At 37.2% G+C, this 57,671-nt stretch carries 56 protein-coding genes, 1 tRNA gene and 1 pseudogene (1 of these 58 running past the window's edge); 38 read left to right on the top strand and 20 right to left on the bottom strand.

Annotated elements, in window-relative coordinates:
• Window positions 1-719 carry the 3' portion of an ISL3 family transposase gene (locus LMF32_RS05640; protein ID WP_230524118.1) on the top strand. Its footprint begins 562 nt before the window's first position, so the window shows 719 of its 1,281 coding nt (coding positions 563-1,281); its start codon lies off the left edge, out of view; the stop codon is at window positions 717-719.
• 143 nt (window positions 720-862) lie between these two features.
• On the opposite strand, the gene rplI is transcribed toward LMF32_RS05640, so the two are convergent.
• The 11 genes from rplI to dnaA all read right to left on the bottom strand — a co-directional run bounded on the left by rplI (window position 863) and on the right by dnaA (window position 13,778).
• A complete protein-coding gene (gene rplI / locus LMF32_RS05635) occupies window positions 863-1,315 on the bottom strand; it encodes a 50S ribosomal protein L9 (RefSeq protein ID WP_092480419.1) in 453 nt (150 codons plus the stop codon).
• Window positions 1,312-3,345 carry a DHH family phosphoesterase gene (locus LMF32_RS05630; RefSeq protein WP_230524117.1) on the bottom strand — a complete coding sequence of 678 codons (2,034 nt, stop codon included), beginning with the start codon at window positions 3,343-3,345 and terminating at the stop codon, window positions 1,312-1,314. Before LMF32_RS05630 ends, rplI begins: the two co-directional genes overlap by 4 nt.
• 270 nt (window positions 3,346-3,615) lie before the next feature.
• Window positions 3,616-3,852, bottom strand: a complete 237-nt coding sequence (gene rpsR, locus LMF32_RS05625) for a 30S ribosomal protein S18 (RefSeq protein WP_092480421.1) — start codon at window positions 3,850-3,852, stop codon at window positions 3,616-3,618.
• A gap of 27 nt (window positions 3,853-3,879) precedes the next feature.
• Entirely contained in the window at window positions 3,880-4,395 is a 516-nt protein-coding gene (ssb, locus tag LMF32_RS05620) for a single-stranded DNA-binding protein (RefSeq protein WP_092480422.1), read from the bottom strand.
• 42 nt (window positions 4,396-4,437) lie between these two features.
• Window positions 4,438-4,737, bottom strand: a complete 300-nt coding sequence (rpsF, locus tag LMF32_RS05615) for a 30S ribosomal protein S6 (RefSeq protein WP_092480423.1) — start codon at window positions 4,735-4,737, stop codon at window positions 4,438-4,440.
• Window positions 4,738-4,959: 222 nt separating this feature from the next.
• Window positions 4,960-7,521 carry a DNA gyrase subunit A gene (gene gyrA, locus LMF32_RS05610; protein WP_278046270.1) on the bottom strand — a complete coding sequence of 854 codons (2,562 nt, stop codon included), beginning with the start codon at window positions 7,519-7,521 and terminating at the stop codon, window positions 4,960-4,962.
• 19 nt (window positions 7,522-7,540) lie between these two features.
• Window positions 7,541-9,478, bottom strand: a complete 1,938-nt coding sequence (gene gyrB / locus LMF32_RS05605; protein ID WP_092480424.1) for a DNA topoisomerase (ATP-hydrolyzing) subunit B — start codon at window positions 9,476-9,478, stop codon at window positions 7,541-7,543.
• Between the two features lie 2 nt (window positions 9,479-9,480).
• On the bottom strand, window positions 9,481-10,602 hold the full coding sequence (gene recF, locus LMF32_RS05600; protein WP_092480425.1) for a DNA replication/repair protein RecF: 1,122 nt from the start codon (window positions 10,600-10,602) through the stop codon (window positions 9,481-9,483).
• Entirely contained in the window at window positions 10,602-10,850 is a 249-nt protein-coding gene (gene yaaA, locus LMF32_RS05595) for a S4 domain-containing protein YaaA (RefSeq protein WP_092480426.1), read from the bottom strand. The genes recF and yaaA overlap by 1 nt, the downstream gene beginning before the upstream one ends.
• A 275-nt stretch (window positions 10,851-11,125) precedes the next feature.
• On the bottom strand, window positions 11,126-12,268 hold the full coding sequence (gene dnaN / locus LMF32_RS05590; protein ID WP_230524116.1) for a DNA polymerase III subunit beta: 1,143 nt from the start codon (window positions 12,266-12,268) through the stop codon (window positions 11,126-11,128).
• A gap of 172 nt (window positions 12,269-12,440) precedes the next feature.
• A complete protein-coding gene (gene dnaA / locus LMF32_RS05585; RefSeq protein ID WP_092480428.1) occupies window positions 12,441-13,778 on the bottom strand; it encodes a chromosomal replication initiator protein DnaA in 1,338 nt (445 codons plus the stop codon).
• A gap of 1,094 nt (window positions 13,779-14,872) precedes the next feature.
• On the opposite strand from dnaA, the gene rpmH reads away from it, so the two are divergent.
• From rpmH to treC, 6 genes are all read left to right on the top strand, one after another.
• Window positions 14,873-15,007, top strand: a complete 135-nt coding sequence (gene rpmH, locus LMF32_RS05580) for a 50S ribosomal protein L34 (RefSeq protein ID WP_007725519.1) — start codon at window positions 14,873-14,875, stop codon at window positions 15,005-15,007.
• Window positions 15,008-15,118: 111 nt separating this feature from the next.
• Complete coding sequence (gene rnpA, locus LMF32_RS05575) at window positions 15,119-15,460, top strand: ribonuclease P protein component (protein ID WP_092480429.1); 342 nt, start codon at window positions 15,119-15,121, stop codon at window positions 15,458-15,460.
• 32 nt (window positions 15,461-15,492) lie between these two features.
• A complete protein-coding gene (gene yidC / locus LMF32_RS05570; protein ID WP_092480430.1) occupies window positions 15,493-16,338 on the top strand; it encodes a membrane protein insertase YidC in 846 nt (281 codons plus the stop codon).
• 58 nt (window positions 16,339-16,396) lie between these two features.
• A complete protein-coding gene (gene jag / locus LMF32_RS05565) occupies window positions 16,397-17,173 on the top strand; it encodes an RNA-binding cell elongation regulator Jag/EloR (protein ID WP_230524115.1) in 777 nt (258 codons plus the stop codon).
• A gap of 328 nt (window positions 17,174-17,501) precedes the next feature.
• On the top strand, window positions 17,502-19,010 hold the full coding sequence (treP, locus tag LMF32_RS05560) for a PTS system trehalose-specific EIIBC component (RefSeq protein WP_092480432.1): 1,509 nt from the start codon (window positions 17,502-17,504) through the stop codon (window positions 19,008-19,010).
• Between the two features lie 45 nt (window positions 19,011-19,055).
• Window positions 19,056-20,702, top strand: coding sequence for an alpha,alpha-phosphotrehalase (gene treC / locus LMF32_RS05555; protein ID WP_230525083.1), 1,647 nt, complete (start codon window positions 19,056-19,058; stop codon window positions 20,700-20,702).
• A 99-nt stretch (window positions 20,703-20,801) separates the two neighbouring features.
• On the opposite strand, the gene treR is transcribed toward treC, so the two are convergent.
• Window positions 20,802-21,515, bottom strand: coding sequence for a trehalose operon repressor (gene treR / locus LMF32_RS05550; protein WP_230524114.1), 714 nt, complete (start codon window positions 21,513-21,515; stop codon window positions 20,802-20,804).
• Window positions 21,516-21,844: 329 nt separating this feature from the next.
• On the opposite strand from treR, the gene mnmE reads away from it, so the two are divergent.
• Together mnmE and mnmG are read left to right on the top strand one after the other, a co-directional pair.
• Complete coding sequence (gene mnmE / locus LMF32_RS05545; protein WP_230524113.1) at window positions 21,845-23,233, top strand: tRNA uridine-5-carboxymethylaminomethyl(34) synthesis GTPase MnmE; 1,389 nt, start codon at window positions 21,845-21,847, stop codon at window positions 23,231-23,233.
• Between the two features lie 38 nt (window positions 23,234-23,271).
• Complete coding sequence (gene mnmG, locus LMF32_RS05540; protein ID WP_188204160.1) at window positions 23,272-25,161, top strand: tRNA uridine-5-carboxymethylaminomethyl(34) synthesis enzyme MnmG; 1,890 nt, start codon at window positions 23,272-23,274, stop codon at window positions 25,159-25,161.
• 75 nt (window positions 25,162-25,236) lie between these two features.
• Here mnmG and LMF32_RS05535 read toward each other — a convergent pair.
• From LMF32_RS05535 to LMF32_RS05525, 3 genes and pseudogenes are all read right to left on the bottom strand, one after another.
• Window positions 25,237-26,059: pseudogene (locus LMF32_RS05535) on the bottom strand (ZIP family metal transporter).
• A 157-nt stretch (window positions 26,060-26,216) separates the two neighbouring features.
• On the bottom strand, window positions 26,217-27,497 hold the full coding sequence (locus tag LMF32_RS05530) for a cytochrome P450 (RefSeq protein ID WP_230524112.1): 1,281 nt from the start codon (window positions 27,495-27,497) through the stop codon (window positions 26,217-26,219).
• A gap of 138 nt (window positions 27,498-27,635) precedes the next feature.
• Entirely contained in the window at window positions 27,636-28,136 is a 501-nt protein-coding gene (locus LMF32_RS05525; RefSeq protein ID WP_230524111.1) for an AI-2E family transporter, read from the bottom strand.
• Window positions 28,137-28,772: 636 nt separating this feature from the next.
• Here LMF32_RS05525 and LMF32_RS05520 point away from each other — a divergent pair.
• On the top strand, window positions 28,773-30,182 hold the full coding sequence (locus LMF32_RS05520) for an ISLre2 family transposase (protein ID WP_230524110.1): 1,410 nt from the start codon (window positions 28,773-28,775) through the stop codon (window positions 30,180-30,182).
• 482 nt (window positions 30,183-30,664) lie between these two features.
• Window positions 30,665-31,147, top strand: coding sequence for a DUF5626 family protein (locus tag LMF32_RS05515; RefSeq protein ID WP_230524109.1), 483 nt, complete (start codon window positions 30,665-30,667; stop codon window positions 31,145-31,147).
• A 3-nt stretch (window positions 31,148-31,150) separates the two neighbouring features.
• On the opposite strand, the gene LMF32_RS05510 is transcribed toward LMF32_RS05515, so the two are convergent.
• Window positions 31,151-31,573, bottom strand: coding sequence for a helix-turn-helix transcriptional regulator (locus tag LMF32_RS05510; protein ID WP_230525082.1), 423 nt, complete (start codon window positions 31,571-31,573; stop codon window positions 31,151-31,153).
• A 306-nt stretch (window positions 31,574-31,879) separates the two neighbouring features.
• On the opposite strand from LMF32_RS05510, the gene LMF32_RS05505 reads away from it, so the two are divergent.
• The gene (locus tag LMF32_RS05505) at window positions 31,880-32,074 is read left to right on the top strand and encodes a hypothetical protein (protein WP_092480443.1); all 195 of its coding nucleotides are present in this window, start codon (window positions 31,880-31,882) and stop codon (window positions 32,072-32,074) included.
• A gap of 231 nt (window positions 32,075-32,305) precedes the next feature.
• Here the strand turns inward: LMF32_RS05505 and LMF32_RS05500 are convergent, their stop codons facing one another.
• Window positions 32,306-33,712 (bottom strand): ISNCY family transposase, encoded by a 1,407-nt coding sequence (locus LMF32_RS05500; protein WP_230523607.1) that lies wholly within the window; start codon window positions 33,710-33,712, stop codon window positions 32,306-32,308.
• A gap of 211 nt (window positions 33,713-33,923) precedes the next feature.
• Between LMF32_RS05500 and LMF32_RS05495 the strand changes: the two genes are divergently transcribed.
• Both LMF32_RS05495 and LMF32_RS05490 read left to right on the top strand, forming a co-directional pair.
• Window positions 33,924-34,874, top strand: coding sequence for a DDE-type integrase/transposase/recombinase (locus tag LMF32_RS05495; RefSeq protein WP_230524108.1), 951 nt, complete (start codon window positions 33,924-33,926; stop codon window positions 34,872-34,874).
• A 286-nt stretch (window positions 34,875-35,160) separates the two neighbouring features.
• Window positions 35,161-35,233: transfer RNA gene (locus LMF32_RS05490), tRNA-Val, on the top strand.
• 118 nt (window positions 35,234-35,351) lie between these two features.
• Here LMF32_RS05490 and LMF32_RS05485 read toward each other — a convergent pair.
• Together LMF32_RS05485 and LMF32_RS05480 are read right to left on the bottom strand one after the other, a co-directional pair.
• Window positions 35,352-36,497, bottom strand: a complete 1,146-nt coding sequence (locus LMF32_RS05485; protein WP_230524107.1) for a site-specific integrase — start codon at window positions 36,495-36,497, stop codon at window positions 35,352-35,354.
• 66 nt (window positions 36,498-36,563) lie between these two features.
• Window positions 36,564-37,094, bottom strand: coding sequence for a helix-turn-helix transcriptional regulator (locus LMF32_RS05480; protein WP_230524106.1), 531 nt, complete (start codon window positions 37,092-37,094; stop codon window positions 36,564-36,566).
• Between the two features lie 184 nt (window positions 37,095-37,278).
• Here LMF32_RS05480 and LMF32_RS05475 point away from each other — a divergent pair, with 184 nt between their 5' ends.
• The 15 genes from LMF32_RS05475 (at window position 37,279) to LMF32_RS05405 (ending at window position 46,123) form a co-directional block, all read left to right on the top strand.
• Window positions 37,279-37,467: a hypothetical protein gene (locus tag LMF32_RS05475; RefSeq protein ID WP_230524105.1), complete on the top strand. Its 189-nt coding sequence runs from the start codon at window positions 37,279-37,281 to the stop codon at window positions 37,465-37,467.
• A gap of 39 nt (window positions 37,468-37,506) precedes the next feature.
• Entirely contained in the window at window positions 37,507-37,785 is a 279-nt protein-coding gene (locus tag LMF32_RS05470) for a helix-turn-helix domain-containing protein (protein ID WP_230524104.1), read from the top strand.
• A 44-nt stretch (window positions 37,786-37,829) separates the two neighbouring features.
• A complete protein-coding gene (locus LMF32_RS05465) occupies window positions 37,830-37,979 on the top strand; it encodes a hypothetical protein (protein ID WP_230524103.1) in 150 nt (49 codons plus the stop codon).
• Between the two features lie 100 nt (window positions 37,980-38,079).
• Window positions 38,080-38,367, top strand: a complete 288-nt coding sequence (locus LMF32_RS05460; RefSeq protein ID WP_230524102.1) for a hypothetical protein — start codon at window positions 38,080-38,082, stop codon at window positions 38,365-38,367.
• A 9-nt stretch (window positions 38,368-38,376) separates the two neighbouring features.
• A complete protein-coding gene (locus LMF32_RS05455; protein WP_230524101.1) occupies window positions 38,377-39,216 on the top strand; it encodes a bifunctional DNA primase/polymerase in 840 nt (279 codons plus the stop codon).
• Window positions 39,217-39,223: 7 nt separating this feature from the next.
• On the top strand, window positions 39,224-40,756 hold the full coding sequence (locus tag LMF32_RS05450) for a DNA primase family protein (protein ID WP_230524100.1): 1,533 nt from the start codon (window positions 39,224-39,226) through the stop codon (window positions 40,754-40,756).
• A 385-nt stretch (window positions 40,757-41,141) separates the two neighbouring features.
• Complete coding sequence (locus LMF32_RS05445) at window positions 41,142-41,324, top strand: hypothetical protein (protein WP_230524099.1); 183 nt, start codon at window positions 41,142-41,144, stop codon at window positions 41,322-41,324.
• A 35-nt stretch (window positions 41,325-41,359) separates the two neighbouring features.
• Window positions 41,360-41,605: a hypothetical protein gene (locus tag LMF32_RS05440; RefSeq protein ID WP_230524098.1), complete on the top strand. Its 246-nt coding sequence runs from the start codon at window positions 41,360-41,362 to the stop codon at window positions 41,603-41,605.
• Window positions 41,606-41,648: 43 nt separating this feature from the next.
• Complete coding sequence (locus LMF32_RS05435) at window positions 41,649-42,026, top strand: phage replication protein (protein ID WP_230524097.1); 378 nt, start codon at window positions 41,649-41,651, stop codon at window positions 42,024-42,026.
• Between the two features lie 16 nt (window positions 42,027-42,042).
• Window positions 42,043-42,348 (top strand): hypothetical protein, encoded by a 306-nt coding sequence (locus LMF32_RS05430; protein ID WP_230524096.1) that lies wholly within the window; start codon window positions 42,043-42,045, stop codon window positions 42,346-42,348.
• A gap of 172 nt (window positions 42,349-42,520) precedes the next feature.
• On the top strand, window positions 42,521-42,991 hold the full coding sequence (locus LMF32_RS05425; RefSeq protein ID WP_230524095.1) for a hypothetical protein: 471 nt from the start codon (window positions 42,521-42,523) through the stop codon (window positions 42,989-42,991).
• Window positions 42,988-44,040 (top strand): hypothetical protein, encoded by a 1,053-nt coding sequence (locus tag LMF32_RS05420; protein WP_230524094.1) that lies wholly within the window; start codon window positions 42,988-42,990, stop codon window positions 44,038-44,040. Before LMF32_RS05425 ends, LMF32_RS05420 begins: the two co-directional genes overlap by 4 nt.
• A 738-nt stretch (window positions 44,041-44,778) precedes the next feature.
• Window positions 44,779-45,162 carry a hypothetical protein gene (locus tag LMF32_RS05415; RefSeq protein ID WP_230524093.1) on the top strand — a complete coding sequence of 128 codons (384 nt, stop codon included), beginning with the start codon at window positions 44,779-44,781 and terminating at the stop codon, window positions 45,160-45,162.
• 211 nt (window positions 45,163-45,373) lie between these two features.
• On the top strand, window positions 45,374-45,655 hold the full coding sequence (locus LMF32_RS05410) for a hypothetical protein (RefSeq protein WP_230524092.1): 282 nt from the start codon (window positions 45,374-45,376) through the stop codon (window positions 45,653-45,655).
• Window positions 45,656-45,910: 255 nt separating this feature from the next.
• Window positions 45,911-46,123 carry a hypothetical protein gene (locus tag LMF32_RS05405; RefSeq protein WP_230524091.1) on the top strand — a complete coding sequence of 71 codons (213 nt, stop codon included), beginning with the start codon at window positions 45,911-45,913 and terminating at the stop codon, window positions 46,121-46,123.
• 220 nt (window positions 46,124-46,343) lie between these two features.
• On the opposite strand, the gene LMF32_RS05400 is transcribed toward LMF32_RS05405, so the two are convergent.
• Window positions 46,344-47,360, bottom strand: a complete 1,017-nt coding sequence (locus LMF32_RS05400; RefSeq protein WP_092480448.1) for a PTS sugar transporter subunit IIC — start codon at window positions 47,358-47,360, stop codon at window positions 46,344-46,346.
• A gap of 502 nt (window positions 47,361-47,862) precedes the next feature.
• Between LMF32_RS05400 and rsmG the strand changes: the two genes are divergently transcribed.
• From rsmG to LMF32_RS05355, 9 genes are all read left to right on the top strand, one after another.
• The gene (gene rsmG / locus LMF32_RS05395) at window positions 47,863-48,579 is read left to right on the top strand and encodes a 16S rRNA (guanine(527)-N(7))-methyltransferase RsmG (RefSeq protein ID WP_188205403.1); all 717 of its coding nucleotides are present in this window, start codon (window positions 47,863-47,865) and stop codon (window positions 48,577-48,579) included.
• 147 nt (window positions 48,580-48,726) lie between these two features.
• Window positions 48,727-49,593, top strand: a complete 867-nt coding sequence (gene noc / locus LMF32_RS05390; protein WP_230524090.1) for a nucleoid occlusion protein — start codon at window positions 48,727-48,729, stop codon at window positions 49,591-49,593.
• Window positions 49,594-49,708: 115 nt separating this feature from the next.
• The gene (locus LMF32_RS05385) at window positions 49,709-50,473 is read left to right on the top strand and encodes an AAA family ATPase (protein ID WP_092480451.1); all 765 of its coding nucleotides are present in this window, start codon (window positions 49,709-49,711) and stop codon (window positions 50,471-50,473) included.
• On the top strand, window positions 50,466-51,350 hold the full coding sequence (locus tag LMF32_RS05380; RefSeq protein ID WP_188205405.1) for a ParB/RepB/Spo0J family partition protein: 885 nt from the start codon (window positions 50,466-50,468) through the stop codon (window positions 51,348-51,350). Before LMF32_RS05385 ends, LMF32_RS05380 begins: the two co-directional genes overlap by 8 nt.
• 46 nt (window positions 51,351-51,396) lie before the next feature.
• Complete coding sequence (locus tag LMF32_RS05375) at window positions 51,397-51,603, top strand: DUF951 domain-containing protein (RefSeq protein WP_092480473.1); 207 nt, start codon at window positions 51,397-51,399, stop codon at window positions 51,601-51,603.
• A 22-nt stretch (window positions 51,604-51,625) separates the two neighbouring features.
• Window positions 51,626-52,726 (top strand): redox-regulated ATPase YchF, encoded by a 1,101-nt coding sequence (gene ychF, locus LMF32_RS05370; protein WP_092480453.1) that lies wholly within the window; start codon window positions 51,626-51,628, stop codon window positions 52,724-52,726.
• Between the two features lie 23 nt (window positions 52,727-52,749).
• Window positions 52,750-53,469 carry a DUF1129 family protein gene (locus LMF32_RS05365; RefSeq protein ID WP_230524089.1) on the top strand — a complete coding sequence of 240 codons (720 nt, stop codon included), beginning with the start codon at window positions 52,750-52,752 and terminating at the stop codon, window positions 53,467-53,469.
• A 723-nt stretch (window positions 53,470-54,192) separates the two neighbouring features.
• Entirely contained in the window at window positions 54,193-55,674 is a 1,482-nt protein-coding gene (gene guaB / locus LMF32_RS05360; protein WP_230524088.1) for an IMP dehydrogenase, read from the top strand.
• A gap of 259 nt (window positions 55,675-55,933) precedes the next feature.
• Entirely contained in the window at window positions 55,934-57,163 is a 1,230-nt protein-coding gene (locus LMF32_RS05355) for an IS110 family transposase (RefSeq protein WP_230524087.1), read from the top strand.
• Window positions 57,164-57,671 lie beyond the last annotated feature (508 nt).

The following is a 57,671-nucleotide window of genomic DNA, read 5'->3' as shown; positions in this document are numbered from 1 at the left end:
ACCAAGTACTCGATGTTCTCCCTGATAGAAAACTGACAACCTTACGGCTGCATTTTGGAAGATATGCTTACAAAACTCGGTTAAAGGTTAAAACTATCGTTATTGATATGAATGCACCTTATTTTACTTTAATCAACGAACTCTTTCCCAAGGCAAAAATCATTATTGACCCGTTTCATTTAGTCCAGCTCATCAGTCGCTCGATGAATCAAACAAGAGTAGCCTTAATGAACTCTTACCGAACCTCTGATGGAGAAGAGATGAAAAAGTATCGTAAGCTAAAAAACTACTGGCCGCTCGTCTTAAAAAAAGAGAAAAATCTTCATTCCTTTGACTACACTTACCAACGCTTATTCAAAGGAATGAAAACACAACGAGGAATTGTCGATTACTTATTGGATTTAGGAGACACCTTTAAGGTGACCTATGACTTTTATCAACGCCTATTATACGCCTTTGATAAGCAAGACTACGCCATGTTTAATGATTGTTTAAAATCAGCTCCTAAAGGGCTCTCCTCTTATATGAAAACTAGTTTACGAACGCTTAAAAAATACCAGATCTACGTAGAAAACACGTTTTCTTATCCCTTCACAAATGGACCGTTAGAAGGGACGAATAACAAAATCAAAGTATTGAAGCGAATTGCTTTTGGTTTTCGTCGTTTTACCAAGTTTAAAACCCGTATTCTTTTATCTTGTAATACGGTTCAAAAATAGCAATAGAGTATTCAAACGACTAGGTTTGAATACTCTATTGGATACTTCATTTTATTGAATTATTTTCTTACCAACACTATTTGACAAAGAGCCATATAATTTAGGCTAGCTTACTTAGTCTTACAATCCATTTATTCTATTTGCTATTCGGATACTACTCGAACCGTAATTTCCGCTACGACTTCAGGATGGATTTTAACATCCATTGTTTGAGTTCCTAACGAACGCATTGGAACATTCAGTTCAATTTTTCTTTTATCTAATTCAACGTTCAATTGGCTTTTAGCTGCCGAAGCAATTTGTTTTGTAGTTACTGATCCAAATAAGCGTCCATCATCAGCAGCTTTAGATTTGATTTCAATTACGTTTTCTTCTTTTTCTAGGAAAGCCTTCAGTTCTTTTGCTTCTTTTAAAATTTCAGCTTCCTGTTTCTCTTCAGCTTTTTTCTTTCCTTTTAACTCACTTACACTAGATGGCGTTGCTTCTTTAGCCAATCCTTTTTTGAAAAGAAAGTTAGAAGCATATCCGTTTGGAACTTCTTTTACTTCTCCTTTTTTTCCTTTACCTTTAACATCTTGTAGAAAAATTACTTTCATATTGTTGCATCCTCCTTGGTAGAATAATGTGCTAATATAGCCTCGTGAAGTTGCGTTCTAGCTTCACTGACTAAAGTATTTTCTAATTGAGTAGCTGCGTTGGATAAATGCCCTCCGCCGCCTAGTTCTTCCATGATTACTTGAACATTTATTTCTCCTAAGCTTCGAGCACTGATACCTATGCGATCATCTTGTCGTTTGAAGATAACAAAAGCCGCATCTACATTCGTCATAGAAAGCATTGTATCCGCAGTTTGCGCTGCTACTACTGTATCATACTTTTTGTTTTCTTCACCAGTAACAACTGCTATATTATCTGTCACAAATTCCATCGATTCTATCAAATGGCTGCGCAATAAGTACGTATCCGCATCTTCTTTTAATAATCGTTGGATTAGAACAGCATCTGCCCCACATGAACGAAGATAACTAGCAGCATCAAACGTTCTAGAACCCGTGCGTAAAGAGAAACTCTTAGTGTCTACTACGATTCCACCCAGCATAGCAGTAGCCTCAAGCTTAGTAATCGACTCTGCTTCTTGAGATTGGTATTCAAACAACTCTGTGACCAATTCAGCTGTCGACGAAGCATAAGGTTCTATATAAACCAACGCTGGATTATTTGGAAATTCTTCTCCTCGACGATGATGGTCAATGACCACTACTCTGTTTTTTTGCTTCAGTAAATTCGGAGCGATTCCCATAGATGGTCGATGGAAGTCGACTAAAATAATAAGTGTATTTTTTGTCATCATCTCTTCAGCTACTTCTGGTGTAATAATGTAACGGCTGATTTGATTGTCTGTTTCTATTTCTTCCAATAACTTTTCAATGTCATGACTGTATTGTTTTGGTTCAACTACTATCCAAGCTTCCTTATTATTCATTTGGGCGATTCTTCTAATCCCTAACGCAGAACCTATAGCATCCATGTCAGGATTCACATGCCCCATAACAACTACTTGATCAGCTTGTTTCATCAATTCTTGTAAAGCTTGACTAATCATCCGAGAGCGAACGCGTGTTCTCTTCTCCATTGGATTTGTCTTACCACCGTAATAACGCATTTCACCTGAAAGAGATTTGATTACCGCTTGGTCTCCACCACGACCTAAAGCTAAGTCCAAGTTGCTTTGAGCCAAACTAGCTAATTCATCTAAATTCTCATCTTCTTTATCTGCTTCAGTGTAGGCAACACCAATACTTAAAGTTAATGGAATATTCTGTTTAGACGTTTTTTCTCGTATTTGATCGAGTATACTAAAGTTCTCTTTTTCCATACGCTCTAAAGATTTACGATGCATAAATACGATAAAACGATCTTCAGATACACGCTTCAAGTAAATTCTGTGTTGTTTTGCCCAATTAGATAATTGAGTCGTAATGAAAGTATTGATACTAGAAATATTTCTATCCGTCATCCCTTGCACGATTTCATCGTAATTATCGACGAATATGTTTCCTAGAACAAACTTTTCATCCTGATACCTTTTTTTAATTTGACTGTACTCTGAAATATCCATCAAATAAATAACTTTGATGTCTTCTTGAATAATGATTCGATAACTCTTGTCTCCCCACACGATCGTGGATGCATTATCCGCATAACTTTTTTGAATCAGTTGATTCAATTCTTCATCGATTTCCTCAATTTTCTTCCCTAATACTTCTTCTTGATATCCTATATGAGATTGAAAATAGGGGTTTGTCCACTGAACTTTATATTCTTCATCAAATAAAATAATACCAATGGGCATTTTAATTAAGGCTTCTTGCTCACCACGTTTAATGCGATAAGAAAGATCTTCGATATATTTATTGATTTTTTCAATCAATCGTTGTGAAAAAACATAAAGTAAAGATAAGAAAACAAGAAAAATTATAAGCATGACAAGTCCTATGCTGATATTAGAAAAAAACCCTAATATAATAATAACCAATTGCATCAAGATTAATACTCCTACAGATATCTTAACGTTCTCGTTTTTTAAAAATTGAGGGAGTTTTTCATCTGTTAGTTTGCTTTTCATTTATAACTCCTTTTCCTTTTCATCTCTGTTTGCCGCTCCATTCTATTCTACCATTTATCGAATTAAGATACTAGAACGTTTATACAGTCTCTAAGGCTTCTCACTCTTAGGAATCAGCCCACTACTCCTCCTTAGAATCTCAGCTTAATCTTTACCAGCAGTTATTGTTTCATATAATTTCTTACTCAAATGTTTCACATGAAACATTTGAGTACAAAAATTAAAAAGACCGTGAAAGTGTAAGCTCACGGTCTTTAATACAGTTTGTTTTTATTCAGCTGTAACGAATGGTAATAATCCCATAACACGTGCACGTTTGATAGCTTTAGTCAACTTACGTTGGTTTTTAGCATATGTTCCAGTTACACGACGAGGTAAAATTTTACCACGCTCTGAGATAAATCTTTTTAGAAGTTCGACATCTTTGTAATCTACTTTTTCAATGTGATTAGCAGCAAAGAAATCAACTTTACGGCGCTTACGTCCGCCTCTGCGTTGTTGAGCCATTTCATTTCCTCCTTTAATTATCGATTATTAGAACGGTAAATCATCATCAGAGATATCAATAGGTTGTCCGCTTGATTCAAAAGGATCAGAGCTTCCAAAGTTTTGATAGTCTTTTGCAGGAGTTTGTTGGGATTGTGATCTATTCTGATTAGTATTAAAAGAATTAAAGTTTTTAGAAGAAGGCGCTGATCCATTGTCCTCTACTCGTCGTTGATCTGTAACAGATTTCGGTTCAAGCATTGAAAAATTATCTACTACTACTTCAGTAACATAAACTCTTTGACCTTGTTGATTATCGTAAGACCGTGTTTGAATACGACCCTCTACACCAACTAATGATCCTTTTTTAGTGAAATTTGCTAACGTTTCAGCAGTTTTTCTCCAAGCAACACAGTTGATGAAGTCTGCTTCACGTTCTCCACTTTGATTAGTGAATTGTCTATTTACAGCTACTGTAAAAGAAGCAACAGCTGTTCCATTAGACGTATATCGTAAATCTGCATCTTTAGTCATTCTTCCAACTAACACAACATTATTAATCACTACATCCGCTCCCTTCAAATTGTTTCACGTGAAACAATTAAATTAGTCGTCTTCTCTAACGATCATATGGCGTAAGATATTTTCATTAATCTTAGCTAAGCGATCAAATTCATTGATAGCCGCTGCATCTGAAGAAGTTAAATGTACGAGACGGTATAAACCTTCTCTGTAACCTTTAATTTCGTATGCTAAACGACGTTTCGCCCAGTCTTTAGATTCTGTTACCTCAGCACCATTATCTTTTAAAATGTTATCGAAGCGTTCTACTAAAGCTGTTTTTTCAGCCTCATCGATATTAGGACGGATAATGTATAAAATTTCGTATTTTGCTGTTTGACTCATCTTGACTGTCACCTCCTTGTGGACTTTGGCCCTTTTTTTGCAAAAAGAGCAAGGAGAGTATTCTAACGAGTAGATTACTCACGTCTAATTAGTATATAGCTTTTTTTGCCAATTGTCAATATTTTTGTCAGATTGTTTCTTTTTTATTTTTTGTCAAAAAAAAGATACTAGAGATTTTCTCTAGTACCTTTTTTGAGACGATTAAATTTTTAAAACTGACTTTTAATCTTCTGTTTCACTATCCAATTCATTGATAATTTCTGCATCTTCTACTTCTATTTCCACTTCATCAGCAACTTCTGGACTAATTTCAGTATCTGTATTCAATTCAGAAAGTACTTCTTCCTCTTCTTCTGGTTCAACTTTCGCCATTGAAGAAACTAGAACACCTTCTGCTAGACGCATCAAACGAACTCCTAAAGTTGAGCGGCCGGTTTGAGAGATCGTTCCCGCACCGATACGAATAATGATTCCAGAATTCGTGATCAGCATGATGTCTTCTTCCCCATTAACAGTCGTCAAACCAACTAATTTACCATTTTTCTCTGTAATGTTAGCCGTTTTAACACCTTTTCCGCCGCGTCCGCGAATAGCATATTCACTTGCAGCTGTACGTTTACCATAACCATTTTCAGTAATGACCAACACTTCTGAATCGTCTTTCAACAGATCCATCCCTACAACGAAATCATTTTCAGCTACACGGATACCGCGGACTCCTCGTGCTGTACGTCCCATATTTCTAACTTTACTTTCATGGAAACTTACCGCTAAACCTTCGTGTGTTCCGATAATGATGTTTTGATTTCCATCTGTTACCGATACTTTCATCAATTCATCATCTTCGTTTAACGAAATTGCTCTTAAACCATTACTGCGGATATTGGCAAATTCAGTAACAGACGTTCTCTTAACAGTTCCTTTTCGAGTAGTAAAGAACAGATATAGACCTTCTTCAGCTTCTCCTCGAACGTTAATAACCGCTTGAATGCTTTCTCCAGAATCTATTCCCAATAAGTTGATAGCTGGGATACCTTTGGCTGTACGACCGTATTCTGGGATTTCATAAGCTTTAGAACGGTATACTTTTCCTTTATTGGTAAAGAACAGCAAAGTATCATGCGTTGAACATGAAACAAGTGTTTCAATAAAGTCATCATCGTTTACGCCCATACCTTGAACGCCTCGACCGCCTCGATTTTGGATTTTGAATTCAGAACTTGCCAAACGTTTTACATATCCTTTATTTGTCAATGTAATTACGACATTTTCTTCTTCGATCAAGTCTTCATCTTCAATACTTAACAATTCTCCGACTAGTAATTCAGTACGGCGTGCATCTCCATGTTTTTCTTGAACGTCAGCTAATTCTTCTTTGATGATTTGGTGAACTCGTTCAGGTCTAGCTAATATATCAGTCAAATCTGCAATCAAAGCAGATAAGTCTAAGTATTCGCCTTCGATTTTTTCACGTTCCAAACCAGTTAAACGAACCATACGCATATCTAATATTGCTTGAGCTTGTTTCTCAGATAAACCAAAACGACTGATCAATGTTTCTTTAGCCAAATCAGCTGTTTGTGAGCCACGAATAATAGAAATGATCTCATCAATATGATCTAACGCGATTCTTAAACCTTCTAAAATATGCGCTCTTGCTTCTGCTTTTCGCTTGTCAAAAGCTGTTCTTCTGCGGATAACGATTTCTTGGTGTTTTAAATACTCTTCTAAAATGCTCTTCAAGCCTAATACTTTAGGCTCTCCATTAACGATAGCCAGCATGTTGAATCCAAAAGAAGTTTGTAAAGAAGTCATTTTGTACAAGTTGTTTAAAACTACGCTGGCACTGACGTCTCTGCGCACATCGATGACAATCCGCATTCCGTCACGGTCTGATTCGTCACCCAAATCTGTAATACCTTCTAAACGTTTGTCACGAGCTAATTCAGCAATTTTTGCCACTAATCTCGCTTTATTGACCATGTAAGGAATTTCAGAAACAATGATTCGTTCTTTTCCGTTTTTCAATGTTTCAATATCTACTTTAGCTCGTAAAGTAATCGAACCTTTACCAGTTTCATAAGCTTTTCTGATACCTGATTTTCCTATAACCAATCCACCTGTTGGAAAATCTGGTCCAGGAACAGCTTCCATCAAATCAGCTGTTGTAGCTTCAGGGTTATCCATTAATATTTGTAATCCTGAAATGATTTCCGCTAAGTTGTGCGGCGGAATATTCGTTGCCATACCAACTGCGATACCTGTGGCACCATTAACCAGCAAGTTTGGAAAACGAGCCGGCAAGATTTCAGGTTCACGTTCTGAACCATCATAGTTGTCGATAAAGTCAACGGTATCTTTATTCAAATCACGCAACATTTCCATAGCAACTTTAGATAAACGGGCTTCCGTATAACGCATAGCTGCCGCTCCGTCTCCATCCACTGAACCAAAGTTTCCGTGTCCATCTACTAAAGGAGTACGGTAACTAAAGTCTTGGGACATCCGAACCATTGATTCATAAATGGCGCTATCTCCATGGGGATGATATTTCCCCATAACGTCCCCAACAATACGAGCCGATTTTTTATAAGCTTTATCCGGTGTTACCCCTAATTCGCTCATACCGTACAAAATACGACGGTGTACAGGTTTTAATCCATCACGAACATCTGGTAATGCTCTGGCTACGATAACACTCATCGCATAATCAAGGAAAGACTTACGCATCTCTTTCGATAGATTAATGTCTTCTACTTTTCCATCATATTGATTTTCTACCAATTCTTTTCATCCTCCTTGATTAAATGTCTAGGTTTTGAACATATTTAGCGTTGTCTTCAATAAATTCTCGTCTTGGTTCTACCCGGTCTCCCATTAACATATCCAATACTTTGTCTGCATCTGCTGCATCTTCAACCGTTACACGAAGCATTCTTCTGTTGTCAGGGTTCATAGTTGTATCCCATAATTGCTCAGCATCCATTTCTCCAAGACCTTTATACCGTTGAATACCAGGTTTAGGACTTGCAGGAATACTTGCCAAGTAGTTTTCCAACTCTTCATCACTATCTAAATAAGCTACTTTTTTACCTTGTTTTACTTGATACAAAGGCGGTTGAGCAATATAGACATATCCAGCTTCAACAACTGGACGCATGAAGCGGTAGAACAATGTTAGCAATAACGTACGGATATGAGCGCCATCGACGTCCGCATCGGTCATGATCACTAACTTGTGGTAACGTGCTTTAGCGACATCAAACTCTTCTCCAAAACCTGTTCCCATAGCTGTAAATAACGAACGAATCTCTTCGTTTGCTAAAATGCGGTCTAGTGAAGCTTTTTCAACGTTCAATATTTTCCCACGAATCGGTAAAATAGCTTGAAAAATACGTGAGCGTCCTTGTTTAGCAGAACCTCCAGCTGAATCTCCCTCAACGATGAATAACTCACTGATTTCTGGATTTTTGCTTGAGCAGTCTGCTAATTTACCAGGCAAGTTGCTGATTTCCAATCCACTCTTCTTACGTGTTACTTCACGCGCACGTTTTGCAGCAAGGCGCGCTTTTGCAGCCAGTAATCCTTTATCCACGATTTTCTTAGCTACTTGCGGGTTTTCCATCAAGAAGCGGTCAAAATGTGTAGAGAATAAACGGTCTGTAATCGTACGTGCTTCAGAGTTCCCTAATTTAGTCTTCGTTTGTCCTTCAAATTGCGGATCCGGATGTTTGATCGAAACGACAACCGTCAAGCCTTCTCTAACGTCATCTCCGCTTAAGTTGTCTTCGTTTTCTTTCATCAATTTATTTTTACGCGCATAGTCATTCACTACACGAGTCAAAGCTGTTTTAAACCCAGATTCGTGAGTTCCGCCTTCGTAAGTATGGATGTTATTTGCAAAACTCATTAAGTTCGCATGGTATCCATCTGTATGTTGCATAGCTACTTCGACGGTGATTCCTTCTTGTTCGCCTTCTAAGAAAATAGGCTCAGAATAGAGTGTTTCCTTATTTTCGTTTAAGAACTCAACGTAACTCTTGATTCCGCCTTCGTAAAAATACTCCAGCTTTTCTTGTTTTGGATTGCGCTTGTCTTCGATCGAAATAGACAAACCACGGTTCAAGAATGCTAATTCTCGAACACGAACAGCCAATTTATTAAAGTCAAAAGTAGTCGTTTCTTTAAAGATCTGCGGGTCAGGCGTAAAGTGAACAGTAGTACCATGACGATCCGTTTCGCCAACTACCTCTAATTCACTCATAACTTTTCCTCTTGCAAATGATAAATGATATTTTTTTCTATCTTTGTGAATGTATACTTCCAGCGCTGAAGACAAAGCATTAACTACAGAAGACCCTACACCATGCAGTCCTCCTGAAACTTTGTACCCTCCGCCGCCGAATTTCCCACCAGCATGCAAGATAGTAAATACTGTTTCAACAGCAGGACGTCCAGTCTTTTCTTGGATATCTACTGGAATCCCACGTCCATTATCTTCAACGGTGATGCTTTCATCGACTTCTATAGTGACGCTGATTTGATCAGCAAATCCAGCTAAAGCTTCATCAATTGAGTTGTCTACGATTTCCCATACTAAGTGGTGCAATCCTTCGCTGCTTGTTGAGCCGATATACATCCCAGGACGTTTACGTACAGCTTCTAGTCCCTCTAAAACTTGAATTTGACTCGCATTATAATCTTTAGCTAACTCATCTCTGCTTCTTATTTCCTCTGCCACTCTTATTCACTCTCCATTTCTACTTGTCCGTGATCAATGTTAAATACTCTTGGAGCTTCGATCAGGTTTTTCTCAATGCCATCCAGACTTGTAGTGGTTAAAAAAGTTTGGACTTTATTTTGAATCGCCTTTAATAAATGTGTTTGTCTACTGTCATCTAACTCTGATAAAACGTCATCCAGCAGCAATACTGGATATTCTCCAGTCATTTCTTGCATCAAATTGATCTCTGCTAATTTCACGCTGAGAGCTGTCGTTCGTTGCTGACCTTGAGATCCGTATGTTTGGACGTTTTTTTCGTTCACATAAAATTTCAAATCATCGCGGTGCGGCCCAGTGAGTGTTGTACGCTGTTCCAATTCTCTCGTTTTATTTGCTTTGTAGGCGTCCATTAAATTCAAGTAATTTGAATCCTTATCAGTGGGATTATCTAACTGAATATTCGAGTGGTACTGAATCTCTAATACCTCTTTTTGCTTAGAGATCTCTTGGTGGATGGGCTGTGCCCAGTTTTGCAATTGCTCCACAAATAAAAAACGCTCCGCTAAAATCGAAGCACCATGGACAGCCACTTGTTCAGTTAACACCTCTAAAAATGTTAAATCAGACGCTTGTTTCATACTGAGTTGTTTCAAATATAAATTTCGAGATTTTAAAACATGCTGATACTCTACTAAATGGTGAAGATACACTGGACTCATTTGGCCTAATTCCATATCTACAAATTTTCTTCGCACAGAAGGCGATCCTTTGACCAAAGATAAATCTTCTGGCGCAAATAAAATCACATTTAAATTCCCAATATATGAACTCAATTTCTTTTGTTCTAAGTGATTTAATCGCGCTTGTTTGCCTTTTTTAGACAGCACGATTTCCAACGGGAAAGAAGAGTTCTTTTTTTGAACTCTGCCGCTGATTTTAGCAAAATCTTTTTCCCATTGGATCAATTCTTTATCACTGGAAGTTCGATGACTTCTGGCCATAGCCAAAACATAGATAGCTTCCATCAAATTCGTTTTCCCTTGGGCATTTTCTCCCAAAAAAACGTTGATACCATCTGAAAATTGCACTTCTGCATCGTGGTAATTGCGATAATTAGTCAGTTTCATGTCTTTTATGAACATTAGCGCGTTTCCTCAGAAGTATCCTCTGAAGTTTCTTTTTGGATAAAGTAAGTTCCTTCTCCTGGAATTTCAACGATTGATCCTGGATAAAGTTTTTTACCTCTGCGATTTTCCAACTCATCGTCCAGATATACAGTATTTTCAGCTAAAAAATGCTTCGCCATCCCTCCACTGGAAATGATGTCAACGCGTTTCAATAACTGGCCAAGTGTAATAAAATCTTCGTCTATTAAAATTGTTTCTTTCATCGTTTCACCTGCTTTTCAATAAAATAAGCGTGGAACGTAAAAAATCCACGCATATCTCTTTATGTCTTACTACTATTATACTCTTTTTTTAGGTATTTTACAAATTTATCTTAAAATAAGCACGTTTCTTTCGATTTTTGTTAAAAACGATGGAAATTGCCAAAAAGACTAAAAATAGCTAGAAACGGAAAATTTGCCTATATAAAACCACTTGCATAAAAAAACACTGTTTGAGATGAATTGTCTCAAACAGTGTTTTAATCTTGATTTAATTTTTAAAATGTTCGAACAGGTGTAATCAATTGAACAAATTCTTTTCCATCTTCAGAAGGTACAATGACAAATGGACGGATTGGCGAAGTGAATTTCACTAAAATATCGGATTGCCCAAATGTACGTAACGCATCTTTCATATAGTCCGGATTAAAGGACAATTCAATTTCTTCTCCTTGGAAAGATTGGAAATGAATTTCTTCTTGTACATTTCCAATTTCAGGAGAATTTCCAGAAATTTCCACTTTATCTTTTGAGACAGACAATTTGACCACGTTGTTTTTACCTTCATGAGATAGTAATGAAGCACGTTCGATTGAACCTAATAATGATGTAGCGTTAAATACTACGCTGGTAGAGCTGGTATCCGGAATCAATCGTTGAGTTTCAGGATAAATTCCTTCCAGTAAACGAGTGTAGAAATACAAGTTTTCTGTTTTAAACAAAACTTGGTTTTCTGTGATCATCATTTCTGCAGTTTCTGCATCCTCTTCTAGAATTTTTGCTAATTCAATCAAACTTTTTCCAGGGATGATAATTTTATATTTTTGTCGAGCTTGTTCTTCACTCATCTCCAAAGGAATGATTCGTTGACTTAAACGGTGGCTATCAGTAGCTACAGCTGACAAAGTATTGTTTTCAATCACAATATTCACACCAGTTAAGATAGGACGGCTTTCATGCGTTGATGTTGCAATAACCGTTTGAGAAATCACTTGTTTGAACAAGTTAACATTCAAAATAAAAGATTCATTGCTGTCAATGACAGGCAAATGTGGATAATTGTTTGGATCTAATCCATTGATCGTAAATGAAGCTGATGCTGATGTGATCAATGTTTGGAAATGATCCAGTACTTCAATCGTCATTTTGTCATCAGGTAGTTTACGGACGATTTCGTTGAAGAAACGAGCTTGTAAAATAATCCCGCCAGTTTCCATAATTTCTAATTGATTTTTTTCGTCTTCAACAGGGATAAAGGCTTCGATTGAAATATCTGAGTCGCTACCTGTTAATGTAAGTCCTTCATTATTCGCAATAATTTTTACACCCGTTAGGATAGGAATTGTCGTTTTAGATGAAATAGCTCTTTGAACATCTGCTAAGCTGTTTAAAAAAGCACTTCGATTGATTGTAAACTTCATAAAATGAACCTCCGACTGTTTATTTTTAATAGAGTAATTACTTTAGTAATAGTAGTAGGGCTTGTTGATACTGTGGAAAACAAAAACCAACTCAAGAAACACAAGGTTTTCCACATGTTGATAACCTGTGGAAAGTTTTGGGAAAACATCTCGAGTTATACACAGTGGATAATCAGCTAAAAGTTTTTTTCAGTTCACTGATTTCTTTTTTCAGTTGATCATTTGTTGTCAAAGCTTGGGCAATTTTCTCATAAGCATGAATAACGGTCGTATGATCTTTCCCGCCAAATTCAGCTCCTATTTTAGGTAGAGATGAAGATGTCAATTCTCTTGATAAGTACATTGCGATTTGACGCGGCACTACGATAGATTTTACCCGCTTCTTACCTTTTAAATCGATCATAGAGATTTGGTAGTATTTGCTGACAGCTGCTTGGATATCTTTGATCGTGATGGTTGTTGGTTTTGAAGAAGGCAGCATACTTTTCAGTGCATCAGCAGCTAAACTTGTAGTAATTTCACGACTTTCAATGGCTGCATAAGCTTGTACGCGTACTAAAGCTCCTTCAAGTTCTCGAATATTTGAATCGATTTGTCCAGCAATGTAGCTCAATGTATCATCAGGAATTTCCAATCTTTCTGCATTAGCTTTTTTACGCAAGATCGCAATTCTTGTTTCTAGATCCGGCGGTGTGATATCGACTGACAAGCCCCAAGCAAAACGGGATACTAACCGTTCCTGCAATTTAGGAATCTCGTTTGGCAAACGATCACTTGTCAAAACGATTTGTTTTCGATCATCGTATAATGCGTTAAAAGTATGGAAAAACTCTTCTTGTGTTCCCTCTTTATCTGCGAAAAATTGAATATCATCGACCAATAACAAATCGACGCTTCGATATTCTTGTCGAAATTTTTCTTGTGTTTTGTTTTGAATGGAATTGATAAAATCATTCGCAAAAGTTTCGCTACTGACATATTTTACTTTTGCATCAGGGTTTAATAACAACATTTGGTGTCCGATGGCATGCATCAAATGGGTTTTTCCTAATCCAACTCCTCCATAGAAGAATAGCGGATTGTATATTGTTCCTGGTTCTTCCGCTACAACAAGAGCTGCCGCGTGGGCCATTTGATTCCCTTTTCCAATAACAAACGTATCAAAAGTATATTTATCATTTAAAAAAGCATTCTTTTTAAATGGATTTTTCTGTTCCATTGCTGAAGATGGTGATTTTTTTTGTGCTGCTATGGCTTCTTCTTCATTTTTGATCACAAAAATAGGCGACAACTCTTGACCAGAAAATTCGTAAATATTTTCTACGATTCTAGTTGTCAAATTATTTTCCCAATATTCTTTGTGCAATGAAGAAGGAACTTCAACAATTAAATGCTGATCTGTTACTCGGATAGGATTTGCAGATTCAATCCAAGTATCATAACTTACTTTAGAAAGTGAATCTTTAAATCGTTCTTTTAAGTAGTTCCATAAAGAATGTAATTCATCCAACCGAAATCCTCCCTTTATCTATAATGTGTTAGACAAAAACTTTATTGATATCATAATTATGCTCTGTAAAATAATATTCCTCTTATTGTCTATGCGTTTGCTTGTTGATAACTATTTGAAAAATTCAGCAAACAGGATAATCATCACTCAGTTCTATTTTTTATGAGTGTCTGTTTTATTTTAGCACGATAAATAAAAGTTTTCCACAAGTACTTTCCACCTGTTGAAAATATATCCAAAGGCAGTGCATAAACTTATCCACATGCTAAAAAAAGAATGTGGGTAACCTGAAAAAGATTTTTTAATCCAAAACAAATTGTGGATAAAAATGCAAAAAAGATACTTTAGTACCAGTGGTTACGAGAGTTATCCACAAGCGAGAAGGGTCGGTGGATAGAAAGAATAAACAGTGTGTTAGTTTGTGGATAAACACGGGAAAAGCCAGTGGAGAAGAAATTAGAAAAAAATTAGGAAAAAACCAAAAGGGGATAAGAATTTGACACTGTGGATAACTTAAGGTGGTGTCTGAGAGTATTTTGCAGGCTAAGTTATTTAGATAAAAGAAAATTTTTTAAGAGATAAAATAGAAAATTCTGTTGAGAAAAGATTGTGCGCCATCAAACAAGTTCATGTTAATTGGAGCACAATCTAAAACTGGATTTTTGAAAGAAGTCTTCATATAGCTATGTGGAATTTAATAATGTCAGCGAAATGAAGACAATAGGATAGTAATGCTAGCGAACTTAGAAGAATTGGTTTGAAATTGTGGATGAGGTCAATTATGGTGATCCGAAATTTAAGGGTGGAAGAGCTACATGTTGTTTTAAGGAGGAATAAACCAGTCAAAAAGCAATAATTTAGACGTTTTTCAATTTTATTCATACTCTATTCCACAAAAAAAGAACAAATAACAAGAAAAAAACAAAAAGTTGTTTTATGTTTTTCCCATTTATGGTATGATATTTTAGTGAATGATTTAGATTGGGTGATTGTGGCTTGACAAGTCTGGTTTTTATCATTAAAATGTTCAAGACTGTCTTTATAAATTCCCAACCCATTTTAAGAAAGATAGTTTTTCAGGAGGTGTAACACGCATGAAAAGAACTTACCAACCTAAAAAGCGTAAACGTCAAAAAGTACATGGTTTCCGTAAACGTATGAGTACAAAAAATGGACGTAATGTATTGCAAAGTAGACGCCGCAAAGGCAGAAAAGTATTGTCTGCATAAGATCACTGACCGTCTCAGTGGTCTTTTTTTTCTATTTAAATTCAAATAAAAAATTTTCTTTATTGAAGAAAATTCGATAAAAAAGTGTTATAAAGATGAGGTATAGATATCATGAGGAAAGCGTATCGTGTAAAAAAAGAAGCTGAATTTCAAAAAGTCTTTCATCACGGGAAATCCACAGCAAATCGTCAATTTGTTGTTTACGTGTTAACTAAAGAAAATCAACCTCATTTTAGAGTAGGCATTTCTGTTGGGAAAAAAGTAGGGAATGCAGTGACGAGAAACTATGTCAAACGAAGAATCCGCCAAAGTCTTACAGAACTAAAAGCAGATTTGAAAACAGACAAAGATTTCATCATTATAGCGCGTAAACCTACAGCAGATATGTCGATGAGTGAAATAAAGAAAAGTTTAATTCACGTTCTAAAATTAGCCAAAATGTTAGACAAGTAACAATTTTTTTATAAGAGCGGAGGAAAAAAAGCGTGAAAAAGCGTAAGCGATTACTTCTTTTATTAGGAATGTTAGCATTAACAGTAGTTTTAGCAGCCTGTGGTACAGGTCCAATAAACAATGAAAGTACAGGTTTTTTTGATCGATATATTATTTATAACTTTTCGCAAGTTATCATTTGGTTGTCTAACTTACTAGGCGGAAATTACGGGATAGGGATCATTGCTTTTACGTTGATCATTAGAATTATTCTGTTACCTCTTACTTATTACCAAACAAAGAGCAGTCGTAAAATGACGGATGTTCAACCACAGCTGAAAGCTTTACAAGAAGAGTATTCTTCTAAAGATGCTGAAACACAAGAAAAACTACGAGCTGCAACTTCTGAATTATATCAAGAAGCAGGAGTCAATCCAGCAGCAGGTTGTTTACCGCTATTGGTTCAAATGCCTGTATTAATCGCATTGTATCAAGCGATCAGTCGTACCGAAGTGTTGAGATCAGGAGATTTCTTATGGGCAAACTTGGGATCACCGGATCCATATTTTGTTTTCCCTGTCTTAGCAGCGATTTTAACTTTAGCAACTTCTAAATTATCAAGCATGAGTCAAGAAGGATCGAATCCTACTATGGCGATCATGACTTACATGATGCCGATCATGATTTTATTCATTAGTATCTCGTTGCCGAGTGCGGTTTCCTTATACTTTGTAGTAAGTAATGGATTCTCTGTTCTGCAAACACTGGTTTTAAATAATCCATTTAAAATTAAAAGAGAACGTCGTGAAAAAGAAGAAGCTGAAAGACAACGTGAAAAAGATCGTCAACGAGCTTTGAAATTGGCTCAAAAAACGAAACGTAACGTAAAGAAAAAATAATCTCTAAACAGTTATGCATTCATTATAAATATCTAACAGTTCTGAACGGAGGATAGAAATGGATAAATACACCGCAAAAGCTCCTACTGTGAAAGAAGCGATCGAAAAAGCTTTACGCACTTTAGGAGTGAAGAGAGAAGAAGCTTCCATTGAAGTTATTGAAGAAGGAAAAAAAGGGTTTCTCGGATTTGGTCAAAAAGATGCAGTTGTGAAGGTCACTAAAAATATTGCGACTGAAGCAAAACAAGTTCCGGCTGCACCAATAGAACTGGAACCAGCAGAAGAAGTCGAACAGGCGAGACCTGATTTTTCTCCTAGAAAAGAAGAGTATCAAGCTGTTCAAGAAGATTCTGAAGAAGCTGGAACTAGAAATGATGAAGAAGCTATAGATTTAGTAGCTGATTATCTGACTAATATAGCTGAAACATTAGGAGCTCCTGCTTCCATTAAGGTAGAACAGCAAGATAAACAAGTGGTCTTTAACTTAGATGCCGAGAAAGCTGGAGTATTGATTGGAAAGCATGGAAAAGTATTGAATGCATTGCAATCTTTAGCCCAAGTTTTGCTCCATAGGCATGCAAAATCAAAAATGGTTGCTATAGTGAATATCGGCGACTATCGAGAACGACGAGAAGCTATTCTAAAACGGTTAGCAGAAAGAACAGCTGCTAAAGTGAAAGAAACCAATCAGCCGGTATTTTTAGAACCTATGCCAGCTTTTGAAAGAAAAGTGATCCATTTTTATCTGAGTCAAGATACTTGGGTGACGACTCATTCAGAAGGAAGAGAACCTCATCGTTATTTAGTAGTCGAACCATCAGAGAAACAAATTTAATCTTTAAAAAGTCTCAATCAAAGTCTTTACTTTGGTTGAGACTTTTTTTTTGCATAAATACCGGCATAAAGCTACATTTAAATCAAAGAAAGGAGTTGGATAGAAACATCGATTTATAAAGGAATCTTACATGGTTTCGTGTAGTTCTTACGAATAATTCCTTATGGTCAATTGTCTGTCCCAAAGTCACTTGATGAGCCTTGAAATTAAGAAATGGACTTCATTATTTAAAACGCTTGCAATAATTGAAAAAAACGCTATAATGAACTTGTATATACAAGTAATCATTATCGGCACTTATACTATTATTTTTTGAGGAGGAAGTAACATGGTAGATTTTAAGCAAGATGCAAAACAGTTGTTAGAAGATATCGGTGGACCGGAAAATATTTCAGCTGTTACTCATTGTGCAACACGCATGCGTTTCGTATTGAATGATCCATCGAAAGCAGACAACAAGAAAATTGAGAAAATTCCAGCTGTTAAAGGAACTTTTACTCAAGCAGGTCAATATCAAGTTATTATTGGGAACGAAGTAGCTACTTTTTACAATGAATTTGAAAAGATCTCTGGTAAGTCTGGAGTATCAAAAGATGAGGTAAAACAAGCGAGTAAGAAAAACCAAAATCCATTGCAACGTGCAATGTCGGTGTTGGCAGAAGTCTTTTCTCCAATTATTCCAGCTATCGTTGTTGGGGGTCTTATTTTAGGGTTCCGTAACATTCTGGAAGCTATTCCTATGGAAACACTGGGACAAGCAATGGCAGATGGTGTGCCGCAAGTCAATGCAGCTGGAGAACCTATTTACAATACAATCGTTCAAGTATCTCAATTTTGGAGTGGAGTCAACTCTTTCTTATGGCTAATAGGGGAAGCAATCTTCCACTTCTTACCAGTAGGAATCACATGGAGTATTGCTAAGAAAATGGGGTCTACTCAAATTCTTGGTATCGTATTAGGGATCACATTAGTATCTCCGCAATTATTGAACGCTTATGCAGTACCGGGAACAGCAGCAGCTGATATTCCATTCTGGGACTTTGGATTCTTCCAAATCGACATGATTGGTTACCAAGCTCAAGTTATACCGGCTATGTTGGCAGGGTTCTTATTAGCTTATCTGGAATTAGGATTGCGTAAAATCATCCCGCAAGCTATCTCAATGATTTTTGTTCCATTGTTTGCTTTAGTACCAACTGTTTTGATTGCCCACACTGTTTTAGGACCAATCGGTTGGCAAATTGGAGACTGGATCTCAAACCTTGTATATTCTGGTTTGACAGGTTCACTGAGCTGGTTGTTCGGTCTACTATTCGGAACATTCTATGCACCGCTTGTTATTACTGGATTGCATCATATGACAAACGCGATCGACTTGCAGTTGGTAGCCGACTTTGGCGGAACAAACTTATGGCCGATGATTGCTTTATCAAATATTGCTCAAGGTTCAGCCGTAGTAGCAATCATCTTCATCAATCGCAAAAACAAGGAAGAACGCGACATTTCGATTCCAGCAGCTATCTCTTGTTATCTAGGAGTTACTGAGCCTGCTATGTTTGGTATCAATATCAAATATGCCTACCCGTTCTTTGCGGCTATGATTGGTTCAGGTATTGCTGGCTTAGTAGCATCTATCTTTAATGTGACTGCAAACTCTATCGGTGTCGGTGGACTACCAGGTATTTTGTCTATTCAAAACCAATACTGGGGAATTTTCTTGATTTGTATGGTTATTGCAATCGTAGTTCCTATCGTATTGACATTTGCATTCAGTAAAAATAAGAGATTCCAAAAAATGGGTATTGATGACTTACCACAACCTAAATTGGGATCATAATAAAAAAATAATCAACTATAAGAAGGCAGGGATTCTGTGAGTAACATGCATGAAAAAGTCGTTTATCAAATTTATCCAAAGTCATTTAATGATTCGGACGGAAATGGAATAGGAGATTTAAGGGGAGTTATTGAAAAAATCCCATATTTAGCAGGACTAGGCGTAGATATGCTATGGCTTAACCCATTCTTTATTTCACCACAAAACGATAATGGCTATGATGTTGCAAATTATACAGAAATAGACCCGTTATTTGGAACAATGGCTGATTTTGATGAGTTGGTATCAAAAGCGAAAGAAAATGACATGGGACTAATGTTGGATATGGTATTAAACCATACTTCTACTGAACATGAATGGTTCCAAAAAGCTTTAGCCGGAGAGAAAAAATATCAAGATTACTATATTTTAAGAGAAGCAAAAGAAGATGGCAGTTTACCTACGAACTGGGTCTCCAAATTTGGAGGTCCAGCGTGGGCAAAATTTGGAGATACAGATCAATATTACCTTCACCTTTTTGATGTGACTCAAGCCGATTTGGATTGGCGCAACCCTGAAGTACGCGAAGAAATGTTTAAGATCGTGAATTTCTGGTTGGAAAAAGGCGTTACTGGCTTTAGATTTGACGTGATCAATCTGATTGGGAAAGATGAAGTCTTATTGGATGCAGAAGACGGTGTTGGGAAGGGACGTTATACTGACCGACCAATTGCACATGAATTTTTGCATGAATTGAACCAACGCACATTTGGTCGATATGAAGATATTATGACAGTTGGAGAAATGTCTTCTACGACAGTGCCAAATGGGGTGCAATATTCTAATCCAGAAAATGAAGAGCTGTCTATGATCTTTAGTTTCCACCATTTGAAAGTGGATTACGAAAATGGTGAAAAATGGACTAAAGTAGACTACGATTTCATGGAATTGAAGAAGATATTGGATGAGTGGCAAGAAGGCATGTCTAAAGGAAACGGATGGAACGCATTGTTCTGGAACAACCATGACCAGCCTAGAGCTATCAGCCGATTCGGCGACCCTGTGAATCATTTTGAAGCTTCAGCTAAGCTGCAAGCTCAAACAATTCATTTGCTGAGAGGAACGCCTTACATCTATCAAGGTGAAGAAATCGGGATGAGCAATCCAAATTATTCAGATATTAGTGATTTTGTTGATGTCGAGACCATCAATGCTTATGAAGAACTGAAAGAAAAAGGCTTGGAACACGAAGAAATCATGGACATTATTCGAGAAAAATCTCGTGACAATAGCCGTACCCCGATGCAGTGGTCAAATGACCTTCATGCAGGATTCACAACGGGCGAACCGTGGCTGAAAGTTGCAGATAATTATCATGAGATCAACGTGGAGAAAGAATTATCTACTGGTTCTATAATAGAGTATTATAAACGTTTGATTGCTTTGCGGAAGGAAATGAAAGTTATTTCTGAAGGAAGTTACCGAGGAATCTTAATGGATCATCCAAGCGTATATGCTTATGTGCGTGAGTATGAAGGTAAAGAATTACTGATTCTGAACCACTTCTATGAAGAGCCGGTAACGATTGAAGTGCCTGAAGAATTCCAAAACCGCAGCAGCAAATATTTGATCGGTAATGGAAAAGAACGAGAATTAGGTTCTTCTATTACGTTAGAAGCTTTCGAAACCGTGGCTTATTTGTTTGAAAAATAAAGTATAGCAACGCCCCTTGATGAGAGAATCAAGGGGCGCTGCTTTGTATAAAACCCGCTCTTCATCCATAAGTTATGGGTGAAGAGCGGGTTATCTTTTTTATGGAGTTCTTCTTCGTGCAAAATCTACAAACCGGAATTTATCCAAACGGTGTCTGGATTCTGTATACTGGAAAAAGCGTGTGTCTTCTAAATAAACAGAGCTTCTGACAACGACAACATGAGAATCGTTGTGCAGATCCATCAGCAGTTTGTCTTCTTTTGTGATCGGTTCGACAGTAAATTCCTTTTGAGCGTACCCAATAACTAAGCCTAGTGTATGCTCAATATAGTTATACAATGAATTCTCTGCTTCTTTATCAGGCATTTCAGGAATGATAGACGTAAGCAAGTAGTCTTTGTCTAAGATCACTGACTCGCCGTTTACTTGGCGTTGGCGCTCAATATAATGCACTTGTGTATCAGCTGGAAGGTTGAATTGCTGGATAATGTGCTGAGGCATCAACTGACGTTCATTTTTTGTAAGAATCGTTTTGCCTTTGATGTGTTGGGTATCTTGGATTTCTTTATAGCTGGTCAAACCTGAGACTGGGAAATTAAATCTTTTCACGTCTAAAACGATGGATCCTTTTCCTTGCTGCTTTTGAATATAGCCGCTTTCGAGCAGCAAAACGAGTGCTTTTCGAATCGTTTCGCGTGAAACACTATAAGTTGCAGCTAATGTGTTTTCACTAGGCAACAAATCGCCCGGTTTATATCGTTGATTTAAAATTGCTGCCTCAAGGTCCAAATAAATTTCATTAAATTTATTCATTTTCGTTAACCTCTCAATCTTTCATTCCCTCTTAGTTTAGCACATTTAGGCTGCTAAATCCCTTTCTTATCACTGGTTTTGAATAAAAAAAGAACCTTGGACCAGAAAAGAGAAAAACTTTTTCAATCTTATTGACAAAAAGTTAGAGACCTTGTATCATGCTTTAAGGATGTAGAATACAAAGTGATTCTACGGGCAAGTCAATTAAATATATTTATCTAAGGATAAAAAGTAGTCAAAGTGCTTTATCCATTTCTAATTTGAACAATTCAAATCAAGGGGTGGAGTGGGCACTTTTTTCGTGCAAAAAATTAAAGGAGTGAACGAGTTTGTCATTTGAATTTGATACTATTGCAGCCATTTCAACGCCTCCTGGTGAAGGAGCTATTGGTATTGTCCGTTTAAGCGGTGAGGAAGCAATAGCTGTTGCAGACCGTGTTTACAAATTAGGATCGAAACAACTAGCAGACCAAACGAGCCATACGATTCATTATGGAAATATCGTGAATCCCAAAACCAACGACACAGTAGACGAAGTAATGGTGACGGTCATGCGTGCGCCAAAAACATTTACCAGAGAAGATGTAGTAGAAATCAACTGCCATGGCGGGATATTGGCGGTAAATCAAGTATTGCAGATTGTTTTGCAAAATGGCGCTCGTTTAGCTGAACCTGGTGAATTTACAAAACGTGCTTTCTTGAACGGTCGAATCGATTTGTCTCAAGCGGAAGCTGTTATGGACTTGATTCGTGCCAAAACAGATAAAGCGATGTATGTGGCTTTACAACAATTAGATGGAAATCTGTCCAACTTGATCCGCAATTTACGCTCAGAGATCTTAGATACTCTGGCTCAAGTAGAAGTAAATATCGATTACCCTGAATACGATGATGTAGAAGAAATGACTTCTATCTTGCTGATTGAAAAAGCTAAGCAAGTTAAAGCCGCTGTTCAACAATTGTTGGAAACAGCCAGCCAAGGTAAAATTCTAAGAGAAGGTTTAGCTACGGCGATCATTGGTCGTCCAAATGTTGGGAAATCCAGCTTGCTGAACTATTTGCTGAGGGAAGAAAAAGCGATCGTAACCGATATTGCCGGAACGACGCGTGATGTTATCGAAGAATACGTCAGTGTCAAAGGTGTTCCGTTGAGACTGATCGATACAGCCGGGATCCGCGAAACAGAAGACATTATTGAAAAAATCGGTGTTGAACGGAGTCGTAAAGCTTTAGTAGATGCAGATTTAATTTTATTGGTGTTCAATCAAAACGAACCTCTGACTGATGAGGATAAAGCGTTGATTGAAGCGACAAACCAAAATCATCGGATCATTATTTTAAACAAAATGGATTTACCGAATAAATTAGATTTGGAAGAATTAGAGTTCTTAGTCGGAGAAGACGCAATCGTTAAGACATCTGTGCTGACTCAATCTGGTGTAGATGTGTTGGAAAGTAAAATTGCAGACTTGTTCTTCTCAGGAAATACTGGCGAAAAAGATGCTACTTATGTATCAAATGTGCGCCATATCGCGTTATTAAACGATGCAGAAACAGCATTGGACGATGTGATAGATGGAGTGGAATCCGGAATGCCAGTCGACCTGGTTCAAATTGATATGACTCGTTGCTGGGATCTGTTAGGAGAAATCACAGGAGATAGTGTGCAAGATGAATTGCTGACACAACTGTTTTCTCAATTCTGTTTAGGAAAATAAAAGAACAAATGAGTGGTTTACAAAGAGAGGATGTTTAGATGAATCAGTATGAAGCTGGATATTATGATGTCATTGTTGTAGGAGCTGGACACGCAGGATCAGAAGCAGCTTTAGCAGCAGCGCGCATGGGTTCAAAGACTATGTTGATCACAATCAACTTAGATATGGTTGCTTATATGCCATGTAATCCGTCTATCGGCGGACCGGCTAAAGGAGTCGTTGTCCGTGAGATTGATGCTTTAGGTGGAGAAATGGGACGCAACATCGACAAGACGTATATTCAAATGCGTATGTTGAATACGTCAAAAGGCCCTGCAGTTAGAGCATTACGCGCTCAAGCAGACAAATTTATGTATGCAAATGAAATGAAAAAAACCATCGAACAACAAGAAAACTTAGATTTGAAACAAGGGATCGCAGAAGAATTAGTGATCGAGGACGGCACTGTTCAAGGAATTATTACTAATACAGGTGCTATTTATCGTGCAGGAGCTGTAATATTGACTGCTGGGACATCTTCTCGTGGAGAGATCATTATTGGGGAATTGAAATATTCTTCAGGTCCGAACAACTCTCAACCGTCCATCAAATTATCTGAAAATCTATTGGAGCATGGATTCGAGTTGAACCGATTCAAAACAGGAACTCCTCCTCGTGTAAATGCGTCAACAATTGATTACAGCGTGACGTCGGAACAACCAGGAGACGAAGAAGCAAATCATTTCAGCTACGAAACACCGAATGAGGCATATTTGAAAGATCAATTGTCTTGTTTCTTGACGTATACGAATGAAAAAACGCATGAGATCATTCAAAATAACTTGCATCGTGCACCGATGTTTACAGGTATCGTTGAAGGAGTAGGAGCTCGTTACTGTCCTTCAATCGAAGATAAAATCGTTCGTTTCAGCGACAAGCCGCGTCATCAATTGTTCTTAGAACCAGAAGGACGCAATACGGAAGAAGTATATGTTCAAGGATTGTCAACTTCTCTTCCAGAAGATATCCAAGAAGAAATCATCCATTCTATCGTTGGTCTAGAAAACGCTCGTATGATGCGAACTGGCTATGCGATTGAATATGATGTGGTTACGCCATATCAATTACGCCCATCTTTGGAAACAAAGAAAATAAACAACTTATTTACAGCTGGGCAAATGAACGGAACTTCTGGATATGAAGAAGCAGCTGGACAAGGAATTATGGCTGGAATCAATGCAGCTTTGAAAGTTCAAGGAAAAGAGCCTCTAGTGTTAAAACGTAGTGAAGGGTATATCGGAGTAATGATCGATGACTTAGTCACTAAAGGAACGAACGAACCTTACCGTTTACTAACATCTCGTGCAGAATACCGCTTATTGCTGCGTCATGACAACGCAGACTTGCGCTTAACTCAAATGGGTTACGATGTTGGCTTAGTGACGAAAGAACGTTACGACAACTTCTTAATCAAAAAAGCTCAAATTGAAGGCGAAATTGAACGATTGAGCCACATCCGTTTGAAACCGACAGAAGAAATCCAACGTTTCTTAACGGAAAAAGGACATGCTCCATTGAGAGACGGGATCTTAGCGATTGATTTCTTACGTCGTCCAGAAATCAGTTATACGGAATTGATGCAATTTGCAGGTAATGATGTTGAATTACCTGAAGATGTTCAAGAACAAGTATCTATTCAAGTGAAATACGAAGGGTACATTGCAAAAGCTGCTAGTAAAGTAGACAAGCAAAAACGAATGGAAAACAAACGCATTCCAGAAAATATCGATTATCGTGCAATCAATGGACTAGCAAATGAAGCAAAAGAAAAGTTGATCAAAATTCAACCAGAAACGATTGCTCAAGCTAGCCGAATCAGTGGTGTGAACCCAGCAGATATCTCTATTTTAATGGTTTACGTGGAACAAGGCAAAATTGCTAAAGTATAAATAATCAAAAAATACCGTATCATTAAGATTCAACTTCTTAATGATACGGTATTTTTTTATCTGTATATTTAAAATTTATCCTAAGGCTACATCCAAAACCATCATGACGCTAAATCCTACTAATAAGGAAAGTGTAGCGATATCTTTGTTGCCGTTGGTTTGAGATTCGGGAATCAATTGCTCAACTACAACAAAGATCATTGCACCTGCTGCGAACGCTAAGGCATATGGTAAGATGGTTGTCATCGTAATAACTGCTACAGCACCAATTACTGCCGCTATCGGTTCTACGATGGCAGATAACTGACCAAGGTTAAATGCTCTCCAGCGACTGCTTCCAGCTGCTCGAATCGGCATAGATAATGCAGAACCTTCAGGGATATTTTGGATCCCAATACCTAAAGCTAATCCTAAAGCACTTAAAAAGGCATTTCCGTTAGCAGCTCCAGAAACAACTGCTCCAAACGCTACCCCGACAGCTAGGCCTTCAGGAATATTGTGGATCGTAACGGCTAAAAACAGCAGCAAGTTTTTGGATGCTTTAGTTTTAGGTCCTTCTCTGTTCTCTATCGGCTCATTAAAATGCAAATGGGGGATGACCACATCAATCAGTCTTAAAAATAGTCCACCTGCTAAAAAAACCTACTACTGCTGGAACCCACGACCAAGTTCCATAGCCATTTTGTTCCGCATACGAAATAGATGGAGCTAGTAAAGACCAAAATGAAGCTGCAATCATTACACCAGCTGCAAAGCCGTTCATGATGTCTAAAAACTTGCGGTTAACTTCTTTGAATAAAAACACAAAAGATGCACCAAAAATAGTACAGCCCCAAGTGAACAAACCGGCTAAAAAAGCTTGTAATACAGGACTGAAAGATTGAAAAGACTCAACCATATTCCTTTACTCCTCCTTGAATATAAACCATATAGTATAAAGTTTTTTATACATTTTTTAAATCGAACCTCAAAAGTAGTTTTAGACTTGTCTAAAACTGATTTTAAACTTAGCAGACTCTTTTTGCAAGCAAAAATGACCAAAAACGGAATTTATCCTATAGGTTGGAATCTAGAACTGGTTTCGTACGTTTAACATTTGAAAAGATAATTTTGCTGTTAGGAAGGGTTGGGAATTTTGTTAAATTGAATTCTAGATTTTGTTTAGGAACGGAGAAACTCAGCTGATTAACTAAAAAATCAAGACAAACGTTCATGACTTTGATCGTGATCCATTCTCCAGCACAGCGGTGTCCTCCTAAATGATCTCCGCCACCCTGAGGGATAAAAGAAAAAGGGCTCTCTTTCCAATTGTTAAATCGATCAGGGAAGAATTGATCGGCATTGTCCCATATTTTAGGATCATGATTGGTACCATAAATGTCTAGAATAGTTAAAGTTTCTTTTTTGAAGTGATAACCATTCCAAGTAAAATCTTTTGTAGTTATAGCTGCTTGGAAAGGAAAGAAAGGATAAAAACGACGGACTTCTTGGACAAAATACTGGTACTGTTTTGAACCTTTGGTAATTAATTTTTTAGATTCTTCTGGATATTGAATCAAGGCTTGAGCGGTAAAGGCAATATAAATAGCAATGGCTACAATAGGGCGGATGATGTTCAATACCTCAACTGCTGCGACATCTTCATCCATTAATTTTCCTATATCATCTCTATGCCAAGAAAAAACATAAAGAGTAGTATTCTCTTCGGGCTTTAGCTCGCCGTTGCGTACTTGCTGAACCAATTTTTTAATCCAGTTCTCTAATTTTTTTCTGGAATGAGTCCCCTGTAAATAGCTTGGACTGATAGAAGCTGTTTTTTCAAATAAGTTGGCTAGATTTCGAGTAGTATCTTTAACTTCTTCTTCCAACAACGGTACACCTGCCCATTCGCAAGCTGTGCGGCATAAAATTTCTTTTACTTCGTCATATAATACAATTTGATCCATAGACTCCCATTTTTTAGCTGATTGATGCCAGTAATTTTCTAAAAGAGTCGTTAAGCGATCTAGCTCTTTGGGTGACATTAAAGACATGAACATTTTTTTGCGGTCTTCGTGTTTTTTCCCATCTAAAGATTGTACCCCATGCTCTCCAGTCAATACTTTTTGTATAGGCTTAGGCATGGCTTTATCTCGTTTGAATTTTGATGTGTCGTAAAATAATTCCGCACCTGACTCTCCACCAAGGCAATAAGCTTTTTGTCCAAGGATAGTCGTTTCAAAAACGTCTGTATCCATTTCTTCCCGGCGTTTCAAAAAATAAGGATAACCTTCTTTTAAAATTTTCAATGAATGATCTAAGCCTGTTTCTTTTGGCATTTGCGCATGATGAGACATATAGATCCCTCCTTTGGTGATGGGTATTCATTCATTATCGTATTTTTTTCGGGAAATAGAGTCAACCAAAGTGACTTCACAAAGAAAAACAGCCGTTTCACCTTTAAATCCAAGGCAAACGACTGTTAAAATTGAGTATTATTTATAATGATTTGATTCATCGATTACTCGACTCATGTCTCGAACGTTAAAAACAGCTTTGATAATGATGGCAACTACTGCGCCTAATAAAGCGCCAATCGGACCAAAAATCAGTACACAAACAATTGTGGAAAGGAAAGTATACAAAGGACGTACGCCGATTTGTTTTCCTGTAAGATAAGGTTCAGCAAATTGTCGAACCAAGAGTATAATAGCGTAAAGCAAACCTAACTTCCATGCTACATCTCCGTCACCCATCAGTGCTCGAATAATTGCCCAAGGCAGCATAATAATGCCGCTTCCCAATACAGGAATCATATCCACAATAGCAATTCCAAATGCTTTCATTCCCCACCATTCGATTCCAATCACTACAAAACCAATACACAACAAAATGAATGTCAGTAAGGAGAGTTTTAATTGAGCAATGATAAAGCCTTTGATGCCTTTACCAGTTGCGTAAATTACTTCTCTTAAATAATAAGCCCATTTTTCCATTTACAAAACCCTTTCTCCTTTAGTTAAGTAAAAATAGTATAACATGCTGAGCTGAAAACAGGGTCGGTCTAAGGACTGGACTATTCAATGTTTATAAATATTTCCTGGGAAATAATAGCTAGAAACAAGTAACTTAGTTGTGTTTATCGATATATTGGCAGGCTAATTGGAAAATAATCAATATTAAGATAATAGCAATCAGAAATGTCACAACATTACTACCGATATAGACTTCAAAAAGAATATAAGACACTCCTAGAATTATAGAAACACATGTAAGAAAAATGACTTCATTCATCTTTAGTTCTCCTTTTTATCTTTCTGGCGCAAATAGGTAAGAAGAGTGGCATTACGATAAACTAAGATATTATCTTCATCTGTGACTCGAAGTTTAATAGTCGAATTGATAGATGATTTACTTATGCCGGTTCTTTTTAAGCATGTTGCTTATGCTGCGCAATTGATTCTATTCCTACTACTTATCATACGGAAAGTATCGATCATTGACTATAAGCCATTAGTGTATGTGTAAAATAGTTCTCGAGAGTTAATAAATTTACTGGAAAAAAGAAAGAAGGCACTTTATCATAAATGTATGCTTTGCACGGCAAATACATAAATGAAAGAGGCCTTCTTATGGATAAAATTATATCAAAGGTTTACCAAATAATAAAGGATTCGAGTAACTTAATAGATACAGAAGAAGCCATTCAAGTCTGTATGTATGATATGTTCGCTCAGTTAATGGGGCAGATTTTCACCAACCTCAACCAAGTGATCAAAGAGGAAAAACAGCGTGAAGGCTGGAAAGTGAAACGAGAGGATTGGAAAACGGTCCAGTTTATTTTCGGTCCCGTTCGGTACCGCCGTACCTTAATGATGGACCAAAATCATCAGAACCATTATCCGCTAGATGAGTGGTTAGGCATTCGAAAATACCAGCGTCATAGTCCATTAGTAGAAGTGAAAGCGGCCGAATTGGCGAGTAAAGCTACTTATCGAGATACCGCAGATATCCTGAATGAATGGACAGCCATGACGATTAGTCATCAAACCGTGGGCACCATACTAAAACGTGTAGGAGAAGCTCAAGCCAACGAGGACGAAGAGACGGTGACCGAACTAGAGGAATCAGCTACCTTACCAACAGGAAAAAAAGTGGACTACTTTTATGCCGAGGCAGATGGTGTTTTTGTGCGGGGAACTAAAAAGAAAAAAGGCATAGAAGTTCATCATGCCCTCCTCTATGAAGGATGGGAGAAAAATGGCAAACGGGTCTCCTTGAAGGAGCCCAAAGTTATTATGACAACCAAAAAATCAGCCGGTTTTTGGTCAGAAGTTCAAGCTTTTACGGCTAATCGTTATGCTTTACAACAGTCTCAAGTCATAACGAATAGTGATGGTGGTCAAGGGTATACTGCCGAAAAGTTTCAAGAAGCTTTTTCTCAGTCCGCTTTTCCAGTTCTCAATCAGTTAGATGCTTATCATGTTTCTCAAAGCTTGAATCGAGCATTTGGAAGGCAAGCGCATGAATTTAAAACACCTATCAAGCAAGCCCTTAAAAACCACGATAAAGACCTGTTTACCATTTGGATGGATACCTATGAAAGTACTTTGGAAGACGCTCAAGAACTCAAAAAATTAAAGGAATTTAGAACCTATATTTCAAACAACTGGGAGCGTATTTTTGATTGGCGTGAAAAATTGGAAAGCGCACCGAAGGACGCCAGACGCTTAGGGGCGATGGAGTCTCATCAACGCCATATTTCATTTCGGATGAAAAAACGAGGCATGCATTGGAGCAAGCGTGGTTGCGAAGCGATGGTAAAAGTCAAACAAGGGATGTTTAACCAAACATTACGCGAAGCCTATCTTCATCAGCAAAATAGAAGTAGCAGACAGCAACGTCAGGCCAAACGGACGGTTCGTTTGGCATCCTTATTCCAGGAAAGAACCCGTCCTTCTTTAGGAGCTAAAATGGGAACCATCTCTTTGTCCGCTTCAAACTCTTCAGCTTTAGGACAACTCATTAAGAGTTTTCGTTGATTCCTGTCTGTTTGGAGAAGGTTCCTGGTTTGCGGAACGTTCTTTAAACAGATAGGCCAGCAAGCGGCGAAGCTGCGCGGTAGCAACAAGTGTACAAAAATAGAGTGCCTAATCAAGCAGTAAAATAGGATGATCGAGAAAAACTTGACACAAACGCCATTAGTTGCCTTTTAGCACTTAATGGTTGCGCAGGTATAAACTAATAGGTGCTAGTTGTTTTGTTAACTAGAAAGTATACTAAAGAGTAGAAAGGAGGAGTTAAAGATTAGTTACGGCTAAGTTTTAACTATTCGAATAATAGTTGGAAAATAACAATAGCTATAGATTGTTTTTTCTGTAGATTTGATTAATAACTTGATGTTATTGCGGCTTTTTTTCATTTTACAAGCAAAATGAAAACCCTGTCACGAAAATGACAGGGTCGAATAAGGTAGTTTTATTAGTAGAAAGTTTGATTAAACTTTAAAAACGGAGGGATTTAGTTGAAAAAAATACTTTTTCTTTTAGGTTGTATATCTTTTTTTAGTTTTATCATTACACCAAAGGTTTATGCTGAAGAGGAATTTTCTTTACCAGATAATAGTGTAGTTTATGATATAGATCAAGGTGGTTCGCAACAATTTGAAGTTGAAGATGATTTGGGACGGCCCTACATTATTACAATTGAAGAAGAGACTCAACTCTTAATGATGGCCAGCAGCGTCAAGAATGGTACATACAAAATCACAAAAGAAAGACCCTTACAGTGGAAAGCTAGCTACAAAATCGATGTGAGCAGTAATAAAATTACCAGAGCGCACTCCGCGTCAGCAACAGCTATAACTGGAAGTTTTAAAAGTACTTCATTAAGAGTAGACAGTCCTACACAAGCCGCTTATTATTTGAAAAGAACATTACTGCTTGTAGAGTCTTCAATAAATTTGAGAGCCAAATTATCTAATGGGAATATTGTCGTCACTTATTAACTGTTACTCCCCAATGTATTCAACGGTTGTTGTTCCCCAACCTAAATAGTCGCCTAAAGCGCTATAGACAACAAATGAATTAACGAGTAAACAACAAACGCATGCTAAGTACACCAACTTATAGAGTGTGTTTGTTTTTTTGTTGCGCTTAATAAGGACCGGAGCCACCAGAAAGCCTATAGGGGCGATCAGGCAACCTATAAAAGCGAGAATAAGCAGCATAAGTCCCTCATCTTTTTCAGAGTTTCCGCGGATGAAATCCAGCTTTTGGAAGTTCTCTTCAATTTTGACTTCATTTTCTGCTATTCGTTTTTTAAATTCTTGATTCTCTTTCAGTAGTTCATCAATAGAAACTTCATAATAGGTACTGAGTTTTACTAAATTATCTAAGTCAGGATAACTATTGCCATTTTCCCATTTAGAAATCTATTGTCTTGAAATATGTAAAAAATCCGCCACGTCACCTTGAGAGTAGCCTTTACTCACTCTGCTCTCTTTTAATCTTTCTCCTAACGCCATGTGTTTTCCTCCTTATTACCTGTTGCTCATATCATACCTAAAGTCTTCAATTTTGACTATCATTTCTCAGTTGCATGTTAGCACGCAATGGTTGCTAAGATGTAAACTATGGTGTGCTTTTATTTACAGCTTAATTGAGGCATAATTAAAAACGAGAGTATTCTAATATAATCAAAGAGCTGCAAAATAGTTGAATAAGTTAGAGGTGAAAATATGTTTGATAAGTATAAAGAATTCACAGAAAAACACCCGTATAAACACGTCATACTTCTAATGACAACTTCGAGTTTTATTGGAATTTTAATCGAATACGTAGTAAATAAAGACTTTATTGGTACAGCGTTATACGGAACTATAGGACTGACTTTGATTGAGCTTTTTAGAACCAAAAGAAACAAAAGACGCTAGAATAATTGATTTCTATCAAATGGATATGTCAATGATAAATGAAAATGTCCCGATTTTATTCAAATTTGAGTTAGGTTCACTGTCATTATTTCGTTGATCCTATTCCTGGCAAAACTACCGCGCTACGCTTGGTAAAGTTGATTCAGGAAATGGCTTCGAAAACCACGAAGCCATTTTCTGAATCAACTGAAATTAGCGTTCTAAATCTATTTTCTAGTTAAAAACTTGTATTCATGTTCTAGAATTGGTTTTAAGAGCTTCCTTTTGGTTTTTCTTCCGAAGATAGCGATCATAAGATGCTTTTTTCCAAGGATGGCTCATTGGAGGGATATGCACCTGCATCTTTTTACGTTCGATTGGCTTATCGAATTCTTTTGAAACTTTTTCGTGAAGCGGAATTTCTTTTAACATGAAAAGTGAATCCTGATGACTAGCATACAGTTGATTTTCTTTAGTATGAATAATCATTAACTTCGTTTTTGGGGCCAATAAGACGTGCTGATTTTGATTATATAAATGATATAACTTGTTCTGATATTTGAGTGCGTGTCCCTTCTGGACAACTCGGTGTGAAAAGCGAGCCAGTATATAATCTAAATGGATATCTTTTGGTAGCTTTTCAAAAACACTTTTGGTATCGTTTAGCTGTAAAGCAAATTTGGCGTTATATGTAGGAATATAATGTTTCAAAAATTGGTTTGCTTCTTCAATGGATTGGATATTTTTTAAGGCCATTTCATTTAGGAGACGATCTTGGAGGGTATTCCATAATCGTTCAATTCTTCCTTTTGCTTGAGGAATACTTGTTGTGGTTAACTCTATTCCCAAGTTATGGCAGGCATATCCATATTGTGTAAAAGTGTCCTTCTCTTCTGAAGGGCTCTTTTCTTGTTTATAGTGAAAGATGGTTCGATTATCCGTCAAAATATTATACGGAATACCGTAGGTAGTCAGACACTGATGTGTTACTTCGTAATAGGCATCTAATGTTTCTTCTTTATCAAAGTAAGCCCCAACCACGATTCCAGTGGCGTCATCTATAGCAGCGTGGAGATGCGCATATTTTCCGTTTTGAAACCAATCGTGTCTTGAAGCGTCCATTTGAAGCTGTTCACCTTTATATTTCTTTCGTGAGCGGCTAGGATGAGCTTTCACAGGATCTACGTATTCTAATTCATTTAAAACTTGGCTCTCTTTCTTTGTTAGTAGTTGGTCAGACCGTTCTTTCTCTTTTAATTCTTTGCGCTTCGTTCGTTGTGTTTTTTTAGAAGCACGAGGAGAAAGAATATGTTTTTGATATAATAAATTGCGAACGGTCGTATAAGAGACGGTTACTTGTTCTTCCTCCTGCAGTTTTTCTGTAAAATGGAACAAATTAAAACCATCATATTTCTTTCTGTAGAGTCGAATAATCTTTTGTTGGGTTTCTTTTGACAACGTTGTAGCGGGAGTTCGTCCCTTGTTCCCATGCTTAAAACCTTTTTTTCCTTGCGTTTTATAGCGATTAACCAATCGGTTAATCTGCCTACGGGATAAATCTAGTTCAATCTCTGCCCGCTCCTTTGAACACTGACCATTACATACTTTTTTTATGACTTCATATTTTTTGTTTTCAAACATAGTTAATTCTGCTCCCATTCTATCTCTCCAATCCAATAAGATTAGAGTAACGTAGTTATGGGACATTTTCATTTGTTATTTATTAAGACATTATCATTTGTTAATGACAGAATAATTGATTTCTATCAAATGTGTAGAGGTACAATAGATATGTTACAAAAATAGACACAAAAAAAAGAGACATCCTGTATAATTAAGTTACCACACAAAATCAGGAGGATGTCCCTATATGTCTATTATAACAGAAGAAATGCGTGTAAGAAAGAAAATGTGCGAGTATGCACTTAAGTATGGCGTTTCGAAAGCTGCTAGAAGATATAACACTTATCGTCAATTTATTTATCGCCAATTAGATAAGTACGATGGAACTGTCGAAAGCTTAGCTCTCAAATCACGAAAACCAAAGACAGCACATCCTAATCAGCACACAGAGGAAGAAATTCAGCTCGTTAAAAAGAAGTACCAACGGTTCAGTCACGAAGGCTTAGCTGAGGTCTATGCCCAATTGAAAAGAGCTGGCTATACGAGAAGTTTTAATGGTATGAAACGAGTCATTAAAAAAGTGATCAAACAAAAAGAGCCTCAAAAAAGAAAGTGGAAAAAGAACAATCAAGGGCCAAAACAAACAAAAACCTATCCAGGGCAATTAGTCCAAATGGATATTAAATATGTGCCAAAAGAATGCATTGGCTTTGATAGTAAAGGAATCAGTTATTATCAAATAACCGCTATAGATACATATAGTTCGAAAAGAGTATTGGGCATGGTCGATGAGAAAAGTGTTACGAATACGGCTCGATTTGCCTTAGAACTTGAAGAAAAAATGGGGTTTAAAATAGATTGTATCCAAACAGACAATGGATCAGAATTTTTATCCACGCATCCTAATGCCAAAGGTAAAACCGTTTTTCAACGTGTACTAGACTCTTTCGGTATTCAACATATTCATACTCGTCCTTATTCTCCATGGCAAAATGGAATCGTCGAGCGTTCTCATAGAATAGATGGTGAGCGTTTCTATAGTCGGCATTTGTTTAAATCAGAAGAAGATTTAAGAAAAAAACATCGCAGATATAACTCAAGATACAACAATATAGCGAAACAAAAGCATAACTTTAAATCGCCTAACCAAGTTGTAGAGGATTATTTTAGAATATTAGATAGCGACTCGGCTGCATAAAGGACTATATAAAAGGAAAAAGATTTGACAACGAGCCTCCGTAAGGAGCGCACCTTGAATCGCCTGCCAGGAGTAATGGCGGTGCTGGACTATCTTAAGCTCCTTACGCTCATTGTCAAATCGTAGCACGTTTTAATCATACGTTAGCTGGAACAAAATTAAACAGGATTCTATTCGTGTAACAAATGTTTGTGGTTTCTAGACAGAATAATTGATTTCTATCAAATGGATATTTACTCTTTATTATTTTTAAGGTATACTATTGATTGTTCAGTAAATAACAAAAGGTTCCTTAGCTCAGTTGGGAGAGCACTACCTCGACAAGGTAGGGGTCGCTGGTTCGAGCCCAGTAGGGACCATACAATAATATGATATGAAGCCTTAGAAACGTTGGTATGACAGTGATTATACAACGTTCTAGGCTTCTTTTTTTGCGTTCCTTGCATATAACCCTTGCATACGAGGTAATTTTTACGATTAAAAGCCCATAAAATTAGCAAACTTAGCAGCCGTTTCTTCTTTACGTTCTTTAGTTACATGAGTGTAAATATTCATTGTTACTTCATAGCTACTATGGCCAAGTCTTTCCTGAACCTCTTTGATACTTGCACCAGCTTCAAACAGCAAAGAGCAATGAGAGTGGCGTAACTGGTGAACAGTGATTCGTTTAAGATTATGCTTCTTCACGATACGATCCATCACAGTGGTTAAGTGTGCATGCTGGATATAGTCATTATTAAGATTGGTAAAGATGGTTTGTGTAGGTTTGTTTGTGTTCATGCCAAGCTTTAAATAGTCCAAACGTTGCGCTGTACGCCATTGTTTGAGTATCTCAAGGGTTTTATCGTCTAATGAGATTGTACGCTCTCCAGACGTTGTTTTAGTGGTCTGAATGATAAGCTTGTTATCCTCGCCCCTAGCAAGTGTCTTATTGATAGAGATTGTCTTATTCTCAAAATTAATATCTTTCCATTGCAGCCCCAAAGCCTCACCTTTACGCATACCACTAAAGGACAGCAGACGTAGAAGCACATACCATTTAGGGTTTTCTTCTTGTTTAGCACACTCCAGGAAGTGCTCCAATTCCTCACGACTATAAAAAGCGTAGTCCTCTTTAGAAGTTTTCTTCAATTTAGGAATGTCCACACCGTCCATAGGGTTCTTCTTGATGATCTCCATTGCATAGATAGCATAATCAAAGATACGTTTGCAATAACCAGCCATAGACTTAGTTTTAGTCGTTTTCTTGCTCCATTTATTTATGGATTCCTGACAGTGAGCGAATGTGATGGCGGTAATGCGCATTTTACCGAAATCTTTAAGAATATGATTTTTAAACAGTTCCTTTGTTTTAACAGCAGTGCTTTCTTTTACCTTATTTACATAGCGAGATTCAAACCATAATTCATAAACCTCTTCAAAAGTTTCGTAAGTCGGCTTTTGGTAACCTTCTTCTTGAAACTCCGCTTTTAACCGCATAGCTTCTTTTCTTGCTGCTGCTCTAGTGGCAAAACCTTGACGTGCAGCACGAACCACTTTGCCAGTTTCATCCGTACCTAGATACGTTTGAAATTTGTAGTAAGTTTTACCATTTTTCTTTGTATAAGATTTGATCTGTAACATTTTCATTTCTCCCTTTTTACTACCGCGGGCATTGGGTATGTAGAAGGGGTATTTTACTAGTTTCTTTTAATCCTTTTTCCTTTTTTCTTGAATGCCTAATAACAAAGTTTCTAATGACTGTATTTCAGAGTCTGACAACTGTTTGTTATCTAGTTTAATCACTATACTATTTGATTCATTTTCTGAAGTTAGTTTTTCACGATAACTAAATACATTATTTAAATTGACATTTTTTTTAGAAGCTTTTAACTGTATTTCTAAATCATTAATAGTTTTTGATAAATTGCTGATTTGAACTATAAATCTATTGTTACCGCTACTCTTTTCTAATTGTTCAAAAATTTTGTTATTTTCTTCCGCTAATATTCTGTCGTTCATTTCTTTCTCTAAAACATGACTTTCCTCATCGTTAGAAGCAAGCCCTTTTGAAAGCTTCTTTATTATTTTATCAGAAGGTAAGCTTTTCCCATTTTCTAATTGAGATAGATAAGACTGGGATATCCCAGTTGCCTTTTGTAAATCAATCATGGTCAACTTTTTATTTTTCCTTACCTCTTTTAAATACTCTGCAAAAGTATAGTTAATCCATTTACTCAAATAAATCACCTTCCTTATATAGCGATAATCTGTTCTAAACGAATAATATCACAATAAAAATGATATTGAAAGAATAACGATAAAAATTATTAAAATCATTTGCAATATCATTAATTAAGTGATAATATGTAATTACAGAAGCAGAATATCACTTTTGTAACGATATTAAGGCGGTGACAAAAATATGAAAAAAAGGGCTAACCAAGAAATTAGAACTCTAATGAAAGAGAAAGGTGTCTATCAATGGGAAGTTGCTTTAAAAATGGGCGTCACAGATGTTAGTTTTTCAAGGTGGTTAAGAGTCCCATTGACAGAAGAAAAACGACAAATGGTAGTAAAAGCAATTGAAAAAGCTGCAATAGAGTTCTCCTGACATCAACTAATTCTTTATATTTTGAAAGGGGTGAAAAATATGGCTCAACTATCATTTGAAGTTTCCTCACAATTGGAGAAACAAATTGAAAGTATGGTGTTCAATACAGCGAAGAATGTACTGGCTGAATTAGAGAAGAGAGAACCGATGGGTAAACCGTTTATGAATTTGAGGGAAACATGTCAGTACGTTGGTTGTTCAAACGTTACGTTGAATGATTGGATTAGGGAAAGAAATCTGAAAGTGATTATCATTGGCGGTAAAAAATATATCGCTAAAACTACAATTGACCAATTCATGATGGATCATCAGAAATAAAAAAAACTACCGCGGGCAAACGGCAGTGTATAGGAGGAAACAGCATGTTGGGTAAAGTGATCGCTATCTCATTAGTAATTGGGTTCATACTTGGATTTATCGCATATCATGCCACAAGAGTTGCTTATAAGTTATTGCTTGAAGTATTAGAGGAAAGCACAAAAAAACCTTTAGCAGCACCGGGAAGTGAGTAGCTAAAGGCAACGAGTGAAACTATTTATAATATGGGTGTTTCTTCACTCCCTATTATATACCAAAGAAAATAAAAACACTATACAAAAGGGAGTTTTTTTTATGACAAACGAACAAATAAATGAACTGCAAGAAAAAATGGAAAGAATCGGTACAAAGAACGGATATTCGAGAGCTCTTTTATTATCAATTTACCAAAATTTTGACGGAATTGTAGAGAGTGCGAATCAAAAGGGAGATAAAGAAATGTGGACGCGTTACGAAGTAGAACGAGTGGCAGAAAGGACAGAATCTCTTTTTAATTTGCTATTTGAGTTAATATCTGACTCTACCAAGTTGAACGATGAAGTAATAACTCAACTACTCGAACTGAAAACTGAAGAAGTGTAGGTATCAACTATGGGTAATGAATCACTTCTTATAACGGCTTTGAGTTACGCAAAAGCAGAGTTTCCTGTATTTCCGTTAAGTCCGTTTTCCAAAATTCCTTTAAAAAACACGTCGGGATTCAAGCAAGCTACCACTGACGAAGAACAGATATTTGAATGGTTCACTGAAATCGAGCCGCTTGCTAACGTAGGAATAGCATTGGTAGATACGCCTTACTTCGTGATTGATATAGATGACCATGACGGTGCTCAAAGCGGTATGAAGTCTCTTATGGAATTATCTAATGGCAGCCCGTTGCCAGATGACGTCACAGCTATACAGACACCGAATAATGGTACTCATTTATACTTTAAAGTTCCAGAAAACATAGAAATAAAACAACAAATTGGCTTTAAACCAGGGTTAGATTGCATTAAAAATTTTGTTGTTGGCCCTGGAAGTAGAGTGAAGCGTAAAGATGGAACTGTCGGAACGTATGAAGTAGTAAACGGGTCTCTGGATAGCATAAAAGAGCCGCCACAATTTCTTTTACAAGCTATTACAAGTAAACAGCAGTCTAAGCAATCAAATGAGAACAATGGGTTAAATTACAGCAGTACAGGAAGTACTAAAAAGTATACTGCCATTCTGCTAGAAGAAATTGTTCAGGGAGTAACCGAATCAGAACGAAATATTTGGTTAACTCGATACACCGGTAAACTCTTGTCTTTAGGAATGAACCCCAAAGATGCTTACCACTTCATTAGGGTAGTGAATGAGAATTTTATCAACCCTAGTTTAGATGATCGAGAAGTAAATACCATTTTTAAAAGTATTCTCAAAGCAGAATCTAGGAAGCGGGGGAGGTAACAATTGAATGAGCCAAATGCCGTCAGACATTGAAAATTTAATAGATGAGTTTGAACAACTAGAGCCTTCGTTGCCGGGTAAACCCTACAAGACAATGAATGAGCTAAGAAGTGCTCTTTCTCGCAGAGGGGAAATGTGGAGAGAAGAACACGAATCTATAAATGAAACAACAGGGAAAATAAAAAAATATCCAGTAAGTCCCAGAGCAGCAGCAGACATACTTCAGCAAGAATGTTCATTTTGTCTTATTGGAGAAGACGACCCAGAGAGTTCTCCGCTAGCTGTATACGATATAGATAACGGTATCTACAACAAAGGAGAAAGATTTATAAATAGCCTTGCTCTAGTAGTAGAAAGAACACTTACTGAACCAGCTTGTAAAACAGTAAGACATTATTTAACTGTTGAAAGCACAGAAAAAGAACCGACCAAGGATAAAAACCTAATCATTGTTAATAATGGTATTTATGACAAAAGAAAGTCTTCTCTTGTACCATTCAGCGATGAATATGTTTTTGTAAATAAAATTGCAACTGATTATGTAGAGAACGCAACAGAACCTCTATTCGAAGATTGGAACTTTTCAGAATGGATAAACGAATTGTCCGATAATGATGTAAAAAAGAAAAATCTTCTTTATCAAATTTTTGCAGTAGCGGTAAATAGCAATTACATTTCTGAAGTAGCTTTTTTCTTTGTTAGTGAAGAAGGTAGAACTGGTAAATCAACCTTTCAAAATTTGTTAAAAAATTTAATTGGCAACAAGAATACAACTAGTTTAAAGATCAAAGAGTTTGAAAGTGATTTTAAGTTAGCTAGTGCTTATAGCAAAAGTTTGATTATTGGAGACGACAATAACCCAAAAGACTTTAATCAGACAAGCGAGAATTTCAAATCTGTTATTACCGGGGAACTTGTGTTAATCAATCCAAAAATGGTTAAACCATTCTCAACCATCTTAACACCTACTGTTATCCAAAGTATGAATGGGACACCTAGATTTAACGATGTATCAGACGGTTTGCTTAGAAGGCTAAGAATCGTTCGTTTCAACCATTCTTACAAAGGAAATCAGGGAAATAGAAGGATTAAAGAAGAGTACATTTGTGATAATCGTCTATTAGAATACATTTTGTTTGTGGCTTTAAACACAGATGTTGTTGAGGTGGAGAACACTAAAGAAAGTGAAGAAGCGGTAAGGGACATAGCAAAAGAAAATGATCCGGTTATCGAGTTTTATGAAGATGTATTTTACCAACTCGAAAGTACTAGACTTCCTACGAAATTCATATTCTCTTTATATCAAGCCTGGTGCGACATCGAGAACAACCCTACTAAAATGAAACAGCGTACATTTACCAAGAATTTGAGAAATATTGTAGCGAAAGATGGTTGGAATTATGACGTGAAGAATCTAGCCCCAATTCATTACTTTTCTAAGAGAGATGCTGAATTATTGAAAAGTTGGGACACGAACTACAAATACAGATTTGAAGTTGATATTAAAAAATACCAACCGTTAATTGAAAAAGCGGAATAACTGACAAACCGACAACAAACCGACATTGAAAAAACAAGAAGTCGGTATCCAAAATCGTTGTGGCTCTAAGGATATAGTGACTTTAACCGACTTACCGACATTAAATTTATATATTATTGAAAAAATAAAAAAATAATAGAGAATGACAAAAATAATATATATAAGCTTTTCAGGACATTTAATGTCGGTAGTCGGTATTTTCTAAAAAAACGCCTAGAAACGTTGATATAAAAGCAAAATGAAATACCGACATTAAACCGACTTATCGACTTTTGTTAATCGGTAATTATTGTTTAGAAAGAGTATACATTATTAATTTGTATAAACTGCCCTCGCCAAGGTTTTATATAAAAGCATATTACCGAATCAAGAAAGGAGCTGGCCAATGGAAATCGAACAACCTGTGTTACTAGCAGAACCAATCAACAAAAACCAAGTTAAAGTATGGTGTCCACACTGTTTAAAGAATCATTACCATGGGAATACTGAAGGGTCAAGAGTGGCTCATTGTGAGAAGAAAACTAATTCTCCTTTTGTTGCCACTGGTTACTATATCAAATTGAAATAAGAAGTCTCGGTAACAACAGAAAGGAGTTGAATAAATTGAGATACAGGTTAAATGAACGTTTAAAGCAGTTAGAACATAAAACTTTTAAGGGCATACTTCCTCCGATATTCATTGAAATTCTTGGTGACGGCATGGTTGAAATTTATTCTGATGTAGATGGAAAAAAAGAACGAATGACTGAAGAGCAATACGAAAGACACAGCGAACGTTTTATGAAATCTGATCAAAGGGCAGTATTTGAAATAAGTTTCGTAGATGATATTTCTTCAGATAGTGAATAATTTAAGACGTAAAACATACAAAAGCATACATGGAGGTGAAAAGTTGCCAGAATTAAAACCAAAACAAGAAAAACTTATCATTGCATTAATGAGTAAATCAACAACAGAAGAAGCGATTAAAGAAGCTGGTATTAACAGAAGTACAGCATTCAAATATTTGAGAGATCCGTTTTTCTCTAGTGAATACCGAAGAATCAGACGGGAAACAATGCAGCAAGTGACTAGCAAGCTTCAACAAGCCTCAATAATAGCCGTAGAAACGTTATTAGATGTAATGGCTGATAAAGAGTTATCAACATCTTCAGCAAGAGTACAAGCCTCCAAAACTGTCTTAGAGAACGCGTATAAAGGAATTGAGATGGATGACTTGCAGCAACGTATCGAACAACTAGAGGAAGCGCTCGATGAACGATTAGGCTAAAGAAAAGAGGCAAACAATGAACAAAGAGTTAAAAACACGACTAAAGAGAATGGAAGAAATACTAAACGTAAGCGGTGAGGGCTTCTATTTAGCCGATTACGACACCACCGCAAAGGTATATACGTTAAGTCATGCAGACGGTATGGAGTTGTGTTTCACTAAGCCAAGACTATTGGAATGGCTGAATAACTTAATAGGGAAACCATGTATCGTATCTTTTGTAACTGTAATTTTTGATTATGATTTATACGACCACCCTGCAATGGTGAAAACTAAAGAGCCGAGTATTGATAATGTACCAGTTGAAAAGATTGAGTTTTAAAGAGATGTTGTAAATAGCAGCTGGCGAAAAATGAGGTGTTGCGAATGTAGGTAACTCCAAACTGTATGAAAAGAAAAGAGTTGCTATATCAATAAAAAAGAGCTTTTGTTAATAGTTGAAATCAGTAATACTTGCATATTTAGTTGCATTTAAAGCAAAAAAAGAATGCAGAATGGTGGTGTACGGATCATTGGAAGTTCTGAAAGACTACAGATTAGAAGAAAAAAATGAAGAAATAACAAGATGGCTGAATCTGCCGGTTGCAATTGCTGAATTGGAATACGAGAGGGCAACCTTTAGCAGTAATTACTACCAGGAACATAGCTTTTACTCTCATGTCGTGTATGACGACGTAAGGGGAATTATTAGTGAAGCGCCCAGAGTTGATTTGGTAGCCATCAATATTGCAGACAGTTGCTTATTATTGGAACAGCGTATAAAGCGAAATAAGCAACAATACAAGCTTTTTAAACAAGTGGTAGCACGTTTGCCAACAATCGAAGTGGACAGTTTAAACGACAGGGAAATTGACGATATCTGCACGTTTATTCAATTGATTCGAAAGATTACTGAAACAACTAATGCTGAATTAACTTTAACTTATCAAAATGAATTTAAAAAAAGATTGGAGAATATAAGATGAAAATGACACCTTTTATGAAAGATGAGCGCTACGTAAAGATTGTTAAAGAATATCTAGAAGCAATGGAGACAATTAAAAAACAGAAAAAACGGGATGTTAAGTCAGAACGTATCAATGAGGACGTGAAGGCCGCAAGCAGCAAACTACTTTCTCAATTAAATAGTTATTACATTGAGAAAAAAAGCGAAGTTCAAACTGAAAAAAAACGTATTGAAACAAGTTATAAGAATAATAAGAAGACGTATGAAGATCCATTGACTGAACAATTAAATCGTCAGGATTTTGAGATGGAAGTTAAAGTGATGAAAGACCCTGAGTTACAAGATTTATTAACGAAATCTGGACGTGACTTAAGCACATATGAGGTTAATCGTGTCCATGCTGAATTAAAAAATAGGGGCTTAAATGAAACCCCAGCCCTAGTCTATAAGAGAAATTCGAAAATAGGAAAAGAATACGAAAACGATGCTAATTATCAGAAACTAGCTCAAGAAGATGAATATTTAATGCTTATTAGTCCAAGAGGGAATGCCACTTCTATTTATTTCCCAACAGAAAGCGGACTTTCGATGGAAACTATAACATCGTTGGAGAGAGCTAAGCATAATAAAATCTATCAAATTGAAGACACTATTAAAAAAGTGAACTTTGGTCTAAAAGCGATGGAAAGTAATATCCAATCTCAAAATGACTGGTTAAGAAGCATTAGCGGGACAATTGAAAAAGAAAAAGAAGAATATGCCGCTGAAATGGAGAAGAAAGGGAAAAAAGTTAACTATGAATACCAAGATGATGATCCAAGAGTGAATCGTGGTAATCCGGAATTCGATATTGTATCTCAATTTAAATATCTCAAAGAACGGTACCATGAACCAGACAATTTTATGTACAACATAGCTAATCCAGATTATGACACACAAAAACATTTGAATTATATGTTAGCTAAGCATGAAAAAGCAGTAGCTTTAAAACAAAAAAATGATGATATCAATAAAAAAACTTCATTTGATAAAAACCAAACACAAGAAGTAACTACGGAGATTAGCTGATATGTTCAATGTAGGTAAAGAAACGTACACCATTAAATTTAATCAGCAAAAGTCTAGATGGGGAAGATAAAAAAAGATAGAGCTATCCAAATGGGTAGCTCTTTTTCTATACGTGGTCAGATATCACTAAGAATTGATTTACAGATACTTATACCAATAAGAGTTTGAAACGTGCTTAGAATACTCCTTAGACAACGCAAGTGAATCATGCCATAATATATATAGTGGCACAAGACTATTGCAAGGTATAAAAGACTACCAGAATTAAAATATGAGTGTTTTAGACTTCTTTTGTATCGAGTTGGCATATTTAAGCTATGAACAATACAGGAACGCTTAAACAGGCTTATTTTGATGATTTAAACAGGTAAGGTTTTGGCAAGGTATCGCAGTATTGAATTGCACAACGTTCTCACGTCTAAACAAATAAAAAAAAGCCACTCTCTATTGAGTAGCTTCATATCCAACGCCCGCATGTAGTAGTAGTTTTGCTTGCATGTTCCCCTTGCATACATTATTGGTTGTAGTTTATATCTATTTTATACTTTTTTAGTTTCTTCCATATAATACCACAAAATATTGAACTCATTAAAAGCAGTCAAAATGCCTACTTCTAAACCAGTAGGGACCATAACGATAAACGGTAACGGTTTTTTCTTTAAAAATCGTTGCCGTTTTTTTTTGCTCTTTTTTATATAAATAGGAAAAATATACTAGAAGTAATAGGAGGGAATTATGGTGAAGAAAATTATTTTGTGGGTATTAGTTCTATTTGGTGGCTTACTATTATTAGCGGCGTGCAGAAAACCTGCAGCTGGTATCAGCGAAGTTGATAAAATACCTGATGAGGTCCAAACAGCTATTAATCCTGATTATAGACTTCAACTAATGACTTTCGATAATGATCCTTACTACGTTATCTTTCAATCTACGGGAAAAGTAACAGCGGAGATTGACAGCAGTGAAGATACATTGAATATCTTGCTCAACGTATCAGATCAAACAGATAAAAATATGAAGCAACATGTATACGAATTATTCCTAGATCCCGAACATGAAGTCATTGATGTTCAGATAAATGGAGAGTCAGTCTATTTTGATGAATCTGTCATTTTAAATTAAACGATACCTTAATCGAATGCGTAAAAATAAACAAATGAAATATTATAATAACCGTCGTTTTTGATGTTTGAACCGATGTATATGTAAGTGCAACTAGTGGTTGCGTTAATGTAAACCAATAGGTGCTTATTATTTTAAGAAATTAAACTACAATATAAAAAAGGGTAACAAATAGAATGCTTTACAATCTATTACTTATGAGGAGACTTTGATGATTAACAGAAAATATCTATTCAAAGGATTGTTTTTAGTCGTATTGGTTCTCGGCACGGTTAATTATGTTTTCAATACATCTAGCTCTGAAGTAACGATCAGCTCATTGTTTATTCTTATTGCAGCAGTGATCTATGTGCGTGATGAAGTATCTTTATCTACTAACGATTCAGACAACAGAAATAAATATCAAAAGTGGATAGACCGACTTTTTGCCGCCATTTTTATTGTTATTTCAATCGACACAGTTATTTCATTTCTGATTTATGGTATTTCTTAATTTGGAACAGTTTAATTCTTCCGGCTGAGTTTCTTGAAAATACTTTCGATTATCCATATCCCTAAAAGTATCAAAGGCAATGTTTTTACTACGTATTCAATACTTCTTTTTGGAATGTTGGTATAGATAGCCCAATAAAAGACGACTAATACCCATGTAAACGTAGCGGTGTACTTAAAAAAGTTAAATTTCATTATTATGCTCCTCTAAATAATTTATCTATTCTTCTATTATGACATATGAAAGGAAACAATGATGAAAAAGTATCAGCTGTTTTTAGCATGGATGTTTATTTTACTAGCTGTCGTCATATTGATTAGTTTGCCTGAATTAGTGTATCCTACTATCAGTGAGGATGGAGTAGATACTCACCAGTATTTACTAGAAGTGATTCTGCACATAGTAAGATACGTTGTTCTCTCTATTTTCTCGTTTATTTTAGGAATAAAACTGTTACATAAAGATTAATTGACAATTTTTGGTGCCCAAAACACGCGACTGGAAATAACTTCCAACTTTTTCATATTTATGAATATTGAATTCTTAAACGTGTTCAAAAAGGCAGCCCCGACATCCATTTCACAAATAAGGCTCGGATGGTCCACGACCACTCGAGCCTTGTTCGTGGATGGATATGGGGCTAAGCGCCTTTTTTCACACTCTCGTGTTTTTCAATTTGAACAGTATGTTATTTGACCACTAAAGCCATATCGCCATTACGCACATACTCGAATTTTTTCATTGCAAATGAAATAAAGAATGTTACAGCAAATGGGATCACAACGCCAGCTATCATATAGTTCAGGAAGCTGGTCAAACCTTGATTACCCAGTACAGTAATCGGTGCGATGAAGGAACAGAACCCTAGTCCGCCTAATGCACTTGCGGTCGTAAAGCCAAGTGCTGAAGTCGCTATCGGTGCGGCAACTGCACAAGCAATAGTGGGAGCTACTAGAATCATAGGGTTTTTGATGATATTCGGCAATTGTACTTTTGGCGTACAAACAAATTGTGCTAAAAATCCTCCTAGGTCATTTTCGCGTAAAGAAACAAAAGAGAAAGCAACATACATACTAGTCGTTCCAATCAGCATTGCTGCACTGGATACTGGGTCTAAGTTCAGTGCAATAGCGATGGCGGCTGAAGAGGCAGGCGACATCAAAACAAGTCCTCCAACGACAGCAATAACAGCTGATCCAATAATAGGGTAGCCAGCAACTGAAGCAGAAATGAAACTGCTAAAAGCATTTAATAAGGGCGAAATCACAAAGTTCAAATAATATCCGCTTAAGCCGCCGACTAAAACGGCTGCCAAAGGAATAGCCATCATGTCTAACGGTGTTTTTCCAGAAATACGTTTCCCAACAAATGTAGCAATGGTTGCGGCGATCAAACAGCCAATTGGTTCTCCTGAAGCAATCGAAACGACGCCTTCTGCAGTTGTCTGCACAGCACCAGCCCCCACAGTTCCTGCCGCCATAGCACTGAAGACTGTCAGTGTATTCCCGCCAAGCATGATAGCAATACCGGCACCAATAGCGGGAGCCATCAACATTTTAGTAGCTGTTCCAATAATCACCAATACAGAGAGACCTGTCATATTGCCGATTGTTTCTAACAGTAAGCCGATTCCGATAGTGACAAAAATAGCATTTGCTATTCCTGAAGATGCTTTGTACATACGATCAACTAAATATTTTTTCATACTTATTGCCCTCCGATTTTCAGTGATTTTACAGTCGTTTTTATTTTTTAGCGGGAAACAAAAAAGAAGCAAGCCCCAAATCATTAGGGCTTGCTTCATTACTAAAGCTGAGCCCGTGTAACGCGAACAAGGACTCAACTAAATGAATAGTTCGAATCCCAGCTAAAGTAATAAAATAATAATGACTAAAAAAGAAAGGCTGAAAAATTCAGCAGAACGCATGTGTAGTGTAAATGTGCCTGTTTTCATTCTCAACCTCTCCTTTTCGTCAGTATTTTTTTGACCGTGAAGATAGTGTAACTGCATATTATGAGAAAGTCAAATCGTTTATTCATTTAATTTTAATCTTTCTCATAATTGAATTAACACACTAAATGTTCTTTATCTTTTAGCAAAAAAATCTTCCAAAAGCATTGAAGTTCAAAGGAATTTGTTATACAGTTAAACAAGTAGCCCGTGAAACAAATTGTGTTTCACGATTGGAAAACAAGGAGTTGGAATGATGAATCCAGAAGAGTTTAGAAAAGCCCTTCAAGAAAAAGGGATTCCACTGACGGATAAAAAAATGGAGCAGTTCGAGCAATATTTAGAGCTGTTGCAAGAGTGGAACGAAAAAATCAACTTAACCGCCATTACGCAACGTGAAGAAGTCTATTTAAAACATTTTTATGATTCGATAACTGCTGGATTGTATGTGGATTTTACTAAAGGGGTCCAAAGCCTGTGTGATGTAGGTGCTGGTGCTGGATTTCCAAGCATCCCCCTAAAAATTGCTTTTCCAGAATTAGAAGTTACGATTGTTGATTCCTTGAATAAACGGATTCAGTTTTTAACTTTACTCGTTGATACATTGGGGTTAGAAAATGTTCATTTATACCATGACCGTGCAGAGACATTTGGTCAAAATAAGAAATTTAGAGAAACATTCGATTACGTGACAGCAAGAGCTGTAGCGAGAATGAGTGTGTTGTCAGAATTGTGTTTACCTTTAGTTAAAAAAGGCGGAACGTTCATTGCTATGAAAGCTGCAAGCAGCGAAGAAGAGATGAAAGACAGCAAAAAAGCGATTGCTACTTTGGGTGGTAAATTCAAAGAAGAGTTTTCTTTCGAATTGCCTAACGAAGCTGGAGAGCGCCATATCTTGTTGATCGACAAGAAAAAAGAGACTCCGAACAAGTACCCGAGAAAACCTGGTACGCCGAATAAAAATCCTTTGTAATTTTCCAATATAAATAAAGTTGGCAGCTTTTGAACAAGGATTGTCATTTTAAGATGGCAACTATGTTTTAAGAAGTGCATTTGTTATAATAAAGCAGTTAGGTATATGGAGTATATAGAGTAGAAATTAAGGGGAGTTCAGCGGATTATGGCTTTGTCTGATTTGTTTGGTTCAGGAAAATCAAAAAAGAAAACAGAGAAAATTGAAGAACTATTTGCTGAAGAGCTGAATGATTCTTCAAAAGTTCAACAAATTCCGATAAATACGATTCACCCAAATCAGTTCCAACCCAGAAAAATATTTAATGATGAAAAATTACAAGAGCTTTCGCAGACAATAGAACAGCATGGATTGATCCAGCCTATTATATTGCGCAAATCAAGCGAAGATCAGTATGAGATTATTGCGGGTGAACGTCGCTTTCGGGCAGTACAGTTATTAGGATGGCAAGAGGTATCTGCTATCGTAACAGAGATGACAGATAAAGAAACAGCTTCTGTAGCATTGATTGAAAATTTGCAAAGAGAAGAATTGACAGCGATTGAAGAAGCTCAAGCGTATCGTGATTTGATGGAAATGAATGAAATCACACAAGAAACCTTGGCAAAACGAATCGGAAAGAGTCAATCTTTCGTAGCCAATAAGCTTCGGTTGTTGAAATTATCCGAGCCGGTGAAAACAGCTTTGTTGAAAAAAAAGATCACCGAACGTCATGGGCGCAGTTTACTGGCGCTTGACGAGGAGAAACAAGCAGCCTATCTAGACCGTGTTATAGAAGAAAAGTTAACGGTCAAAGAGCTGGAGCAGCTGGTCAAAAAAGAAACGGCTGGAAACGAACTGCCTAAGAAACCTAAACGTAAAAGTGTTTCTAAGGATCTTCGTTTAGCAGTGAATACGATCAAAAAAACGATCTCTTTGGTGCAGGAAACAGGCATGGAGATCAAAGCAACGGAAGAGCATCTTGAAGATGTCTATCGGATAACGATTGAGATTCCTAAAGAAAAAAGAGAATAAAGAGCGACAAATGAAGAATCATTTGGAAGAAATGCGTAAAAAGAGAGATGCGCATAGTGTATCTCTCTTTTAGTATAGGAATGCTTTATCGAGTTTATAATATGGGGGAAATGAAATGGCGCGAGTGATATCAGTAGCAAATCAAAAAGGCGGCGTTGGGAAAACAACTACCACTGTTAATTTAGGAGCTGCTTTGGCGCATCAAGGGAAAAAAATATTATTGATTGACATTGATGCTCAAGGGAATGCGACAAGTGGTTTAGGAGTACGCAAGGCAGATGTTGAAAAAGATATATATGACGTTTTAGTCAATGAAACGCCAGTTGAGGAAGTGGTATTACCTTCCTCAAGAGAAAACTTATGGGTTGTTCCTGCAACGATTCAATTAGCTGGAGCAGAGATCGAGTTGACGACTCAAATGGCTCGAGAGTCGCGATTGAAGAGTGCTCTACGCGACTTGCAAGATGATTACGATTATATTTTGATCGATTGCCCTCCTTCGTTAGGACATTTGACGATCAATGCGTTTACAGCTAGCGATTCAATACTTATCCCAGTGCAATGCGAATACTATGCCCTAGAAGGTCTTAGCCAATTGTTGAATACTGTCCGTTTAGTTCAAAAACACTTCAACCCAGATTTGCGTATCGAAGGTGTATTGCTGACGATGTTAGACGCTCGTACGAATCTAGGGTACGAAGTAGTGGACGAAGTGAAAAAATATTTCCGCGAAAAAGTATATAAAACGATCATTCCGCGCAATATCCGATTATCAGAAGCGCCAAGTCATGGGTTATCTATCATCGATTATGATCCACGTTCCAGAGGTGCAGAAGTGTATGTTGAACTAGCAAAGGAAGTGTTATCCGTTGGTGAATAAAAACAGTAAAGGTCTTGGCCGTGGAATTGATGCATTGTTCAGTGAATTTGCAGAATTTGATAAAGTAGATAAAAATGATGAGCGCGTACAAGATATTCCATTAGATGAGATCCGTCCGAACCCTTACCAACCAAGACGCACTTTTGATGAAGAAGCGCTGAATGAATTGGCAGCTTCTATCCGACAATCCGGTGTCTTCCAACCCATTATTTTGAGAGCATCTTCTGTCAAAGGGTATGAGATCATTGCGGGAGAACGCCGATTCAGAGCGTCCAAGATTGCTGGTAAAGAGACCGTTCCTGCTATTGTAAGAGAATTCGATGAAGAAACGATGATGCAAGTTGCCGTTTTAGAGAATTTGCAGAGAGAAGACCTGTCTCCACTAGAGGAAGCTGAAGCATACAATATGTTGATGAAGAATCTAAAATTGACTCAAGAAGAAGTAGCTCAACGCTTAGGCAAAAGTCGTCCCTATATCGCTAACTACTTGAGATTATTGGGCTTGCCTGAAGAAGTGAAGAAAATGCTTCAGACAAACGAAATTTCAATGGGACAAGCACGTACACTGTTAGGCTTGAAAGACAAAAAGCAAATCATAAAAGTGGCTAAAAAAGTGATCAAAGAGAATTTGACGGTTCGTCAAATAGAACAGTTAGTCTCTCAAATGAATGAAGCAAAACCTAAACAACCAAGCAAAGAGCCTGTAAAGAAACCTTATTACATTCGTGAAAGCGAAGAACGATTAATGGATAAATTTGGGACAAATGTTATCATCAATGAGAAGAAAAACAAAGGTAAGATTGAAATTGAATATCTTTCTCCAGAAGATTTAACAAGAATTTTAGATATTCTTGAAATTCAGTTTGATGAGGAATAAGTCGATTCTGACATGATAAAGAAATTTATGAATGGAAGTGGCTTTGATGTATGATTTAAACGATATTGTAGAAATGAAAAAACCGCATCCGTGCGGCGAAAACCGCTGGCAAATTATTCGAATGGGAATGGATATTCGTATCAAATGCACCAAATGTGGCCACATGGTCATGATGCCCAGAAGAGATTTTGAACGCAAAATGAAAAAAGTTCTCGAAACTGCCGAGAAAAATGATGTAAGCAGTGAATCTTAATTAAAGAAAGCGAGCAGATAGTATGGCATTAACAGCAGGAATTGTAGGGTTGCCTAACGTTGGTAAATCGACGTTATTTAACGCAATCACAAAAGCAGGAGCAGAAGCAGCGAACTACCCGTTTGCTACGATCGACCCTAACGTAGGAGTTGTAGAAGTTCCGGATTACCGTTTAAACCGTTTAGCTGAATTGGTTGACCCTAAACGTGTGGTTCCAACGACATTTGAGTTTACAGATATCGCCGGAATCGTTAAAGGAGCAAGTAAAGGTGAAGGTTTAGGAAATAAATTTTTAGCGAACATCCGTGAAGTGGATGCGATTTGCCAAGTTGTGCGTTGTTTTGATGACGATAATATTACTCACGTAAGCGGCAAAGTAGATCCAATTGATGATATCGAAACAATCAACTTGGAATTGGTGTTGGCTGACCTAGAGTCTGTTGACAAGCGTTACAAACGTATTGCCAAATTAGCGAAAACAAAAGATAAAGAGGCTATTGCTGAATTAGCTGTCTTAGATAAAATCAAACCCGTTTTAGAAGCAGGGAAATCAGCTCGTTCAGTAGAGTTCACTGATGATGAATTGCCGATTGTTAAAGGGTTGTTCTTATTGACTACTAAACCTGTTTTATATGTAGCGAACGTTTCTGAAGATGATATCACTAACGCAGATGATAACGAGTATGTAAAATTAGTTCGTGAATATGCAGCTAAAGAAAATGCAGAAGTCATCACTATTTGTGCACGTGCGGAAGAAGAAATTGCTGAATTGGATGACGACGAAAAAGCTATGTTCTTAGAAGACTTGGGAATTGAAGAAGCAGGATTAGACAAATTGATTCGTGCAGCTTACGATTTACTTGGTTTAGGAACTTACTTTACAGCTGGTGTTCAAGAAGTGCGCGCATGGACTTTTAAAAAAGGAATGAAAGCACCTCAAGCAGCTGGAGTTATCCATACTGACTTTGAACGTGGATTCATTCGTGCTGAAACGATTGCTTATAAAGATTTTGACGAACTAGGCAGTGAGAAAGCAGCTAAAGAAGCAGGTAAAATGCGTTCTGAAGGAAAAGAATATGTTGTTCAAGACGGCGACGTTATGCTTTTCAGATTCAACGTGTAGATTAATTAGGGGGCTTTAGATCGGTGAAAAAGAATGATGAAAAGAAATTAAACACTGAACAGCAACAAATGGATAATCTAGTAGCATTAAAAGAAGAAAACGACACGCTGTTTTCTCAACTAACAAACAAAAATGAAGAATACATGGTCAAATTAGACAAACGATTAACAGAAGCGAATTACCCAGATGATGAGAAAACAAGAGTCTTCAACGATATGTTGAAAGAAATCGTTTCTCAACAATCTGCAGGTGTAACGGCTCGTAAATTATACGGAACTGTTACTGAGAGATCGGTTGAAATCGTAGAAGGACCGCAACAAGAAACTGAAGGGCAAGTACAACGTTCTGAAAATTGGAAACTGTATGTAGATGGAGCCTTGATGTTAGGTGGAATGTTTGCACTGATCACCGGATTATCTGCTTTGTTTGGAAATGAAAGCAACACTACAGGTATGGGGATCATTACATTATTGTTAAACTTCATCGTAGGTGGGTTTGTTATTCTGGCAATCACTAAAAATGCACCCGTTCAAGGCGTTAAAGGAAGCTTATTGCGTTATATCTTAGTTTCTGTAGTCGCTATGTTCGGATGGATCATTGTAATGACAGGATCAATGGCGATCATACCACAGTCCCTCAACCCACTAATGCCGCCAGCTGTCAACCTAGTAATAGGTGCCGCAGCATTCGCAGGAAAATGGTACTTCAAACGCAAATACAAAGTAAAAGGAACATTATTTTAAAAGAGCGCGAAAAAAGCGTTAAGCTTACCGTGAAAAATCCGGGTGTGACTGATAGATGTTTTTTATCTAACAGTCACACCCGGATTTTGGTAGTGTAAGCTGCTTTTTGCAGCGCGTCTAAGAAAGAGCGTGGAGTAAACCGTTAAGGCTTCCGTACATTTCACCGTCTAGACAGTTTGGGTCCTTTCCAAACAGTCTAAATGGTGAAATGGTAGTATGAGCTGCCGAATGCAACGCGTTTAAAAGAGCGCGAAAAAAGCGTTAAGCTTACCGTGAAAAATCCGGGTGTGACTGATAGATGTTTTTTATCTAACAGTCACACCCGGATTTTGGTAGTGTAAGCTGCTTTTTGCAGCGCGTCTAAGAAAGAGCGTAGAGTAAACCGTTAAGGCTTCCGTACATTTCACCGTTTAAACAGTTTGGGTCCTTTCCAAACAGTCTAAACGGTGAAATGGTAGTATGAGCTGCCGAATGCAACGCGTTTAAAAGAGCGCGAAAAAAGCGTTAAGCTTACCGTGCAAAACCTAGCTGCATTTCTGAATTTCAGAAATGCAGCTTTTTTTGTGCTGTAATAGATCTAGCTGATTAGTAATAGATTAAAATTAATGTATTTTTATGAAAGAAATCGGAAAACACCTTGACCCCAGTTGGTTAAGGTGGTAGGTTAGATAGTAAAAAATCTGACAAAAGTTCAGTGGATTTGAGAAGGAGTGCTTGATAAAAATGTCTAACTGGGATACAAAATTCGCGAAAAAAGGATTCACTTTTGATGATGTTTTACTAATGCCTGCAGAAAGCCATGTTTTGCCTAATGAAGTAGATTTGAGTGTACAATTGACGGACAAAATCAAATTGAACATACCGATCATGAGTGCAAGTATGGATACTGTAACAGATTCTCGAATGGCTATTGCTATTGCTCGTCAAGGCGGGTTGGGTGTTATTCATAAAAACATGAGTATTGAAGCTCAAGCTGATGAAGTTCGTAAAGTTAAACGTTCAGAAAGCGGAGTTATCATAGATCCATTTTATTTAACTCCAGATCATCTGGTGTCTGATGCGGAAGCTTTGATGTCCCGTTACCGTATTAGTGGTGTCCCAATTGTAAATACTTTAGAAGATCGCGTATTAGTCGGTATTTTAACAAACCGTGATTTGCGTTTCATTTCTGATTACACGCAAAAAATCGATGCCGTTATGACTAAAGAACATTTAGTAACTGCTCCAGAAGGAACTTCTCTAAAAGAAGCTGAACACTTATTACAACAACACAAGATTGAAAAATTACCATTAGTGGATGCAGAAGGTCGATTGAGCGGATTGATCACCATCAAAGATATTGAAAAAGTAATCCAATTCCCTGATGCTGCTAAAGATGAACATGGACGTTTACTAGCAGCTGCGGCTGTTGGTGTAACAAGTGATACATTTGAACGTGCTCAAGCATTGATTGATGCAGGCGTAGATGCCATCATTATCGACACAGCTCACGGTCACAGTGCTGGCGTTATCCGCAAAATCAAAGAAATTCGTGAAGAGTTTCAAGATGTTGCGATCATCGCTGGGAACGTTGCTACCGGAGAAGGTACTCGTGCTTTATTTGAAGTAGGAGTAGATGTTGTCAAAGTAGGGATCGGACCAGGTTCTATCTGTACGACTCGTGTAGTAGCTGGTGTGGGTGTTCCTCAAATCACAGCTATCTACGATTCTGCTGCAGTGGCTCGTGAGTATGGAAAAGCGATTATCGCTGATGGCGGAATCAAATACTCTGGAGATATTGTAAAAGCGTTAGCTGCTGGAGGACATGTCGTTATGTTAGGCGGAATGTTGGCAGGAACGGATGAGTCTCCAGGCGAATTTGAAATTTTCCAAGGTCGTCGTTTCAAAACTTACCGTGGTATGGGAAGCTTAGGAGCTATGAAAGCAGGTTCTAGCGACCGTTACTTCCAAAAATCTACCAATGAAGCAAACAAAATGGTTCCAGAAGGGATTGAAGGACGCGTAGCTTACAAAGGAAGTGTTCAAGATATCATCTTCCAAATGCTTGGCGGAATTCGTTCAGGTATGGGTTATGTTGGAGCTGCTAACTTGAAAGAATTGCGTGATGACGCTCAATTCGTTCAAATGAGTGGAGCTGGATTACGCGAATCTCACCCGCACGACGTCCAAATCACAAAAGAATCACCAAACTACTCCATTCAATAAAAACATACTAAGATTAGTAGGTAGAAACCCCGACGGGGGTTTCTGCCTGCTATTTTCTTTTTTTAGGATATAGTAGTGGTGAAAGGAAGCTCGACCATGCTCTCAAGGACTTCGAGTCCGAAATATAAACCGAGCTCCTTCACTGTCATTTCAGAATCAGTTTTAAGTATGTGGGACCGTGAGTCCGTGTAAAGGAAATTGGAATCGAAATGAATCAGTGAGGGTCTTTCAAAACAGACAAGAAAGCGAGGGAAAATTAATGTTCGTAGTAGCACTAGACGTATCCATGAAGAAAAGTTATGCAGTAATTTATGAAAGCAGTACTTGCTTATGGGAGGGCACCATTGAACACACGAAAACGGATTTTGGCATCCTATTGGATAAAATACAGAACCTTCCACGCACTCCAGAAGTTGTTTTCGAGGCCACAGGTGTTTATTCCCGACCGATAGAAGCTTTCTGCCAAAAGAACAAGCTACTCTACACACTACTCAACCCGCTTCAGGCCAAAAAACAGCTAGAAGAAGATACTCTGAGAAGTTGGAAGACTGATAAACAAGATGCCCATAAGTTAGCACAGACGCATGAGTTTAAGAAACGGACACCAAAGGTGGCTCAGGAAGAGATCTACCAAAACATGAGAGACTTGTCTCGCTTCTACCAAGAGGTGGAAGAGGAAATAAAACGGACACGTATGCATCTGCATAACTGTCTCCAGCTGGTATTTCCGGAGTTGGAACAGTTCTTCTCAAGCCGGATCAATCTCTACGCCTTGACACTAATCAGCCTGTTTCCACATCCTGAAATAGTCTTACAATCCACGACTACCAAGATAAAAAATTTACTAATAAAATCCACAAGAAAGAATATATCGGAAAACCGGGCCCGCAAGAAGGCAGAACAATTAATCTTCTTAGCGCAAGACTCTTATCCAGCTGTGGACGAAAATAGTGTCCATTGTCAAAAGACAATCTATTATGCAGAAAAGCTCCAAGACTTACTCCTCCAGAAGGAGGAGCTCCAAAATCAGATGACACGCATAGCAAAGGAACTCCCTGAACATGAGTTATACCTCACGATTCCAGGCATCGGAGAACTAACGTCAGCCCTACTCATCGGAGAATTGGGAGACGTGCGGCGGTTTAAAACGTCTAATCAATTGAATGCCTTTATAGGCATTGATATCCGTAGGTACCAATCTGGCAATTATGTAGGATTGGACCATATCAATAAGCGTGGCAATCCAAAAGGAAGAAAAATATTATTTTTCAGCGTACGAAATATGATCCGGCAACAAAAATCTGCACCTAATCATATCGTGGATTATTACTACAAATTAAAAAAGCAACCCGTCTCCAAGAAAGACAAGGTTGCCACAGTCGCCTGCATGAACAAGCTCCTAAAATGTATGCATTCCATGGTGAGGAACCATACTCGGTACGACTATGCGTACACGGTCTCGAGGACCACTAATTTAACTGTAGTATAGCACGAAGCTCTCAGAAAAAAAACAGAAGAAACTGAGGTTTCTTTGGTGTGCCCTCTTGTTGGAAGAGATGATATGCCCCCTCTTCTTTCCAAAAAATCTTTTCTGTTTTATAGTTATTTTAGCTTGACTAAACGTAGGAAGAGCGTGGAGCAAAACGATTTGCTTCTCGGAAGTAAGAAGAAAGCGACCGGTTAGGTGTGTTTCTTAACAAGTCGCTTTCAGCTTACAGACGCAGAAGCAGTTTTGCGCAACGCGTCTAAAAAGAGCGCGGAGCAAGCCGTTTAGATTCTCGTAGAGTTCATCTCACCTTTTAATTGGGGGTTTTTCCCAAGTAAAAAGGGAGTGAAATCATAGAGAATCTGGCTTAGGAAGCGCGTCTGAAGTAAAGAGGAAAGACTGTCTCAAAAGAGGCAGTCTTTTTATTATGCAGAAAACCAGCAAACTTAAACATTATTTTACTTTTCCAAGGGCCCTTTTTTGTTATGATTAGGTTAACTATATTGTAGGG

The sequence above is a fragment of the Desemzia sp. C1 genome (assembly GCF_020882875.1).
Classification (GTDB): domain Bacteria; phylum Bacillota; class Bacilli; order Lactobacillales; family Carnobacteriaceae; genus Desemzia; species Desemzia incerta.
The sequence above is the reverse complement of the archived record's forward strand: the minus strand, read 5'-3'. Positions and strand labels throughout refer to the sequence as shown.

What these genes read in the sequence shown, in the direction of transcription:
- rplI (WP_092480419.1), bottom strand. Translation starts at nt 1,315, where the DNA reads ATGAAAGTAATTTTTCTACAAGATGTTAAAGGTAAAGGAAAAAAAGGA.
- LMF32_RS05630 (WP_230524117.1), bottom strand. Translation starts at nt 3,345, where the DNA reads ATGAAAAGCAAACTAACAGATGAAAAACTCCCTCAATTTTTAAAAAAC.
- rpsR (WP_092480421.1), bottom strand. Translation starts at nt 3,852, where the DNA reads ATGGCTCAACAACGCAGAGGCGGACGTAAGCGCCGTAAAGTTGATTTC.
- rpsF (WP_092480423.1), bottom strand. Translation starts at nt 4,737, where the DNA reads ATGAGTCAAACAGCAAAATACGAAATTTTATACATTATCCGTCCTAAT.
- recF (WP_092480425.1), bottom strand. Translation starts at nt 10,602, where the DNA reads ATGTTCATAAAAGACATGAAACTGACTAATTATCGCAATTACCACGAT.
- yaaA (WP_092480426.1), bottom strand. Translation starts at nt 10,850, where the DNA reads ATGAAAGAAACAATTTTAATAGACGAAGATTTTATTACACTTGGCCAG.
- dnaN (WP_230524116.1), bottom strand. Translation starts at nt 12,268, where the DNA reads ATGAAGTTTACAATCAATCGAAGTGCTTTTTTAAACAGCTTAGCAGAT.
- rpmH (WP_007725519.1), top strand. Translation starts at nt 14,873, where the DNA reads ATGAAAAGAACTTACCAACCTAAAAAGCGTAAACGTCAAAAAGTACAT.
- rnpA (WP_092480429.1), top strand. Translation starts at nt 15,119, where the DNA reads ATGAGGAAAGCGTATCGTGTAAAAAAAGAAGCTGAATTTCAAAAAGTC.
- jag (WP_230524115.1), top strand. Translation starts at nt 16,397, where the DNA reads ATGGATAAATACACCGCAAAAGCTCCTACTGTGAAAGAAGCGATCGAA.
- treP (WP_092480432.1), top strand. Translation starts at nt 17,502, where the DNA reads ATGGTAGATTTTAAGCAAGATGCAAAACAGTTGTTAGAAGATATCGGT.
- treC (WP_230525083.1), top strand. Translation starts at nt 19,056, where the DNA reads ATGCATGAAAAAGTCGTTTATCAAATTTATCCAAAGTCATTTAATGAT.
- treR (WP_230524114.1), bottom strand. Translation starts at nt 21,515, where the DNA reads ATGAATAAATTTAATGAAATTTATTTGGACCTTGAGGCAGCAATTTTA.
- mnmG (WP_188204160.1), top strand. Translation starts at nt 23,272, where the DNA reads ATGAATCAGTATGAAGCTGGATATTATGATGTCATTGTTGTAGGAGCT.
- LMF32_RS05530 (WP_230524112.1), bottom strand. Translation starts at nt 27,497, where the DNA reads ATGTCTCATCATGCGCAAATGCCAAAAGAAACAGGCTTAGATCATTCA.
- LMF32_RS05525 (WP_230524111.1), bottom strand. Translation starts at nt 28,136, where the DNA reads ATGGAAAAATGGGCTTATTATTTAAGAGAAGTAATTTACGCAACTGGT.
- LMF32_RS05520 (WP_230524110.1), top strand. Translation starts at nt 28,773, where the DNA reads ATGGATAAAATTATATCAAAGGTTTACCAAATAATAAAGGATTCGAGT.
- LMF32_RS05505 (WP_092480443.1), top strand. Translation starts at nt 31,880, where the DNA reads ATGTTTGATAAGTATAAAGAATTCACAGAAAAACACCCGTATAAACAC.
- LMF32_RS05500 (WP_230523607.1), bottom strand. Translation starts at nt 33,712, where the DNA reads ATGGGAGCAGAATTAACTATGTTTGAAAACAAAAAATATGAAGTCATA.
- LMF32_RS05495 (WP_230524108.1), top strand. Translation starts at nt 33,924, where the DNA reads ATGTCTATTATAACAGAAGAAATGCGTGTAAGAAAGAAAATGTGCGAG.
- LMF32_RS05485 (WP_230524107.1), bottom strand. Translation starts at nt 36,497, where the DNA reads ATGTTACAGATCAAATCTTATACAAAGAAAAATGGTAAAACTTACTAC.
- LMF32_RS05475 (WP_230524105.1), top strand. Translation starts at nt 37,279, where the DNA reads ATGAAAAAAAGGGCTAACCAAGAAATTAGAACTCTAATGAAAGAGAAA.
- LMF32_RS05470 (WP_230524104.1), top strand. Translation starts at nt 37,507, where the DNA reads ATGGCTCAACTATCATTTGAAGTTTCCTCACAATTGGAGAAACAAATT.
- LMF32_RS05465 (WP_230524103.1), top strand. Translation starts at nt 37,830, where the DNA reads ATGTTGGGTAAAGTGATCGCTATCTCATTAGTAATTGGGTTCATACTT.
- LMF32_RS05460 (WP_230524102.1), top strand. Translation starts at nt 38,080, where the DNA reads ATGACAAACGAACAAATAAATGAACTGCAAGAAAAAATGGAAAGAATC.
- LMF32_RS05455 (WP_230524101.1), top strand. Translation starts at nt 38,377, where the DNA reads ATGGGTAATGAATCACTTCTTATAACGGCTTTGAGTTACGCAAAAGCA.
- LMF32_RS05450 (WP_230524100.1), top strand. Translation starts at nt 39,224, where the DNA reads ATGAGCCAAATGCCGTCAGACATTGAAAATTTAATAGATGAGTTTGAA.
- LMF32_RS05445 (WP_230524099.1), top strand. Translation starts at nt 41,142, where the DNA reads ATGGAAATCGAACAACCTGTGTTACTAGCAGAACCAATCAACAAAAAC.
- LMF32_RS05430 (WP_230524096.1), top strand. Translation starts at nt 42,043, where the DNA reads ATGAACAAAGAGTTAAAAACACGACTAAAGAGAATGGAAGAAATACTA.
- LMF32_RS05425 (WP_230524095.1), top strand. Translation starts at nt 42,521, where the DNA reads ATGGTGGTGTACGGATCATTGGAAGTTCTGAAAGACTACAGATTAGAA.
- LMF32_RS05420 (WP_230524094.1), top strand. Translation starts at nt 42,988, where the DNA reads ATGAAAATGACACCTTTTATGAAAGATGAGCGCTACGTAAAGATTGTT.
- LMF32_RS05410 (WP_230524092.1), top strand. Translation starts at nt 45,374, where the DNA reads ATGATTAACAGAAAATATCTATTCAAAGGATTGTTTTTAGTCGTATTG.
- LMF32_RS05405 (WP_230524091.1), top strand. Translation starts at nt 45,911, where the DNA reads ATGAAAAAGTATCAGCTGTTTTTAGCATGGATGTTTATTTTACTAGCT.
- LMF32_RS05400 (WP_092480448.1), bottom strand. Translation starts at nt 47,360, where the DNA reads ATGAAAAAATATTTAGTTGATCGTATGTACAAAGCATCTTCAGGAATA.
- rsmG (WP_188205403.1), top strand. Translation starts at nt 47,863, where the DNA reads ATGAATCCAGAAGAGTTTAGAAAAGCCCTTCAAGAAAAAGGGATTCCA.
- noc (WP_230524090.1), top strand. Translation starts at nt 48,727, where the DNA reads ATGGCTTTGTCTGATTTGTTTGGTTCAGGAAAATCAAAAAAGAAAACA.
- LMF32_RS05385 (WP_092480451.1), top strand. Translation starts at nt 49,709, where the DNA reads ATGGCGCGAGTGATATCAGTAGCAAATCAAAAAGGCGGCGTTGGGAAA.
- LMF32_RS05375 (WP_092480473.1), top strand. Translation starts at nt 51,397, where the DNA reads ATGTATGATTTAAACGATATTGTAGAAATGAAAAAACCGCATCCGTGC.
- ychF (WP_092480453.1), top strand. Translation starts at nt 51,626, where the DNA reads ATGGCATTAACAGCAGGAATTGTAGGGTTGCCTAACGTTGGTAAATCG.
- guaB (WP_230524088.1), top strand. Translation starts at nt 54,193, where the DNA reads ATGTCTAACTGGGATACAAAATTCGCGAAAAAAGGATTCACTTTTGAT.
- LMF32_RS05355 (WP_230524087.1), top strand. Translation starts at nt 55,934, where the DNA reads ATGTTCGTAGTAGCACTAGACGTATCCATGAAGAAAAGTTATGCAGTA.